The sequence below is a fragment of the Rhizobium sp. NFACC06-2 genome, from assembly GCF_900101425.1.
Classification (GTDB): Bacteria; Pseudomonadota; Alphaproteobacteria; order Rhizobiales; family Rhizobiaceae; genus Agrobacterium; species Agrobacterium leguminum.
Genome location: NZ_FMVA01000001.1, coordinates 726,312 through 783,138, shown reverse-complemented (window position 1 = coordinate 783,138; position 56,827 = coordinate 726,312). Strand labels below are relative to the sequence as shown.

General features: G+C 60.2%; 53 protein-coding genes and 3 pseudogenes (2 of these 56 only partly in view). 29 read left to right on the top strand and 27 right to left on the bottom strand.

Features of this window, described 5'->3' with window-relative positions:
- Nucleotides 1–252, bottom strand: the beginning of a protein-coding gene (locus F3H58_RS04070) for a BtpA/SgcQ family protein (protein ID WP_149741281.1). The gene continues 591 nt to the left of window position 1, outside the view; the window shows 252 of its 843 coding nt (coding positions 1–252); the start codon lies at nt 250–252; its stop codon lies off the left edge, out of view.
- Between the two features lie 24 nt (nt 253–276).
- Here F3H58_RS04070 and F3H58_RS04065 point away from each other — a divergent pair, with 24 nt between their 5' ends.
- Nucleotides 277–1,173 carry a ribokinase gene (locus tag F3H58_RS04065; protein WP_149741280.1) on the top strand — a complete coding sequence of 299 codons (897 nt, stop codon included), beginning with the start codon at nt 277–279 and terminating at the stop codon, nt 1,171–1,173.
- A gap of 9 nt (nt 1,174–1,182) precedes the next feature.
- Here F3H58_RS04065 and F3H58_RS04060 read toward each other — a convergent pair whose 3' ends face one another.
- The 15 genes and pseudogenes from F3H58_RS04060 to F3H58_RS03990 form a co-directional block, all read right to left on the bottom strand.
- Nucleotides 1,183–1,953: a glutamine amidotransferase gene (locus F3H58_RS04060; protein WP_149741279.1), complete on the bottom strand. Its 771-nt coding sequence runs from the start codon at nt 1,951–1,953 to the stop codon at nt 1,183–1,185.
- Between the two features lie 24 nt (nt 1,954–1,977).
- Nucleotides 1,978–3,045 (bottom strand): phosphotriesterase family protein, encoded by a 1,068-nt coding sequence (locus F3H58_RS04055; RefSeq protein WP_149741278.1) that lies wholly within the window; start codon nt 3,043–3,045, stop codon nt 1,978–1,980.
- A gap of 4 nt (nt 3,046–3,049) precedes the next feature.
- Entirely contained in the window at nt 3,050–4,054 is a 1,005-nt protein-coding gene (locus F3H58_RS04050) for an ABC transporter permease (RefSeq protein ID WP_065656267.1), read from the bottom strand.
- Nucleotides 4,051–4,854 carry an ATP-binding cassette domain-containing protein gene (locus tag F3H58_RS04045; RefSeq protein WP_149741277.1) on the bottom strand — a complete coding sequence of 268 codons (804 nt, stop codon included), beginning with the start codon at nt 4,852–4,854 and terminating at the stop codon, nt 4,051–4,053. The genes F3H58_RS04050 and F3H58_RS04045 overlap by 4 nt, the downstream gene beginning before the upstream one ends.
- The gene (locus F3H58_RS04040; RefSeq protein ID WP_149741276.1) at nt 4,851–5,804 is read right to left on the bottom strand and encodes an ABC transporter substrate-binding protein; all 954 of its coding nucleotides are present in this window, start codon (nt 5,802–5,804) and stop codon (nt 4,851–4,853) included. Before F3H58_RS04040 ends, F3H58_RS04045 begins: the two co-directional genes overlap by 4 nt.
- Nucleotides 5,805–5,839: 35 nt before the next feature.
- Nucleotides 5,840–6,865, bottom strand: a complete 1,026-nt coding sequence (locus tag F3H58_RS04035; RefSeq protein WP_149741275.1) for a LacI family DNA-binding transcriptional regulator — start codon at nt 6,863–6,865, stop codon at nt 5,840–5,842.
- A 192-nt stretch (nt 6,866–7,057) separates the two neighbouring features.
- Nucleotides 7,058–8,212 (bottom strand): iron-containing alcohol dehydrogenase, encoded by a 1,155-nt coding sequence (locus F3H58_RS04030; protein ID WP_149741274.1) that lies wholly within the window; start codon nt 8,210–8,212, stop codon nt 7,058–7,060.
- A 12-nt stretch (nt 8,213–8,224) separates the two neighbouring features.
- A pseudogene (locus F3H58_RS27440) lies at nt 8,225–8,533 on the bottom strand (hypothetical protein); the annotation flags it as partial.
- Between the two features lie 114 nt (nt 8,534–8,647).
- The gene (locus F3H58_RS04020) at nt 8,648–9,358 is read right to left on the bottom strand and encodes an anti-sigma factor (RefSeq protein WP_149741273.1); all 711 of its coding nucleotides are present in this window, start codon (nt 9,356–9,358) and stop codon (nt 8,648–8,650) included.
- Nucleotides 9,355–9,897 (bottom strand): sigma-70 family RNA polymerase sigma factor, encoded by a 543-nt coding sequence (locus tag F3H58_RS04015; RefSeq protein WP_065656274.1) that lies wholly within the window; start codon nt 9,895–9,897, stop codon nt 9,355–9,357. The genes F3H58_RS04020 and F3H58_RS04015 overlap by 4 nt, the downstream gene beginning before the upstream one ends.
- Nucleotides 9,898–10,031: 134 nt before the next feature.
- On the bottom strand, nt 10,032–10,460 hold the full coding sequence (locus tag F3H58_RS04010; RefSeq protein ID WP_149741272.1) for a DUF2177 family protein: 429 nt from the start codon (nt 10,458–10,460) through the stop codon (nt 10,032–10,034).
- 69 nt (nt 10,461–10,529) lie between these two features.
- On the bottom strand, nt 10,530–10,907 hold the full coding sequence (locus F3H58_RS04005) for a DUF2147 domain-containing protein (protein WP_149741271.1): 378 nt from the start codon (nt 10,905–10,907) through the stop codon (nt 10,530–10,532).
- Between the two features lie 27 nt (nt 10,908–10,934).
- Entirely contained in the window at nt 10,935–12,167 is a 1,233-nt protein-coding gene (locus F3H58_RS04000) for an SAM-dependent methyltransferase (RefSeq protein WP_149741270.1), read from the bottom strand.
- A complete protein-coding gene (locus F3H58_RS03995) occupies nt 12,154–12,972 on the bottom strand; it encodes a DUF1365 domain-containing protein (RefSeq protein WP_149741269.1) in 819 nt (272 codons plus the stop codon). Before F3H58_RS03995 ends, F3H58_RS04000 begins: the two co-directional genes overlap by 14 nt.
- The gene (locus F3H58_RS03990; RefSeq protein ID WP_149741268.1) at nt 12,969–14,339 is read right to left on the bottom strand and encodes an NAD(P)/FAD-dependent oxidoreductase; all 1,371 of its coding nucleotides are present in this window, start codon (nt 14,337–14,339) and stop codon (nt 12,969–12,971) included. The genes F3H58_RS03995 and F3H58_RS03990 overlap by 4 nt, the downstream gene beginning before the upstream one ends.
- A gap of 191 nt (nt 14,340–14,530) precedes the next feature.
- On the opposite strand from F3H58_RS03990, the gene F3H58_RS03985 reads away from it, so the two are divergent.
- Both F3H58_RS03985 and F3H58_RS03980 read left to right on the top strand, forming a co-directional pair.
- On the top strand, nt 14,531–15,319 hold the full coding sequence (locus tag F3H58_RS03985) for a DUF1295 domain-containing protein (protein WP_149741267.1): 789 nt from the start codon (nt 14,531–14,533) through the stop codon (nt 15,317–15,319).
- Entirely contained in the window at nt 15,316–16,341 is a 1,026-nt protein-coding gene (locus F3H58_RS03980; protein WP_149741266.1) for an SAM-dependent methyltransferase, read from the top strand. The genes F3H58_RS03985 and F3H58_RS03980 overlap by 4 nt, the downstream gene beginning before the upstream one ends.
- Nucleotides 16,342–16,515: 174 nt before the next feature.
- Here F3H58_RS03980 and F3H58_RS03975 read toward each other — a convergent pair whose 3' ends face one another.
- Nucleotides 16,516–17,124, bottom strand: coding sequence for a DsbA family protein (locus F3H58_RS03975; RefSeq protein WP_149741265.1), 609 nt, complete (start codon nt 17,122–17,124; stop codon nt 16,516–16,518).
- 63 nt (nt 17,125–17,187) lie between these two features.
- Nucleotides 17,188–19,008 carry a protein-disulfide reductase DsbD gene (gene dsbD / locus F3H58_RS03970; protein WP_149741264.1) on the bottom strand — a complete coding sequence of 607 codons (1,821 nt, stop codon included), beginning with the start codon at nt 19,006–19,008 and terminating at the stop codon, nt 17,188–17,190.
- 116 nt (nt 19,009–19,124) lie between these two features.
- Here dsbD and F3H58_RS03965 point away from each other — a divergent pair, with 116 nt between their 5' ends.
- The 3 genes from F3H58_RS03965 (at nt 19,125) to F3H58_RS03955 (ending at nt 21,924) form a co-directional block, all read left to right on the top strand.
- On the top strand, nt 19,125–19,784 hold the full coding sequence (locus F3H58_RS03965) for a response regulator (RefSeq protein WP_065656201.1): 660 nt from the start codon (nt 19,125–19,127) through the stop codon (nt 19,782–19,784).
- Nucleotides 19,784–21,142, top strand: a complete 1,359-nt coding sequence (locus tag F3H58_RS03960) for an ATP-binding protein (protein WP_149741263.1) — start codon at nt 19,784–19,786, stop codon at nt 21,140–21,142. Before F3H58_RS03965 ends, F3H58_RS03960 begins: the two co-directional genes overlap by 1 nt.
- Before the next feature lie 80 nt (nt 21,143–21,222).
- On the top strand, nt 21,223–21,924 hold the full coding sequence (locus F3H58_RS03955) for a L,D-transpeptidase (RefSeq protein ID WP_286169022.1): 702 nt from the start codon (nt 21,223–21,225) through the stop codon (nt 21,922–21,924).
- Nucleotides 21,925–21,986: 62 nt separating this feature from the next.
- Here F3H58_RS03955 and F3H58_RS03950 read toward each other — a convergent pair whose 3' ends face one another.
- On the bottom strand, nt 21,987–22,835 hold the full coding sequence (locus F3H58_RS03950; protein WP_188128759.1) for a LysR family transcriptional regulator: 849 nt from the start codon (nt 22,833–22,835) through the stop codon (nt 21,987–21,989).
- A gap of 103 nt (nt 22,836–22,938) precedes the next feature.
- Here F3H58_RS03950 and F3H58_RS03945 point away from each other — a divergent pair, with 103 nt between their 5' ends.
- Entirely contained in the window at nt 22,939–24,273 is a 1,335-nt protein-coding gene (locus tag F3H58_RS03945) for an aspartate aminotransferase family protein (protein ID WP_149741261.1), read from the top strand.
- On the opposite strand, the gene F3H58_RS27705 is transcribed toward F3H58_RS03945, so the two are convergent.
- Nucleotides 24,270–24,689, bottom strand: coding sequence for a sensor histidine kinase (locus tag F3H58_RS27705; protein WP_353619345.1), 420 nt, complete (start codon nt 24,687–24,689; stop codon nt 24,270–24,272). The two genes, F3H58_RS03945 and F3H58_RS27705, sit on opposite strands and share 4 nt — an antisense overlap.
- Before the next feature lie 36 nt (nt 24,690–24,725).
- Between F3H58_RS27705 and F3H58_RS27700 the strand changes: the two genes are divergently transcribed.
- On the top strand, nt 24,726–25,025 hold the full coding sequence (locus tag F3H58_RS27700; protein WP_353619344.1) for a roadblock/LC7 domain-containing protein: 300 nt from the start codon (nt 24,726–24,728) through the stop codon (nt 25,023–25,025).
- 1,346 nt (nt 25,026–26,371) lie between these two features.
- Here F3H58_RS27700 and F3H58_RS03935 read toward each other — a convergent pair.
- Complete coding sequence (locus F3H58_RS03935) at nt 26,372–27,106, bottom strand: response regulator transcription factor (protein WP_149741259.1); 735 nt, start codon at nt 27,104–27,106, stop codon at nt 26,372–26,374.
- Nucleotides 27,107–27,314: 208 nt separating this feature from the next.
- Between F3H58_RS03935 and F3H58_RS03930 the strand changes: the two genes are divergently transcribed.
- The 4 genes from F3H58_RS03930 to F3H58_RS03915 all read left to right on the top strand — a co-directional run bounded on the left by F3H58_RS03930 (nt 27,315) and on the right by F3H58_RS03915 (nt 32,856).
- Nucleotides 27,315–28,343, top strand: a complete 1,029-nt coding sequence (locus F3H58_RS03930; RefSeq protein WP_502706410.1) for an ABC transporter substrate-binding protein — start codon at nt 27,315–27,317, stop codon at nt 28,341–28,343.
- A 112-nt stretch (nt 28,344–28,455) separates the two neighbouring features.
- Nucleotides 28,456–29,481 (top strand): ABC transporter substrate-binding protein, encoded by a 1,026-nt coding sequence (locus F3H58_RS03925; RefSeq protein ID WP_020810392.1) that lies wholly within the window; start codon nt 28,456–28,458, stop codon nt 29,479–29,481.
- Nucleotides 29,482–29,566: 85 nt separating this feature from the next.
- Nucleotides 29,567–31,798, top strand: a complete 2,232-nt coding sequence (locus F3H58_RS03920; RefSeq protein WP_149741258.1) for an ABC transporter permease — start codon at nt 29,567–29,569, stop codon at nt 31,796–31,798.
- On the top strand, nt 31,795–32,856 hold the full coding sequence (locus F3H58_RS03915) for an ABC transporter ATP-binding protein (protein ID WP_149741257.1): 1,062 nt from the start codon (nt 31,795–31,797) through the stop codon (nt 32,854–32,856). The genes F3H58_RS03920 and F3H58_RS03915 overlap by 4 nt, the downstream gene beginning before the upstream one ends.
- A gap of 75 nt (nt 32,857–32,931) precedes the next feature.
- On the opposite strand, the gene F3H58_RS03910 is transcribed toward F3H58_RS03915, so the two are convergent.
- Nucleotides 32,932–34,968 (bottom strand): NADH:flavin oxidoreductase, encoded by a 2,037-nt coding sequence (locus F3H58_RS03910; RefSeq protein WP_149741256.1) that lies wholly within the window; start codon nt 34,966–34,968, stop codon nt 32,932–32,934.
- A 141-nt stretch (nt 34,969–35,109) separates the two neighbouring features.
- Between F3H58_RS03910 and F3H58_RS03905 the strand changes: the two genes are divergently transcribed.
- The 3 genes and pseudogenes from F3H58_RS03905 to F3H58_RS27795 all read left to right on the top strand — a co-directional run.
- The gene (locus F3H58_RS03905) at nt 35,110–35,751 is read left to right on the top strand and encodes a TetR/AcrR family transcriptional regulator (RefSeq protein WP_188128758.1); all 642 of its coding nucleotides are present in this window, start codon (nt 35,110–35,112) and stop codon (nt 35,749–35,751) included.
- A gap of 160 nt (nt 35,752–35,911) precedes the next feature.
- Nucleotides 35,912–36,127 (top strand): annotated as a pseudogene (locus F3H58_RS03900) (response regulator); the annotation flags it as partial.
- Nucleotides 36,127–36,470, top strand: a pseudogene (locus tag F3H58_RS27795) (sensor histidine kinase); the annotation flags it as partial. The pseudogenes F3H58_RS03900 and F3H58_RS27795, both read left to right, overlap by 1 nt.
- A 20-nt stretch (nt 36,471–36,490) precedes the next feature.
- On the opposite strand, the gene F3H58_RS03890 reads toward F3H58_RS27795, so the two are convergent.
- Nucleotides 36,491–36,922 (bottom strand): MarR family winged helix-turn-helix transcriptional regulator, encoded by a 432-nt coding sequence (locus F3H58_RS03890; protein WP_004433168.1) that lies wholly within the window; start codon nt 36,920–36,922, stop codon nt 36,491–36,493.
- A 206-nt stretch (nt 36,923–37,128) separates the two neighbouring features.
- On the opposite strand from F3H58_RS03890, the gene graD reads away from it, so the two are divergent.
- From graD to F3H58_RS03855, 7 genes are all read left to right on the top strand, one after another.
- Entirely contained in the window at nt 37,129–37,668 is a 540-nt protein-coding gene (gene graD, locus F3H58_RS03885; protein ID WP_149741255.1) for an FADH(2)-dependent resorcinol hydroxylase reductase component, read from the top strand.
- Nucleotides 37,669–37,747: 79 nt separating this feature from the next.
- Complete coding sequence (gene graA / locus F3H58_RS03880; protein WP_149741254.1) at nt 37,748–38,977, top strand: FADH(2)-dependent resorcinol hydroxylase oxygenase component; 1,230 nt, start codon at nt 37,748–37,750, stop codon at nt 38,975–38,977.
- A 46-nt stretch (nt 38,978–39,023) separates the two neighbouring features.
- Nucleotides 39,024–40,007, top strand: a complete 984-nt coding sequence (gene tsdA / locus F3H58_RS03875) for a gamma-resorcylate decarboxylase (RefSeq protein WP_059755140.1) — start codon at nt 39,024–39,026, stop codon at nt 40,005–40,007.
- Between the two features lie 3 nt (nt 40,008–40,010).
- Nucleotides 40,011–41,066: a maleylacetate reductase gene (locus F3H58_RS03870; protein ID WP_149741253.1), complete on the top strand. Its 1,056-nt coding sequence runs from the start codon at nt 40,011–40,013 to the stop codon at nt 41,064–41,066.
- 12 nt (nt 41,067–41,078) lie between these two features.
- Entirely contained in the window at nt 41,079–41,966 is an 888-nt protein-coding gene (graB, locus tag F3H58_RS03865) for a hydroxyquinol 1,2-dioxygenase (protein ID WP_149741252.1), read from the top strand.
- Complete coding sequence (locus F3H58_RS03860) at nt 41,963–42,301, top strand: YciI family protein (protein WP_149741251.1); 339 nt, start codon at nt 41,963–41,965, stop codon at nt 42,299–42,301. Before graB ends, F3H58_RS03860 begins: the two co-directional genes overlap by 4 nt.
- Nucleotides 42,302–42,517: 216 nt before the next feature.
- Complete coding sequence (locus tag F3H58_RS03855; protein ID WP_188128757.1) at nt 42,518–43,804, top strand: MFS transporter; 1,287 nt, start codon at nt 42,518–42,520, stop codon at nt 43,802–43,804.
- A 99-nt stretch (nt 43,805–43,903) separates the two neighbouring features.
- Here F3H58_RS03855 and telA read toward each other — a convergent pair whose 3' ends face one another.
- The 3 genes from telA to mprF all read right to left on the bottom strand — a co-directional run bounded on the left by telA (nt 43,904) and on the right by mprF (nt 49,436).
- Nucleotides 43,904–45,232, bottom strand: a complete 1,329-nt coding sequence (telA, locus tag F3H58_RS03850; RefSeq protein ID WP_149741249.1) for a telomere resolvase TelA — start codon at nt 45,230–45,232, stop codon at nt 43,904–43,906.
- 221 nt (nt 45,233–45,453) lie between these two features.
- Nucleotides 45,454–46,839 (bottom strand): virulence factor, encoded by a 1,386-nt coding sequence (locus F3H58_RS03845; protein WP_149741248.1) that lies wholly within the window; start codon nt 46,837–46,839, stop codon nt 45,454–45,456.
- A complete protein-coding gene (gene mprF, locus F3H58_RS03840) occupies nt 46,836–49,436 on the bottom strand; it encodes a bifunctional lysylphosphatidylglycerol flippase/synthetase MprF (protein ID WP_080856748.1) in 2,601 nt (866 codons plus the stop codon). The genes F3H58_RS03845 and mprF overlap by 4 nt, the downstream gene beginning before the upstream one ends.
- 274 nt (nt 49,437–49,710) lie before the next feature.
- Between mprF and F3H58_RS03835 the strand changes: the two genes are divergently transcribed.
- Nucleotides 49,711–50,004, top strand: a complete 294-nt coding sequence (locus F3H58_RS03835) for a hypothetical protein (RefSeq protein ID WP_078051636.1) — start codon at nt 49,711–49,713, stop codon at nt 50,002–50,004.
- 55 nt (nt 50,005–50,059) lie between these two features.
- Here the strand turns inward: F3H58_RS03835 and F3H58_RS03830 are convergent, their stop codons facing one another.
- Entirely contained in the window at nt 50,060–51,100 is a 1,041-nt protein-coding gene (locus tag F3H58_RS03830; RefSeq protein ID WP_149741247.1) for a dipeptidase, read from the bottom strand.
- 233 nt (nt 51,101–51,333) lie between these two features.
- Between F3H58_RS03830 and F3H58_RS03825 the strand changes: the two genes are divergently transcribed.
- The 6 genes from F3H58_RS03825 to F3H58_RS03800 form a co-directional block, all read left to right on the top strand.
- Nucleotides 51,334–52,929: an ABC transporter substrate-binding protein gene (locus tag F3H58_RS03825; RefSeq protein ID WP_149741246.1), complete on the top strand. Its 1,596-nt coding sequence runs from the start codon at nt 51,334–51,336 to the stop codon at nt 52,927–52,929.
- 2 nt (nt 52,930–52,931) lie between these two features.
- Nucleotides 52,932–53,945 (top strand): ABC transporter permease, encoded by a 1,014-nt coding sequence (locus tag F3H58_RS03820; RefSeq protein WP_188128773.1) that lies wholly within the window; start codon nt 52,932–52,934, stop codon nt 53,943–53,945.
- Nucleotides 53,942–54,844, top strand: coding sequence for a nickel transporter permease (nikC, locus tag F3H58_RS03815; protein WP_004433196.1), 903 nt, complete (start codon nt 53,942–53,944; stop codon nt 54,842–54,844). Before F3H58_RS03820 ends, nikC begins: the two co-directional genes overlap by 4 nt.
- A 3-nt stretch (nt 54,845–54,847) precedes the next feature.
- Nucleotides 54,848–55,678 (top strand): ABC transporter ATP-binding protein, encoded by an 831-nt coding sequence (locus F3H58_RS03810; protein WP_004443518.1) that lies wholly within the window; start codon nt 54,848–54,850, stop codon nt 55,676–55,678.
- The gene (locus F3H58_RS03805; RefSeq protein ID WP_149741244.1) at nt 55,675–56,415 is read left to right on the top strand and encodes an ABC transporter ATP-binding protein; all 741 of its coding nucleotides are present in this window, start codon (nt 55,675–55,677) and stop codon (nt 56,413–56,415) included. The genes F3H58_RS03810 and F3H58_RS03805 overlap by 4 nt, the downstream gene beginning before the upstream one ends.
- Before the next feature lie 232 nt (nt 56,416–56,647).
- Nucleotides 56,648–56,827: the beginning of a serine hydrolase domain-containing protein gene (locus F3H58_RS03800; protein ID WP_149741243.1), read on the top strand. It continues 1,332 nt past the right edge of the window; only the first 180 of its 1,512 coding nucleotides appear in the window; the start codon lies at nt 56,648–56,650; its stop codon lies off the right edge, out of view.

Here is a 56,827-nt window from a genome sequence, read left to right as displayed (position 1 = left end):
TGTTTCCGGTCCGATATCGTCGGGCTTGGAGAAGGGCACGTCACCATGATTTTCGATGATCAGCCCGTGCATCCCGCCTTCAACGAGGCGCTCCGCATCGCGCATGCAGGCATCATAGATCGCATCCATGCTCGCGCTGCGATAACGCGGCGCTCCGGGAAAGGCCGGGCAATGGATCATGCCGATCAGCGCCTTGTTGCGACCGAAAATTTCCTTGATAGCATTGGCCGCGTTGTCGGATATGGTCTGCATTTAAGTCCCTTTCGAAAGTTCTCCATGCGTGCCTTTGTTATCGGCAATATCGCACTCGATGAAACCTATTCCATTGCCGCACTGCCGGAGGCAGGCGCTTCAATCTTCGGCGAGCAGGCCTCGCGCAGTCTCGGTGGCAAAGGCTGCAACCAGGCCATTGTTCTTTCACGGTGCGGTGTCGAAACCACGCTCGTCGCCGCCGTCGGCAGGGATGACCGTGCCATTGCAATCGGAAAGGCGCTCACCCGCGAGCACCTGACACCAAAGCTTGTTCCCGTCGCCAGCGCCACCAGCGATATTTCCATCATTCTGACGACCCCAGACGGCGAAAACTCCATCATCACCACCCGGTCAGCAGCGGCAGCGCTTGATGATAAGGCTGCCCTGGACTCGCTTGGCGATGCCGTCTCCGGCGACCTCGTCGTTTTGCAGGGCAATCTCTCGGAAGAAACAACCATTGCCATTCTCGAAGCGGCGAGATCGAAGAAGCTGAAAACAGCCTTCAATCCCTCCCCGCTGCAACCCTGGTTCGCAGGCATTCTGCCGCTCATCGATATCGCCGTCCTCAATCGAATCGAGGCTGAGGCGCTGACCGGCGAGAGCGCGGCCGAGGCCGGCGCTCTCCTGCTGCGCGCCGGTGTCGGCCTCGTCATCGTCACGCTCGGCGGACAGGGCTGCGTGCTCGTGTCCGCCGATGGTGTCATCGAGGTGCCGGCCGTGACCGCGACGATCGTCGACACCACGGGTGCCGGCGATTGCTTCACGGGTGTTGCGCTCGCCTCCGCTACACGTCGCGGCGTCGCCGTGGATGCGCGTGCCCTTGAGGATGCCGCAAGGGCTGCAGCCATCACGGTCGGCCGCCGTGGCACGCAGGATGCCTTTCCCAGCCATGAAGAACTAATGACCATCCTGCGGGCTTGAGCCTGCCGATCACGGCTTTTCCGAAAGCCAGCCGAGAATGTTCTTCCAAAGACGCCCATAGCCGTCCCATTCACAGAAGGCGGGAGAGAGCCAGTGTGGACCGATGTCGGATGTCCATGCGGCCGTTCGGCCCTTGCCGAAACGTCCGGTGACGAGCAGCGGATGGGAACCCTGATCTTCCGGCAGACGGGCAACCACCTCGACATCGTCACGATCACGAACCTCGACCTCGTTGACACCAAGCAGTAGCGGCCATTCGCCGGAAAGGCCTGCGACCGTCGGATGATCGGGTTTCAGAACCTTGGCTGTCGAGCCTTCAGGAATTTCCACGCGGTCGTCCCACGGAAGGCAGGTAACGGGAAGCGTGTCTTCCACTGGCGTGCGGCGCCAGCGGGCCTTGCCGTCGATACCCTGGAAGGAAAAATAGCCGCCGACCATCAGCAGGCCGCCGCCCTTTTCCACCCATGCCTTGATGAGCTTCAACCGGTTCGGCACGGTCTTCGACTGCAGCCAGACGGCCGGCGGCAGGAGAAGGGAGTTTGCGCCGATATCCGAGAGGATGATGGCGTCATAGACGTCGAGCCCTGCCATCTCGAAGGGGAACTTCTCCACAGCATCATGAGCGGTCATGTAAGTCAGCTCATATTCGCTGCCTTCCAGAGCCTTCACCAGCGGTTCTGCACCCAGATGAAAGGTGACGCTGCCAAACTGATCGAAGCCCTTGTAGTGGGTGGCGGAGCTCACCCAGCTTTCACCGACGAGGAGCACTTTTTTTGTCATGATCTTTCCATTTCCATAGTTTCGTCAGGTCTTCGCCTGGAAGACCGAGCGCGGATTATCCCGCATGAGGGTTTGAAGAGTGGCGTCGTCGAGGCCATGCCGCTTCAGCCGCGGCAGGAAATGCCTGAGGATATAGGCGTAGCCATTGCCGCCATACCGCGTCAGCATCATTTTCAGGAAGACGTCATGAGACAGCAGAATGCGGTCGAGGTAACCGCCCTCCGCCAGCGTGACAATCGAACGGGCGGCATCCTCGTCGCTGGGGCATTGCACCTGCTGGTCGGCGTAGAAAAAATCCATACCGATCATGTCGTATTCGATGAAGGCGCGGCGATCTGCGAGTTCGCTCTGGTAGGTGATATCCGCGTGGGACGGGTTCATGTGACAAAGAACCGTATGGTTTAGATCGGCGCCTTCATCCGCGACGATGTCGAGAACACTGTGTCCCAGCCGAAGCCATCCCGGCAAATGAACCATCAGGGGAAGGCCGGTGCGGACCTGCGCCTGCGCCGCTCCCCGCAGGGACTTTTCCTCCGCTGCCGTGAAATCCGCGGAGACACCGATTTCGCCGATCAGACCGATGCGGACATCGGTCCCATCGACACCGTGGCGCGCCTCGTGCACGATTTCGTCGGCTATGGCTTCGACGGTCAGCCCCGCCACCTTTTCGGGGTGGGAGGATGCAAGGTAATAACCAGCGCCCATGACGATGTTGAGCCCCGTCGCCTGTGAAATCCGTCGCAGCGCCAGCGGATTTCTGCCGATACCCTGACAGGTCGGCTCCACGACAGTCTGTCCCCCCGCCCTGGCGAAATCCTTCAGTTCCGCAATCGCCAGCGGCTCGTCATCGAGCGTGATATTGTGCTTGTTGACGAAGGGATCCTGACGCAGCTCGCTCAGGATTTCCATGCAGACGAAGCCTTCGGCGAGATATTGCCGCTCCGGTGTCCTTGGGGCGTGCCACCAGCATCGGCAATCGTTGAGGATGTGCTCGTGCATCAGGGTGACGCCAAGCTGGTCCGCAGCGATTGCGCCTTGCACGGTCATGATATTTCCCGACCGGATATGCCCTTCTGACAGTTCCGTGGCCATCGCATCATCCCTTTCTTTTCGCGCCGAGGCGGAAGTTGGCGGTGAAGATGCGTGTGTTGAGCCAGATCGCGGCAAGGATGATGGCGCCCGTCACGATCTGGGTGAAGAAGGGAGAGATGTGCATGAGGATAAGACCGTTGCCTATCACGGCGATTGTCATGGTGCCCAGGACCGTGCCAAGAATGGTGCCTCGGCCGCCCATCAGTGAAGTCCCGCCCAGAACCACGGCCGCAACCACCTGAAGCTCGAAACCGACGGCCGCATTCGACGATCCGGACCCCAGCCGTGCTGCAATCATGAGGCCGGCAATGGCCGAGGCCACGCCCGCGGCCAGATAGACCGACGCTAGAATCCATTTTGCGGGCATTCCCACACGGCGCGCCGCTTCCGGGTTGGAGCCGACAGCCACCACGCGACGACCATATCGGGTGCTGGAAAGCACGATATAGGCGATGACGGTAACGACGACGCCGATCAGGGCAGGAACGGGCATGCCGAGGAAATCACCCCTGCCGAGGTAAAAGAAACCGGGCGCTTCCGGTATAGGTACGGAATAGCCCTGCGTGATATAGAGGGCGACGCCGCGCAGGATGGAGAGGCCTGCAAGCGTCACGATGAAGGCTGGAATACCCTGATAGGCAATGAACCAGCCCTGCACGAGGCCGAGCCCGCCGCCGAGCACGAGCATGGCGACGACAACCAGCGGCCAGGGGTAACCGGCCGCGAGCAGGATCGCCCCGACGGCATTGATCAGGGCGACCATGGAGCCGACGGACAGATCGATACCGCCGGTGATGATGACGAATGTCATTGCGACTGAGACAATCAGGATGGGCGCGGCCTGACGGACCACGTTCAGAAGATTGCCGGCCGTCAGAAACGTATCCGTGGTTGCGGAGAAGAACACCATGCAGAGGGCAAAAAAGGCCGCGATGGAAAGCACCTGCGCATTTTCGGCGAAAAAGTCCGAAAGCGGCGAGCCTTTGGCGCGTTCAGTATAGACGGTCAATGACGTTGCCCTCCCACGATCAGCCGCACGAGATCCTCGAGGCTGGTGTCGTTGATCTGGCGCTCCGCCACCTTGGTGCCCTCATACATGACGGCGATGCGGTCGCAGACCCGGAAGAGATCCTGAAGGCGGTGGGTGATGAGGATGACCGATACGCCCTTTGCCTTGACGCGATTGATGAGCGAAAGCACGGCTTCCACCTCCGCAACGGCAAGCGCCGATGTCGGCTCGTCCATGATCAGAACCTTCGGATTGAAGGAGGCCGCGCGCGCGATCGCGATTGCCTGCCGCTGGCCGCCGGACAGTTTCTCCACCTTGGAGGTGAGGCGCGGAATGCGGATTTCCAGTGCATCCAGCATCTTGCGAGCTTCTGAAAGCATGGTTGGCCGGTCGAGAAACGGACCTTTGGTAATTTCGCGCCCGAGGAAGAGATTGCCCACGACATCGATATGATCGCACAGGCTGAGATCCTGAAAAACCATTTCGATGTTGCGGTTGCGGGCATCGGCAGGGCCCGAAAAGCGAATGGCTTCGCCTTCCATCGTGATCGTGCCTTCGTCCGGGATGTAGGTTCCGGAAATCACCTTGGTGAGGGTGGATTTACCGGCCGCATTGTCGCCGACGAGGCCGAGGCACTCGCCGGGGAAGATATCCAGATCGACGCCGCGAAGCGCCTGATGCGAGCCAAAGGTCTTGCGGATATCGCGCAGGGAGATACGCGCTTCACGATCGGGCTGCCGGGAGAGAAGATCTCCCCCGGCGCCGTCGACAGCGCCTGTGTGCTGTCCGGCCGCAATCATTTGAAGACCGCACGGTAGGGTTCGACATTGGCCTTGGTGACGATGGTGACCGGCACGGCAATGGTCTTTTCCACGGTGCCGCCATCGGAGACGGTCTTGAGGGCCTTGACCGCCGCTTCACCCATGGCGGAAGGATCCTGCTGGATGACGCCGGCGACATAACCCGCATCGATGCCTGCAATCGCCTGTTTGGTCAGGTCCCAACCAAACACCTTGATGTCTTTCTGCTTGCTCTGGCTTTCAACGGCGGCGACCGCTCCAAGAAGAGCTGGTTCACCGGTGGCATAAATTGCGGTCATATCAGGATTGCCGGTGATCAGGTTTTCCGCGGCCGAAAGTGCGGTATCCTGAACGTTCTGGCCATCGACAACGCCGGCGGCGGTGATGCCGGACTTGTCCTTGATGGCGTCTTCAAAGCCCTTCTGGCGGATGTTCTGGATGAAAGAGTTCAGCGCCCCGACGACACCGATCTTCGCTTTGCCGCCCATGTCGGACTTCACGTAGTCAAGGAAGAATTTTCCCATGTCGGCGCCCGCTTTGCCGTTATCGACGCCGATCTGCGCCTTCTGCGGACCTTCCGGCAGGATGGCGTCAATGGCGACGACGGGAATATTGGCGGCGGCCGCCTGCTTTACGGCCGGCATGATGCCGTTGACGTCGATGGCGACCACGGCAATGCCGTCCACCTTCTGTTGGATATAGGTTTCAATCGCGCTGTTCTGAGCGGCGGGGTCATTGTTGGCGTTAAAGATCACCAGCTTGACGCCGGCTTCCTTGGCAGCTTTTTCCGCGCCTTCATTCATCTGGTTAAAAAACAGCGCCTGCTGGTTGATCTGAACCAGGGCGATCGTCTTTTCGGCGGCGTTGGCAAGACCAGCAGACAAAGTCGCGCCGGCAAGGACGGTCGCAGCCAGAGCTGCGGAAAAATATCGACGTTTGAAATTCAGCATTATCGTTCTTCCTCTGTTGGTTTCGTTGCTTTTTATTAGATCGCGGGCGGCGCAACGGATTCACGCACGACGATTTCGACGGGCAACAGCTCCTCTGACAGCAAAGGATGTTCCTGGTCCCAATTGGTTTCGAGCAAAAGCGACAGGGCGCGTTGGCCAATGGCGCTGACAGGCTGGCGAATGGCGGTGAGCGGCGGCGCAAAAAGATGCAGCGGCCCGACGTCGTCGAAACCTATCATCGACACGTCCTGCGGGATGCGCACGCCTTCGGCACGCAGAACCTCGACAAATCCGATGGCAATTTCGTCCGAACTGGCGAAAACCGCCGTTGCCGGGCGCCCCTCATCCAGAAAGCGGCGCCCGGCAGCCCGGCCAAATTCCACGGTATATGCGCCGCAATATCTGGAAATCGAAAGCTCTGCCTCCGCCACCCGCTCGGTGAGAGCAGATTTGAGGCCGCGAAAACGACGCTCCGTACTGATCATGTCCTCTGGTCCCCCGACATAAAGGACATGTTTATGCCCATGCATAGCCAGATGCGCGCCAGCCAGGCGACCGCCCTGTTCATTGTCGCAGAAGAGTTTCGGCACGGTGGCGCCGGGCACGTCTTCATCGACCACCACGACCTTGCCAGTGGTATTGATCAGCTCCGCCAGTTCGTCGGTATTGGGGTGGTTCGTGATGAAAACGAGCCCATCGACATGATTGCGGGCAAGCAGACGAAGATAGGACAATTCCCGACCCGTACGGTTCAGCGTGGCGAAAAGCGAGAGGGCAAGTCCTCGCCTGTCGGCTTCTTCTTCGACGGCCGCAACGAGCATGCCGAAAAACGGGTTTCCAATATCAGGAACGACAAGGCCGATCGTGTCCGAGCGCCCTCGGCTCAAACGTCTGGCATGGGGATTGGGCACGTAATTGAGTTCACGGATAGCGGCCTCGATGCGCGCTTTCGTTTCTGGGGGCAGCTCCAGCGTGCCGTTCAGAAGCCGCGATACGGTCGCAACTGAAACGCCTGCCGCCAAGGCGACATCTTTGAGGCTGGTCGCATGGTTTCGCGCCATCACACTCCCGCTTTCTGTTCCACTCTATCGGGTCTTTTCGACCTCTGTCCGGCTTGTAAAGCGATTTACTAAACCGGTTTACAAAAAAGTCTAAAAGCTCGGCCGAGTCAACACGGTTTTATAACCTCTTTAAAATTTGTCTGTTTCACCGGAGCCGGATCGAAGTGGAGATAAGGCGGCGCTTACCCTTGCCTACCAAGCATCTTCGTAGATTCTGGCGGCATCGGACAGCAGCACCGTGCGTGGATTGTTAACCAGCAGGCGGGTCTGTTCCATCGCACTTTCCGCCAGCAAGGCAAGCCCGTCTTTTGGTATCCCAACATCTCTCAGTCGCACCGGCAGGTTCAGGCGCCCGGGGAGCGAGGCCAGCCCTTCCAGGAAGCCGGCAAGTCGTCCTGACCTGTCGGCAGACTCCAGCTGAGGAAAAAGACATGGCGCCAATTCCGCATAGGCATCGCCGCACACCGTTGCGTTGAAATGCAACACATGCGGCAGGACCAGGCTGTTGGAGAGCCCGTGCGGAACATGATAGAGGCCGCCAATCGGGTAGGCGAGAGCATGAATGGCCGCAACCGGCGAATTGGCAAAGGCCTGACCGGCCAGCATCGCACCCAGCAGCATGGCCTGTCTGGCAACCATCTCGGCCCCGTTCTTCACGGCGATCTCGATATTCGCTCCAAGAAGCCGGAGCGCCTCTTTGGCAAGGGTGCGGGAAACAGGATTGTTGTTCGCACTTGCGGAGGTGAACGCCTCGATGGCGTGGACCATGGCATCAATTCCCGTTGCCGCCGTCACCGCCGGAGGAAGGCCGACGGTCAGGCTTGCGTCGAGGATCGCCGCATCCGGCAGCAGGGTTGGCGACACGACGCCCTTTTTCTGATGTGCATCCGTGGTAACGATGGAAATCGGCGTGACTTCCGATCCGGTACCTGCCGTCGTCGGCACCAGCACGAGGGGCAGGCGTTCCCCGGTCACCTTGCCGACGCCGTAAATATCGCCGAGCGCTTCACCGCTCCTGGCCAGCAGGGCTACGAGTTTCGCGACATCGAGCGATGAGCCGCCACCGATGCCCAGTATGCCGGTGGCACCGAAATCGATTGCACGCGCTACAGCGTCGTGGATGACGGTTTCCGGAGGATCAGCGACAACGCCGGTGAAGATCGATGTTTCGGCTCCGCCCTCCGAAAGGCTTGCAAGGGCGGGTTGAACAAGCCCAGCCCTGACGACGCCATCGTCTGAAATTACCAGAACACGCGACCCGAGCCCGGTCTTCAGCTCCGAAAGCCTTGCGATACTGCCGGGGCCTGCGATTATCTGCGGGACAGTCGCGAATGTGAACGTGGACATCTTATCGGTCTCTCACTGATGCCATTTGACGAGAGGCTGATAGTGATGTGGTTGACGCATGACGACAAGATCCTTTCGCCGGACAATGTTCGTCGGATAGGGTGTATCGAGGTTGGTGGTAGAAAGCGGTTCCGCCCGGGTGTGGGGAGCCTCAAGCCCGGTCAGCGACAGTTCCGGGCAAACCAGAATGTCCGGCGCTGTCGTCGCCTTTGCTTCTGTGGCCGGTGCCGTGATGCGGGCGATGTTGTCTGCGATCACGGAGGAGGGGGCGAATTGGGCAACGGCCGCGCGCGATTTGCGCCCGCGCGGGATCGGTCTGTACGAGTTCGCCGAAATCAAGGGCATCGTCGGCTTCGGAGATTGACCGTTACGACCCATCTCGTATCCGTGACGCGTTCATCGGGACTCGTCTCGAAATCGGGAAGCGTTAAACCTTCATCCCCATCGCGCCGTGCCGACGGCGATAACAGGGCCGGTTGCCTGACCGGTCGGCGAGCCGCCGAAAGGTTCGACGCTGATCGCGAAGGTGGTGCCTTCGGTGATGCTGTTGCGCATGTCTGCGGGGATTATAAGATCGCCATTCGTGCCGGGCTGGAAGACGCCGAGCGAGCGGGTCTTGCCGCCATCCATCACCAGCCACAGTTCCAGAGACTTTTCGTCGGTCTTGCCGGTTGCGACAGGCACAATGTGCATCCGTCCGGATTCCGCATCGTAGGAGGCGAGGAGATTAACCTGGCTGTCGGTCGTTGCAAGTTCGGCCACCAGCGGGGTCGAGCCCTGCCATTTTTCGGGGAAGGCGGCGTAAACGATGGCGGCCACGGCGGTTGCGCTGGTGGCAACCGAGATCCAGCGCCAGAAGGACGCGGAATTCCAGACGCTGCCATTGGTATTGACGGTCCTGCCGCCGAACAGGCGTTCTTCGATACGCGCAAGAACAGTGGCGCTCGGTGCCTGCTCCTGGTAATCGGCATTGAAGTCGGAAAATTCCGCCTCCCAACGCTGCACCAACTGTGCGAAGGCCGCGTCGTCCTGCATGCGTCGTTCCAGTTCACGGCGCTTTTCGAGCGGCAGCACGCCCAGGACATATTCACCGGCGAGGATGTCGTCGTGCGAATGCTTGCCGCCGCTCTGTTCGCCCGTTGTCATCGCTGCATGCACTCTCTGAGTTTGAGAAGACTGCGTCGCAGCCAGGTTCTGACCGTGTTGAGCGGCACGCGCAATTCTTCGGCGAGTTCCAGATAGCTCAAGCCCTCGACATAGGCCCGACGCACCGCCTGCGCGTGTACGGTCTCAAGCTCGCGCATGCAGGCTTCGATCCTGCGGCCTTCATCGGCGAGAACGATCTGCTGCTCAGGATCGCGGGCGCTCTCGTCGGCAAGATCGTAGGCTTCCTCGATGTCGTCGGTTATGGGCTTGCGCGCGCGGATGGTGTCTATTGCATGATTGCGGGCAATAGCGGCAAGCCATGTGGCGGGTTTGCCGGCGCTGGCGGCAAATGTTCGGGCCCGCTGCCAGACCTTGATATAGATTTCCTGCAGCGCCTCCTCGGCTTCCGTTCTGTCACGCAGGATTTTCAGGCAGATCGCGAAAAGCTTCGGACTGGTTGCCTGGTAAAGCGAGACGAATGCTGAACGATCACCCATGCCGACGCGGTTGATAAGGCTTGCGATCTCTGTGCCCTGCATTCGAACCTTCCTTGCTGCGCCTCCTTTATAGGATCGTATTTCGCGGGAAGACAAGAGATGTATTCCGAGAACCCGGCAACGGATACGCTGCAGGGGTATCGGAACGAAGCTGCCGGTAAGAGAGGATGTCGTCATCACAGGCCCGCCGGATTTTCCAGCGGGCCGACGAGCCGCGCCGTGATGAGATAGCCGATTGTGGCCGCCGCTGCGGAGACGAAGGTTCCCCATAGAAGATCGGCGACCGTCAGGGTCGTGGACCAGCTTTTGAGCGTCGCCTGATTGGTCAGGTCGTAAGTGGCATAGGCCATGAAGCCCACCACTGCGCCATAGAGCAGCGCGGTCGTCCATTCCCCTGTCTGAAAGGCCGGGCGAACCGCAAGAAAGGTCAGGCCGGCGGCATAGATGAGGTAAAAGACGACCGCCGGAGCAAGCCGAAAGTTTTCTGCCAGAAGATCGCCGATGGCCGGGCGGTAAAGGCGCGACGCCATCGTGCTCAACCAGATGAAATCAATCACCAGAAAGGCGACGAGGGTAAAAAGGTAGGCTGCGACATAGGTTTTCATTGGTGTTTTCCTTTGCAGGGCGTCGATAGGGGAGCGACGATGGCGGGTCGAAGCAACGTGTAGATGTGGCTAGTCGATCCTTGTCCAATTTATGCCTTTGCACAGCAGACCGGCGACGATACAGCCTTTCGTGGTCATGCCGTTGCCGTTTATTGTCACTGTTATCCTGTAGGATTTATCCCGCTGGGGGTCGAAAGCAGTGCCGGAATAGCTGCCTGCCTCTGTCTGCTTTATGTCCATGATCAGCCGGTCCCCGGCCTTTTCCTTCGGGGTGCCCGGCTTGATCCAGGTGTTTGTGGCACAGATATTTTCACCGCAGGGCGCAATCAGTACTTTCGCCTTGCCGTCTCCGCGTGCCCAGTTGCCGTCGATATCGGCTGCCGTCGCGCTGGACGCGACCAGCAGTGGCCATACGACGGAAGCAACCGTCAATCCGTTGATCATCATTGTCTCTCTCCGCAGTTTGGTCCCGCCTTATCTGTGTTCGATCGTGTAGAAGCCCACGTTTATGCTCCCCTCGGCAAAGCCTGCCTCGCAATAGCAAAGGTAGTAATCCCAAAGCCGTCGAAAGCGGTCATCGAAGCCGAGCAGGGAAATCGCCTGCCACCGCGCGTGAAAACGCTGGCGCCATTCGGCGAGCGTGAGCGCGTAGGACTGGCCGAAAAGTTCCTTATCGGTGAGCTTAAGGCCGGTTTTGTCGACCGCTTTTTCGAGCGCGGTATTTGAGGGCAGAAAGCCGCCGGGAAAGACGTATTTCTGGATGAAATCCGCCTTGCGCCGATATGTATCAAAGCGGCTTTCTTCAATCGAAATGATTTGCAGCACCGCGCTGCCGCCGGGCTTCAGGCATCTTTTCAGCGTTTCGAAATAGCTCGGCCAATAGGCCTCGCCGACTGCTTCGAACATCTCGACGGAGACAATCCTGTCGAATTGGCCGTTCAGGTCGCGGTAATCCTGGAGCCTCAGATCGATGCGGTCTGTGCTGCCGGCTTTTTCCGCCGCATTTTTTGCCCATTTTAACTGGGAGGGGGAGAGAGTGATGCCGGTGACGTTGGCTTTGGCTTGTGTGGCAAGGTGAATGGCGAGTGCGCCCCAGCCGCAGCCGATCTCCAATATGTTCTCGCCGCCGCTCAATTGCAGTTTATCGACGATACGTTCCAGTTTTTTCAGTTGGGCGGTTTCGAGCGTAGACGCCGTGTCATCGAAAATCGCCGAAGAATACAGCATGGAGGGATCAAGCCACTGCCGGTAAAACTCGTTGCCGAGATCATAATGCGCTTCGATATTGCGGCGGCTGCCGCGTCTGGTGTTGGCATTCAACCCGTGCGCAGCGCGGTTGAGAAGGCGCATCGGCAGGCTGCCGCGCATTGAACTTGCGAACGCCTCGCGATTTTGGGCCGCAAAGCGGATCAGCGCCGTCAGATCTGGTGTGGTCCAGTCGCCTTCGATGAAACCCTCGGCAAAGCCGATGTCGCCGTTCAGCAGCATTCGCCGGATCGCGCGCCAGCTATGCAGGACAAGGATTGCCTCGCTGCCATTCGTTGCGCCGGATTTTTCAATGATGCGGCCGCCGGGAAGAATGACATGTAATCTTCCCCTGTCGATATTGCTCAACAGCCGGTTGATGAGCCACATGCCTGGGCTGATGCGGCCGTTCAGGCGCGTATTCTTCGCCGATAATTCCGTGAGATTGTCAAACGGGGTCATGAATTTTGGCCTCGATTTGCGACGATGAAGGATGATGGAAGGAGACTGGACCGGCAGGCGGCAGCGGCCGTTTTCTGAGCTGCACACCTTTCAGCCAAATTTTCAGGGCCTCCCAATGAATGCCCAGAATGACCTTGAGCGTCAGGAGGGGAATGGCGAAGAAAGCTTTCAGAAGCGCACCGTCCGTCAATTCGACACGCCGGGCCAGATGCCGGGCGGTCAGGATCAGGCCGTCATTGTCGAAAGTATCGATGACGATTTTCAGCCTGTCGCCGGGCGGGGCGACGCGGAAAACATAGTGGAGATCCATGTCCATGAATGGAGAGACATAAAAGGCCTTGTCGCATTGCTGGACGATCTCGGTCGATTTGCCGGCTTCCACCGGGATCAGGTATGAGTGTCTCTCGCCAAACGTGTTGTCCACCTCCCAGAGGATAGCTTTGAGCGACAAGTCGCGCCCGTAGCAGAAGAAGACACTGAGTGGGTTGAAGGCCCAGCCGAGCACGCGCGGCATGGTGAGCAGACGTATCGGCCCTCCGTCCACTGCCATGCCTGCCGCCGTCATGGCTGCCTCGATCTGCTGGCGCAGCCCGATGGCGCTGCGGTTGCCGCGATCCCTGCTGTGAAACGAGAACAGGTTGAACCGGTCTACGGAGAAAAATCGCAATTTCCGGTCGAGCACGTTCAACTCATCGAGGTCGAGGAGCAGCGAATAAATCCGGTAGGCGAGCTTATGGGTTTTCGGCTTCAAGCGCGCATGCGTTACATGGCCGGGAAAAAGCGCCGAGGTGAGGAGAGGCGTCATGCCATCACCTCCATGATTTCCGTATCTGTCGCAATCGTCGCCAAATCCAGGCGGATGATCCGGCCGTTGTCGTCAGCAACCTTCCATGGACGGGATACGCCGCCAAGATCTTCGGCGACGGCAAGGCCGGCCTGAAGACCATCTTCATGAAAACCGGATCCGAAATAAGCGCCGCAGAACCAGGTGTTTCGCAGACCCTGCAGGGCCCATAGCTCCTGACGCGCCTGTTCGGTGCCAGCATCAAAAACCGGATGGTGATAGGTTTCCTCGGCGATGATTTTTCCTTGATCCGGTTCCCGCTCCGGGTTCAGCGTTACGAAAATGTCCGGGGTTTCACCCAGCGGCTGAAGTCTGTTCATCCAGTAGGTAATGCTCGGCAGGCTCGTTTTAATGCGCGTGTCGGCCACATAGTTCCAGCTTGACCAGGCAGCGCGGCGGCGCGGCATGAAACGGCTGTCGGTGTGAAGCACGGCGCGGTTTTGGGTGTAGGCAAAAGCGCCAAGAATGCGCCGTTCGGCGCGTGTTGCATCGGCGAGCATGTCGAGCGCCTGATCCGCATGGGTTGCTATCACCACATCATCGAAGCGCACGGCTTTGCCGTCCGCAGTGGTGATTTCGACGCCGTCCGGCAGGCGGTGGATGCGCTTCACCGGCGTCGAAAGGAGAATTCGATCCGCAAACGGCGCCGTAATGCGTTTCACATATTCGCGCGAGCCACCGACGACTGTGCGCCAGACCGGCCGACTGCGCAGCAACAGCAGGCCGTGATTGCGGCAGAATTTGATGAAATGCGCCGCCGGATAGCGGCCGACCTCCATGGCCGGCGTGGACCAGATGGCCGCAGCCATGGGGTAAAGATGATCGTCGCGGAACGCTGAACCATACCGGTTGCGGGAGAGATATTCGTCAAGAGACAGATCGCCCATCAAATGCAGGTCGCGTGGGGCGTTGCGGTAAAAGCGCAAAAGGTCCGCAAGCATCGCCCAGAAACGTGGCCTCAGGATGTTGGACTTCTGGGCCAGCAGGCCAGGGCCGGTTCCGCCGGAATATTCGAAACCGCCATTATCCAGAGAAACGGCGAAAGACATGTTCGACGCCGCTGTCGCCACGCCCAGTTGCTGGAAAAGCGCGGTGAGATTGGGATAGGTCTGCTCGTTATAGACAATGAATCCGGTATCAACATGGACTTGTCCATGGTCCGTGCTGAACGTCACCGTATTGGTGTGGCCTCCGATGCGGTCAGCCGCTTCGAAAACAGTTACATCGTGTCGTTGCGACAAAAGCCAGGCCGCCGACAAACCGGAAATTCCCGTTCCGACGACGGCGATGCGGCGGCTTTGTTCTTTTTTCGCTTCGGTGTCGACCATTTTTCCTCGCTATAGCACTGCCAGTCCAGTCCTGGGGACCGCGACATGTACGAGGAGGCCGCCCTATCAGTTTCACCGGTGCACCGATTTTTTGAAATTTTGTCCGGCGCCTGAAACTCTTTTGCGGGTCCGCTCGTATTTGCCATCACGAACCCGACCTCAAACCATTCAAAATGGCGAGCGAATTAGTGATGTTTTCTGTAGTCCTGACGCTTGCCGTTCTCATGTCGCTTCTGATGGCGGGCGCTTGGGCGTTGCAGAGAGCAACCGGTTCAAGCGGCTGGATCGACGCGGTCTGGGCGGCAACTGTCGGGCTTGGCGGAATTTTCGCTGTTGCTTTCGCCGGCGGAGACGGCTGGCGGCGCGGTGCTATACTTTTTCTGATCGTTGTCTGGTCCCTGCGGCTTGCCGGCCATATTGGCATGCGCACGCGAGGAGGCGGGGAAGATCCCCGCTATGCAAAGCTTATGGAGCAATGGGGGAGCGCTGCCGCCCTGCGGCTATTCGTCTTCCTGCAGATACAGGCAATCGCCGCTTTCGTGCTCGTTCTTGCGGTCTATCTTGCGGCAAGCAACACCCATGTGTTTCCGCGTATGGTTGACGTTATCGCCATGGTGGTTGCCCTTGGCGCGCTGGCAGGTGAAGCGCTCTCCGACGCCCAGCTCTCGAAATTCAGAAAGACCGCAGCGGCAAAAAACAGTGTCTGCGAAACCGGCCTGTGGCGTTATTCCCGTCACCCCAACTATTTTTTCGAATGGCTTTTCTGGTGCGGTTTTCCGCTGCTGGCCATTCAGGGGCCGGCCTTGTCATGGGTATCGCTCGCCGCACCGGCGATGATGTACTGGCTGCTTGTCCATGTCTCCGGCATTCCGCCGCTTGAAGACCATATGCTGCAATCGCGCGGGGAAAAATTCCGCGCCCTTCAACAACGCGTCAACGCCTTTTTTCCGGGGCCGCGCAAGAACGAGGACAGGCCATGAACATGCTCGCACTCGCCATCAACGCCGCCGAGCGCGCGCCGCTCAACGACAGCGTGACGCTCGCCGGAATAGATATGCTCTGCGCACGGACGAAGCGGCGGCTTGCCGCCATTCCAGCGGATGCGGAAGAGGTTTTCGCGGCGGATATGGTGAAGTTTCCCGTCGCCAGCCATACCGACGATGCGAACAAACAGCATTATGAAGTGCCAGCGGCATTTTTCGCGCTCGTTCTGGGAGAGCAGCGCAAATATTCCTGCTGCTATTATGACGATGCCACGACGACGCTTGATGAAGCTGAAAATGTTGCTTTGGCCCTGACCTCGGCCCATGCCGGCCTTGAGGACGGCATGGATATCCTGGAACTCGGCTGCGGATGGGGTTCGTTATCCCTCTATATGGCGGGCCGTTTCCCCAATGCGCGCATCACCTCAGTCTCGAACTCCGTGTCGCAGCGCGAATATATAATCGGTCGTGCCCGAGAACGGGGGCTTTCAAACCTTTCTGTCGTGACGGCCGATATGAATGATTTTACGACGGGAGATCGATTCGACCGTGTCGTATCGGTGGAAATGTTCGAACATATGTCGAATTGGCGCGTGTTGTTCGAGCGTGTTCACTCGTGGCTGAAGCCGGACGGCAGGTTTTTCCTGCATGTGTTTAACCACCGCGACCGATCCTATCGTTTTGACCACAACAATCCTGCCGACTGGATCGCCCGGCACTTCTTCACCGGCGGCATCATGCCAGCCTTTGACCTTCCCCATCGCTTCAGTCAGCTTTTCACCGTCGAGCAGGAGTGGCGCTGGTCAGGGTCGCACTATCGTCGGACAGCGCTCGATTGGCTCGAAAATTTCGACAAAAAAATTGACCGTATCCGACCCATTCTGCAGCAAACCTATGGCGCCGACGCCCGGCTGTGGGAAAGGCGATGGCGATTGTTCTTTCTGGCGACCGCGGGGCTCTTCGGGCATGAGGGCGGTGACGTGTGGGGTGTGGGGCACTACTTTTTTAAGAGGGTTTAGTGTTAGCGCCACACAATCGGCGGCGTCAGCAGGCTCGACAGAAAGGCAGCGATCGGGAAATTTCGTGTAAGATAATGATAGGGCATCGAGGGGGTCCTTAAGACGATTCCACTGGCAACTTCCCTGACAATCGAGATGACAGGGAGGGGCGTTGTTCCGGGGGGAATTTGCGAATTATGACCGGGCCTGTTTAATGGCGGCCCTGAGGCCTTTCTCATCCAGAACACCGGGATAGATCGTCTTGCCGATGACGAAGGATGGCGTGCCGACAAAGTTGAAGGCGAGCGCCTGGCGATAGTTTCGATCGAGCAGCGCGGAGATTTTCCTGTTGTTGCTGTTCACCGCCGCGGCGATGTCTTTCATCGCCAATCCTGCGCCGGTCAGGGCCTTTTCGACATCGTTTTCGGAAATACGCCCTTTTGTTTTCATCAGCGCTTCCATGGCGATTTCATATTTACCGATCTGGGCGGCCCCCAGCACCGCCTGTGCCGCGAAGACAGATGCGCCACCGAAGATCGGCCAGTCCTTCAAAACAAGCCTGACGTCGCCGTCATTTGCGACAACCTTTTTCACCATGGCATGTGAGGTCTTGCAGTAGGGGCATTGATAATCGAAATATTCGACAATCGTAACCTTGCCTTTGGGATTTCCAAGCACGGGTGCGTCCCTGTCGAAGAACACCTCGTCCGTGCTGACCTGCTGTGCGAAGCCGTCTCCTGCAGACACCAGCGCTCCGCTAAAAGCCGCCAGTCCGCCGGCCATAAAATCGCGTCGTGAAAACATCAGAATTCTCCTTGTTGGATTATTGGGATGCCGGCAATGCGGCAGGATTGATCGCGACCTCGTTCACGGACGCGAGCCCTGCGCCCTGCGAGCCGATGCTGCCAGTTCTGCGGCCGAGAATTCGCCGACCAGCCGCGTTGCCTCCGGCTCATTTCGGTTGCTGTCGAGAAAAACCATCGTGGGCGGGCCGACGACCTTCAATGTCGAAAGCAACGCCTGTTTATTCGCGTCCAGTTTTGTCAGGTCCAGGCTGACGAGGTTTACTCCCTTCAACGCTTCAACCACATCGGGTGCGGTTAAAAGTGAGCGTTCGATCGTGCGGCAGGTCACGCACCAGTCGGCTGTGACATAGAGGAGTGTCGGTTCCTGTGGCGGCGAGCTGTCGAGCCGGGCTTCCAGGCTTGCGATGGAGGAAACCTTCTCGAAGTCGCTTTTCTTTATCGATGCGAGCGATCCGGAACCGCTGGCGGAACTCAGCGGCTTCAGGGGAGAGAGTGGGTCCGTTGCACCGATGCCGAGACCGACGAAGATCAAGATTGCCCAGATGATGGAGGCGAGACCCGTCGTGCGGGAAAGCACGCTCACACCGGACTTCGGATCGCCGGTCCCTGCACCGAAAGCAAAAACGCCGAAGGAAAGGGCAAGTATTGCCCATCCGAGCAATGTCAGCCGTTCCGGCATAAGCGGCGTTGCCAGCCAAAGCGCGGTGGCCAGAAACATGAAGCCGAAAATCTGGCGCACTTTTTCCATCCACAGCCCTGCTTTCGGCAGCGCCTTGCCGCTTGCGGTCGCCATGATGACGAGTGGAATTCCCTTGCCCAGTCCAAGGGCGAATAGTGCGGCGCCGCCGATGACGACATCGCCGGTGCGGGCAATGTAGAGAAGCGCACCCGCGAGGGGTGCCGTGACGCAAGGTCCGATGAGCAATGCCGAGGAGAAGCCGAGCAGCATCGCGCCGGGAATCGTGCTCGCGCCCTGCGGCGATTTCGCAAACCGGGCAGAGATCACGGCTGGAAGCTGAATGTGGAAAAGGCCGAAATTTGCGAGCGCGATGACGGCGAACAGGATGGATATCGCAGCTACGGCATAGGTTGATTGCAGTGCGATCTGCAGGTTTTGCCCTGACCATGCGGCGGCCATTCCCATCAGCCCAAAGGTGGATGCAAGCGCAAGCGCATAAGACACGGACAACAGGAAGCCGCGCCGCGCGGTCAGTTTTTCGCCTTCCCGGGCGAGCATGGCCGCAACGATCGGATACATCGGGAAAACGCATGGCGTGAAGGCGAGCAGCAATCCGAAACCGAGAAATCCAGCAAGAAGCAGGATCAATCCGCCATCCGCCAGCAGCAGATCGACCGCCGTCTGCGCGCTATCCTCCGCCAGTGAAAATCCTTCCTGTGTGGCGTCCATGGAGACGCCGGCCGAAGCTTGTGCAGCTTTAGCGAAGCTGTTCTGGGAAAACAGATCTTCAGCGGCTACGGTCAGGCTTGCCATGTCGACCGTTTTGGTGGTCGGCGGATAGCAGAGCCCCTTGTCCTGGCAACCCTGATAGGTAAGGCGGAATTTTGCCGGCGCTTCGGCGATCGATGCCGTTGCGGTCTTGTAGTAAATCTCGGTAGAGCCGAAACTGGGGTCCTCTTTCATCTCGCCGGGCAGGGACTGGATTTCGAGTTTGCGGCCGTCCTCGCCTTCTGCGCTCAGATAGTCACGGTAGAGATAATAGCCGTCATTGATCGCCCAGCGAATGATGGCGCGGCCGTCGTTTCCCCGCTCGACCGTTGCCTTGAACGCCTGGTCCATGGCAAGTGGTGTTTCTATCGCGGACGCCGGGGAGACGACCCTGAAAAGCGCCAGGATCACAAATGTGAACGCCAATATGCGCATCCGGCATATCCTTTCATGTATTCTTCCATGCCGGGACTGATCTCGCCGGGAGCTTAAGGCAGGCTTAAGCTGGGGCGCGCATGGCAAAATTGGATGGACCGCTTGCGGAGGCGTGATTGCGAATTCTCATTGTCGAAGATGATCCGATCCTGCTCGACGGGTTACGGGAAGGTTTGAAGCTGAGCGGCTTCGTCGCGGACGGCGTGACAACGGCCGCCGATGCGTCGGAGGCGCTGGCGACGGATAATTTCGATGCGGTCGTTCTTGATCGAATGCTGCCGGACGGTTCCGGGCTGGATGTCCTGAACGGCTTGCGCCGCAGTGGAAACCGGATTCCCGTCCTGCTCCTGACGGCCAAGGACGAGGTTGGAGACCGCATCGACGGTTTGGATGCGGGTGCCGACGATTATCTTGGCAAACCTTTCGATCTGGATGAGGTTGCCGCCCGTCTGCGGGCGATCATGCGCCGTGCGGCCGGGCGGGCGAGTGCGCAGATCAGCCTGCGAGGGCTGACGCTGGATCCCGCTTCGATGCAGGTTCTTCGGGATGGGTCGACCGTAATCCTGTCGCGCCGCGAGTTCTCGATCCTTCATGCGCTCATGGAAAGTCCCCAGGCAATTCACTCCAAACAGGCACTGGAAGAGCGTCTCTACGGCTGGCAGGAGGATGTGGAGAGCAATACGATCGAGGTGCATGTGCATAAGCTGCGCGCCAAACTTGGAAGTGCCGCCATCGAAACGGTGCGCGGAGTTGGCTACAGACTGGGGATGCCCTGATGCGTTCGATCCGGTTGCGGCTTTTTGCGATCCTGCTGGCGACGACGGGAGCCCTCTGGCTGCTTGCCGTCATGTGGACCTATTTCAGCGTGCAGCATCAGGTCGAGCGGGTGCTGGACGCGCGACTGATGGAAGCCGCGCGCATGGTCAGCTCGCTCCTCACCGATCATCATATCGATGTGGCTGCCGCCGTGGACGACACGAAAGCCACTGACGCCGCCTCGCCGTTCGATCTCCAGGGGGACTACCGACGGCAGCTCTCCTGCCAGATCTGGTCGCTTCAGGGGCAACTCGTCAGCCGGTCGGAAAGTGCGCCGCGTGAATCGCTCACAGACAATAGCGACGGGTTTAGCGAAACCATTGTCGATGGTGTCCGCTGGCGTGTCTTTGCGGTTGTGAATCCGAACCTCAATGCCCGTGTTCTTGTGGGCGACAGTCTGGAGATACGCGACAGGCTGGTTGCCGATGTGGTCAAGGGGCAGCTCGTTCCGGCCATTGCCATTTTGCCGATCCTTGCGGTGCTGATCTGGCTGAGTGTTGGACAGGGGCTGGGACCGCTCAACAGGATCGCCATGTCACTGGGGTTGAGGTCTGCGGATGAACTGCACGCCATAGAAAACAGGGACACGCCCAGCGAAATCAAGCCATTGCTCAGATCGCTGAACTCCCTCTTCCTGCGGGTGGAGGCAGCCCGTGAGCGTGAGAAGACGTTTATCGCCTATGCCGCCCACGAGTTGAAGACTCCGCTTGCCGGATTGAAGACCCAGGCTCAGGTGGCGCTGCGGAGTAAGGAGGATAACGTTCGAGACAAGGCGCTGGCGCATATTTCGACGAGCGTTGACCGGACCGGGCGTCTTGTCCGCCAGCTTATCGACCTGGCGCTCGTCGATTCGGCGGATCGCTGCGACGGGATCGAGACGGTGCGGCTCGCAGGGATAATGGAGGACATTCGGTCCGATCTTGAAGCCCAGAGCAGCAGGCGTGGCATCTCCGTGAAGCTTCGCATGCAACCGGATGAAATGGTGACCTTGAGAAACGTCAATCTCCTGCGTCTGGCCCTGCGCAACGTCATCGAGAATGCGATTCAGTATTCGCCGGAAGGCTCAAGCGTTGAGATTTGTGCACTGAAGAACGGTCCCAAGGTCGAAATCGACGTGACGGATCAAGGGCAGGGCATAAATCCGGAAGATCAGGAGACTGCCAGGGAGCGGTTCAAGCGAGGACATTCGGCCCATGGCGAAGGCAGCGGCCTTGGCCTGGCGATTGTCGACATGGCGATGCGAAAGCTCGGCGGGGAACTTGATTTTCGTCAGGGTGATTCCGGTTTCGTCGTGGCGCTCATTCTGCCGCAGGAGTGACCGGACTAGCGTTTAAGGCAGCCTTAAGGTTGGAGCTTCAGCCAAGTTTTATAGGCTCCAACCAATTCCAGCAGGCTCCCATGATTCGTCCAATTGTTTCTCCTCGCAGGCCGATGGCCGTCGCGTTGACAATCTTCCTCACCGCTTGCGCAAGCAATGCCGACCGTATTCCCGGCGCTACGCCGCGCCCTTCCAATGAGCGTGTCGAAGATCGGGGGGCAGCCCCAATCGGAACCGACCCGATGCTTATGTATGGCGAAAAGACGGATGCCGGTTTTCATATTGCCGGCGTTAATACCGGAAAAATGAATCCTGACTTTGTGCGGCAGGTCGTAAGCTATGCCACGGATGAAAAGCCCGGTACGATCATCGTCGATCAACGAGCACGTTTCCTTTATCTGATTCAACCCGGCAATAAGGCGATCCGATATGCCGTTGGTGTCGGCCCTGTCGCGCGCGCCTTCGATGGTGGCGACGCGATTATTGCGAGAAAAGCTGCCTGGCCTCGGTGGATCCCAACACCTGAGATGGTCGCAAGGAACCCCGCGCATTACGGCCCGAACAAGGATGGAGTCGATGGCGGCCCATCGAACCCGATGGGTGCCCGAGCGCTTTATATGCATAAGGATGGCAGGGACACATACTATCGTGTTCACGGCACGAATGATCCAGGCTCAATCGGCAAGGCTGTATCGGCCGGCTGCATTCGTCTTTTGAATCAGGATATCATCGACCTCTACAACCGGGTAAAGCCCGGTGCCCGGATCGTTGTACAAGGATAGCGTGGAGCCGCTTGATAGTCTGGCGAAGTTCCAGTCACTCCGAAGCCCGGATTAACCTGACGCTACAGGCTGAGACCGGGAAGAACGGTGCGGATGTGATTGCCCAGCGCCCTGGCTGCCGAAGATGTCTGCGTATCGGCAAACTCGATGGAAATGCCGATCGTCGGCAGGGGTGGTAGCCCGCTTTTGACGATATGGAGGTCAGCTGGAACGGCTGTCCTTGTCAGCACGCTGATGGCGTGCCCGGAGCGCGCGATTGCGATGAGGCCGGAAAGGCTGTTGCTGGCGAAGGCGACGCGGTAGCGGCGATTGGCGGCTTCCATGGCGTCGCATGCCGCGCGGTGATCCAGCGTCACCGGCGCGGAGAGCGCCAGCGGCAGCACATCCTTGGTGATGAGATCCGGCTCCGGCCTGTCCGCCACCCAGACGAAGCTTTCCCTGCGGAGCACGTCGCGGTGATCCGGATCGGATTGCGAAACCAGCGCCATGTCGATCTGGCGGCGTTGCAGGAGGGGGCGCAGTTCCGTCGTGGGCGCACAGACCATGCGCAGATCGACTTTCGGGTAAGTGCCGAAGAAGCCTCTCAGCAGTTCCGGCAGGAAGGCGATGGAATAATCTTCAGGGCAGCCAAGGCTCACGGTTCCCTGCAGCGTCACCTCGCCCATATCGGCAAGGATTTCATCATGCCGGGCAAGCAGGGCGCTGGCATGGGCAAGCAATCTCTCGCCCGCCGCAGTTACGCGCACTCCAGAACCCGTTCGCTGCAGCAGGGTATGGCCGACCAGCTCTTCCAGCCGCTGCATCTGGGTGCTGAGCGCGGATTGGGTGCGTCCGATCTGCGCTGCGGCGACGCTGATGGAGCTGGCGCGAGCGACAATGATAAAGTTCTTCAGCAGCGTAAGGTCGAGCATGGCGATATCAAAATTATCAATATCGGAGTAAAATACTATCAATTGGACTGAGGTGGCAATGGGTTGTTATGTTTCGGCAAGATAAACTCTTGGGGAATGTGCCATGGACAAGCTTGCGAAGAACTTCGCCTCGCTCAATGACGAACCGGCTTTCTGGGAGGCCGCCAATAAACATCTGACCCGCTACGGACCGGCCTTCGAGGAGATCATCGTCGAACGGGCTGAGGGAAGTTTCGTCTACGATGCGGATGGGCGCGCCATTCTCGATTTCACCTCCGGCCAGATGAGCGCTTTGCTCGGGCATACCCATCCTGATATCGTCGCCACCGTCAACCGGCAGATGGCATCGGTCGCCCATCTCTTTTCCGGCATGTTGTCGCGCCCGGTCGTCGACCTGGCAGCGCGGCTGGCGGCGCTTGCGCCGGGTCTCGATCGCGTGCAATTGCTGACCACCGGGGCTGAATCCAACGAGGCGGCGATCCGCATGGCGAAGCTTGTGACCGGCGGGCATGAGATCGTCGCTTTTGCACAGAGCTGGCACGGCATGACAGGCGCTGCGGCCTCCGCTACCTACAGCGCCGGCCGCAGGGGGTATGGCCCGGCCACGGCCGGCTCACTCGTCATTCCCGCGCCGAATGCCTATCGTCCGCGTTTCAAGAATCCCGATGGATCGAATGACTGGAAGGCGGAGCTCGACGATGCTTTCGAACTGATCGATCGCCAGTCGACCGGCAATCTTGCCGCCTTCATTGCCGAGCCGATCCTGTCGAGCGGCGGTATCCTCGAACTGCCGGTCGGTTATCTCGCTGCGCTAAAGAAAAAGTGCGAGGAGCGCGGCATGCTGCTCATTCTCGATGAAGCCCAGACCGGTGTTGGCCGGACCGGGCATATGTTCGCCTTCCAGCGGGACGGTGTGACGCCCGATATCATGACGCTGTCGAAGACGCTCGGCGCCGGCCTGCCGCTTGCGGCGGTGATGACGAGCGCGGAGGTCGAACAGAAGGCCTTCGAGAGGGGTTTCCTGTTCTATACGACACATGTTTCCGATCCCCTGCCGGCCGCTGTCGGCGTGACGGTTCTCGATGTAGTGGCGCGAGATGGGCTGGTGGAACAGGCGATTGCCCGCGGGAACCGTTTGAAGGAGGGGCTGCTCTCGCTGCAGCAGCGGTTCGAATGCGTTGGAGACGTGCGCGGGCGCGGGCTTTTGCTCGGACTTGAAGTCGTCGCCGACCGGCATACGAAAGCCCCGGGTTTCGAACTCGGTGCGCGCATCATGCAGGAGGCGATGTTGCGTGGCCTCAGCATGAACATCGTCAAGCTGCCCGGCATGGGCGGCGTCTTCCGCATTGCGCCGGCGCTGACGGTATCGGATTCGGAGATCGACCTTGGGCTGGAGATACTGGCGGATTCGATCGAATCCGCACAGCTTGCCCGCTAGGTGTGGCCGGCATTTGCCGGGAAAGTCAGTTCAACCCTTGCGCCTTCGCCGGGTCTGGAACTGATATGCGCTTCGCCGCCGCTCTGGCGCACGAACCCGTAAACCATGGCGAGGCCGAGACCTGCACCGCCATGGTCGCCCCGCGTGGTGAAATAGGGCTCGAAGGCCTTGTCCACGGCCTCCGGCGTCATGCCGATGCCCTCGTCGGTGACGGCGATCACCAGCGTATCTTTGCCGGAGGCGGCCTCGATTGAAATCAGGCCGCCATCGGGCATGGCGGCTGCGGCGTTCAGGCAGAGATTGAGGATGGATTGTTCGAAAAGGGCCGGGTCCAGCGGTATCGAGGGAAGATCGCCCTCGATATCGAGCGCGATCCGGCATTTGGGGCCGACGGCGATTTCGAGAATATCGGCCATGCCGCGCAGCAGGCTTGCGACATTGATGACGCTTGGATGAATCGGCTGCTGGCTGCCGATGGTAAGCATGCTGCTGGCCAGAGACCGGCCGCGGTCCGCCGCCTTGCGGATGCGGGCGATGTGCCGCTTCTGGCGATCGTTGAAACCGGCTTCCCGCTCCAAAAGTCCAAGACTGCCGGTGATGATGCCGATCATGTTGCCCACCTCATGGCTGACCTGATGGGTCATGCGCATGATGCCATCAAGTCTCTGGGCTTTGACGGCTTCCGCTTCCTGACGATCGAGAGCGGTCACATCGCGGGCGAGCAGCACGATGCCGCCATCCGGCTGGCGTGACATCGATACTTCGATCACCCGCTGATCGTCGGTGCGATGGCGCAGGACTGCGCGGTCGAGCAATTCCCCAGGCTCTGCATCGAAGGGCAGCAGGGCCGGGTCGATTTCCGGGATCGGTTCGACAAACCTCCGAAGCGGCAGTTTTCGCGACGAGCCGGAGCGTCCGACGAGTTCGATGATGCGGCGGTTCATGGTGATGGGCCGGCCGGCCGGATCGAACAGCGCAATTCCCTCATTCATGGTGCGGAAGGTCGAGCGGATGGTGCGGGCTGCCGCTTCGGCCGTGCGCCTGAGGCGCGAGACGCGGTCGACGCTGTCATGGAAGGCGCGAAACGCATCGAGCAGCCGGATCAACTCCGTCTCGGGACCGGTATAGGAGGGCGGGCCGACATCCTTATCTCCCTTGGCGAGGGCGTTCATGCCATTGGAGAGCGTCACGATCCCGCGCGAGACACGCATTACCGAGCGGATCGAGAAGATCGCCACGATGAGAACCAGAAGCGAGGCGACGGCGACAATGATCAGCAGCCGGTTGAGGGCATCGGAAGTCGAAATCAGGTCTTCGTTCAGGCTGCGCGCAACCGCGTCGCCCTGGGTTTCAGTCACATGGGAAAGATCCCGCGAGACGGTGTGTAGGCGGGAGACCGACGCGCGGATCGCGAACATTTCCAGAAGGTAACGGCTCTGGGCTTTGAAGACCCGCTCATAGGGCTGCAACTCGGCCATGGGCAGGCGCTCGCCGGGATAGCCCTGCTGACGTGCCGTCGTTTCCGCCACGTAACGGCGGCGCAGTTCGCCAAGCTGGAAAAGGCTGTCGGATGCGGATGCGGCCTGTACGATTCCGTTCATTCGCCGGCGCAGTTCCGGATCGAGGATGCCCTGACCGGTGGCGATTTCACCCAGCGCCGCTGCGGCTTCCGCCTTGTGACCCTGTGCCGCATCGGCATCCTTCGCAAGATCGAGCGTTTGTTCCCGGATGATCTGAAGGAGTTCGACGATGCGTTCGCTGGCAAAGCCACGGGTAATCCGCTCACCGCTGTCCGGTCCTGTCATTTTAAGCAAAATATCGACCTGCTGGACCACCGAGCGGCTTTCGCTGGAAACACGATAGGGCGAGGCGGCGTTCATCAGGAACGGTGCGCTGGAGACGAGATCGGAGACCTGCCTCGAGACCAGCGACGCCTTGGCGAGGCTTGAAAAGGCCTGCAACCCATAGGCGGCCATTTCATCGCGGGCGCGCTGCAGGCCATAAATGGCGATGGCGGAAAGGCTGAAGACGAGGAGGCAGGTAAAGACAATCGCAAAGGGCAGGCGAAAGGCGATGGAGGAAAGGAAGGAGCGGCTGATCACGGGGAAAGCTCGCCCTCATCGGTGTGAAGCACATAACCCTTGCCGCGGCGCGTCTTGATATGGCGCGGCAGGTCGGGATTGATCTCGATCTTGCGTCTGAGCCGCAGCACCAGCACATCGACATTTCTGTCGATGTAGCGGTCGCTCTCCGAACCCAGCCTGTCGAGAATCTGGGAGCGGCTGACGGGCTGGTTGGGTGTTTCCGCCAGTATTTCCAGAAGCGCGAATTCGGCGGTGGTCAGTGTCCGGCTACGGTCCGCGAGGCAAACGGCGCGGCGTGCATCGAGATCGATTGCCCAGTCGCCAAGGCGAAGCGCCCCGCGCCCATGATCGCTGTCCTTCTCCTGTCTCAGCGAAGGGATCGTTCGGCGCAGTACGGCCTTGATCCGGGCTGTGAGTTCGATGGGTTCGAAGGGTTTGACCACATAATCGTCGGCGGCTGTTTCCAGACCGAGAACCCGGTCGGCGGCGCTGCCGGCGGCGGTGACCATGACGATGCCGATGTCGATCTGGCTGCGCAGCCGCTGGGCGAAGGTGCGTCCGGACGTGCCCGGCAGATTGTGATCGACCAGCACAAGCTGCATCCTGTCCCTCGCCAATATCTCGTCCGCCTCCTCGGCGGAGCGCGCGCAGGTGGGCAGCCAGCCCTCCGCCTCGATGAGGTCCGAGATGAGCTCGGCCATATCCGGATCGTCCTCGACGATCAGAATGCGAACCTTCTGATTAAGCACTGCACTTCCTCCCGCCATCATCATAGGCGCGGCGGCGACGATCTTCAAAGGCTCGCTGGTTATCGCCCCTGTCATAATTGTAATATCTGTAATCTTGTTCGGCGGTGCGGTGAAAGATTGGTAACCATTCTTCGATTGCGGTGCGGACAGGATGTGACATGCTGTAGGTGGAGACTGGAACGGGGAGGTTCCGGGCAGGGAGGCTTAATTGAAAGCATTGACCGCACTTGCGGCGAGCATGGCTTTATGGCTGTGCGGCGCAGGGCATGGCATGGCCGAGCCGAAGTTGAACGTCCTTTGCGGCGTCGACGAGGCCTGGTGCGTGACCATGCAGCGGGCTTTCGAAGCCAGGGCCGGTCTCGAGATTTCGATGGTGCGCAAGAGCACCGGCGAAATTCTCGACCAGATTCGTGCCGAACGATCCCATCCCACTGTCGATGTCTGGTGGGGCGGCACTGGCGATACCCATTTGCAGGCGGGGTCTGAAGGGTTGCTGGATGAATACCGTCCCGCCCACCAGCAGGATTTGCTGCCCTGGGCGCAGAATTTCTCGGTGATGTCTGGATCGCGGTCTGCGGGAATTTATGCCGGCGCGCTGGGCTTTGCCTATAATTCGGAACTGCTTGCGAAGAACAATCTGCCGGCGCCGACCTGCTGGAAGGATCTGGCGAAGGATGTCTATCGCGGCCATATCCTGACCGGCAATCCGAACTATTCAGGCACGGCCTTCACCATGCTGGCCACCCTCGTCCAGCTGTTTGGCGAGGAGGAAGCTTTCGGGTTCATGACGAAGCTCAACCAGAACGTCGTGGGCTATACCAAGGTGGGTGCTGCACCGGTGAAGACGGCGGCGCGGGGCGAGGTCTTGATCGGAATTTCCTTCATGCATGATGCCGTGACCCAGAAGATCGAAGGGTTTCCGCTGGTGATCGTCGCCCCCTGCGAGGGCACCGGTTACGAGATCGGGGCGGTCAGCATCGTCAAGGGCAACCGCAATACGGCCCTTGCGCAGGATTTCGTGGAATTTGCGCTGAGCCCGGAAGGGCAGGCGACCGGGGCCGCGGCCGGCCAGAACCAGGTGCCTTCCAACGCCCGGGCGACATTGCCGCTGACCGCACCTGACATATCGATGATCAAGATGGTGGATTACGACTTCGCCACCTTCGGACAGCCGGAAGAGCGAAGTCGGTTATTGAGCCGCTTCGACAGCGAAATCCACCCGAGTCAGACCCAGTAGGGCCAAAACCCACATCCCGAAAAAGACAGCGCGCGCCGCAAGGCGCCGCGATCGGCAGCGCCATGTCTGCGCGCGGCCCAGGAATTCAGACGCAAGCTACAGGAGGATAACCATGCGACTGACGATACTCTCCACCCTGCTTTTTGCCGGCACGGCACTGAGCGCCGTTTCCGCGCAGGCGGCGGGCGAACTGAACCTGATCTGCTCGGCCGATGTCGTCATCTGCGAACAGATGAAGGGCGATTTTGAAAAGTCACACGACATCAAGGTCAATATGGTGCGCCTGTCTTCGGGCGAGACCTATGCCAAGGTCCGCGCGGAAGCCCGCAACCCGAAGACGGACATCTGGTGGGCCGGCACCGGCGATCCGCACATGCAGGCGGCGTCCGAGAACCTGACGCTCGAATACAAGTCGCCGATGCTGGACCAGTTGCAGGACTGGGCCGTGAAGCAGGCGGAAAGCACCGGCTACAGGACTGTCGGCGTTTATGCCGGCGCGCTGGGCTGGGGCTACAACACCGAAATCTTCAAGTCCAAGGGTTACAAGGAGCCGAAGTGCTGGGCCGACCTGCTGGCGCCGGAACTGAAGGGCGAAATCCAGATCGCCAATCCGAATTCGTCCGGCACCGCCTATACGGCGCTTGCCTCGCTGGTGCAGATCATGGGCGAAGATCAGGCGATTGATTATCTGAAGAAGCTCAACGCCAATATTTCGCAATATACCAAATCCGGCTCGGCACCGGTCAAGGCGGCGGCGCGCGGCGAAACGGCGCTCGGTATCGTCTTCATGCATGATGCGGTGGCGCAGACCGCGGAAGGCTTCCCGGTCAAGTCCATCGCGCCCTGCGAAGGCACAGGTTATGAAATCGGCTCCATGTCGATCATCAAGGGCGCCCGCAATCTCGACAATGCGAAGGCCTGGTACGACTGGGCGCTGAAGCCGGAAGTGCAGTCGCGCATGAAGGATGCCAAGTCCTTCCAGCTTCCCTCCAACAAGACGGCGGAAGTGCCGAAGGAAGCGCCGAAGTTCGAAGACATCAAGCTCATCGACTACGACTTCAAGACCTATGGCGATCCGGCCAAGCGCAAGGCGCTTCTGGAGCGCTGGGACCGTGAGGTCGGTGCGGTCGCCAACTGATCTTAACTCCGGCGACAGGCATCCCGGCTTTTTAAGCCGGGGTGTCCGCCACTCTTTCATCGGCATGAAACAAGCGAGGTCGGCCATGACACGTGGCAATCGCAGGCTGGACATCGTCCTGGCGCTTGGGGCTTTTGCCCTCATTCTTCTTCCCTGGTACCGCATCGAAGGCGGCTTTTTCAGCTTCCACTGGCTTTCCGGATTTTTCTCGTCGGCCAGCAATGCGCCCGGTGTGCTGCAGATTCTGTCCTATGGAAAGCCATGGCTGGTCGGCGTTGCTATCTTTTTCCTCGCCGCATGCCTTGTCCGGCCTGTAGGCGATCCGATGCGGCGCGGCGGGCTGCTTGCCGTCATCGGCGCTGCCGGGCTCGTTTTCCTCGCCTTACAGGGGCTGGCCATCGGCTTTAGCGGCTGGAGCTGGACGGTGAGCGAAAACCTCTTCGGCATGCTTGCCGATGGCCAGCCCTCCATGGGTGCCGGTGCCGTCGTCATCTCGTTCGTCTTCGTGCTGCTTTTCGCCTTCGGTCTTGCCGAGCGCGGCGTCATGAAAGGCGACGCCTTCGTCGTCGGCGCCATTTCCGTTCTGGTTTTCCTCGTCACGGTTTTTGTCTTTTATCCGATTGGCAGCATGCTGATCGCCTCCGTTCAGGATTTCGACGGCTCCTTCAATGCCGATGGCTTTATCCGCAATATCAAGGATCCCGGCATCTGGAGCCTTGGCTGCGTGATGGGTGAAGAGCGTTGCGGCGTTGCCTGGCGGACGCTGTTTCTGGCGCTGATGACGGCCTTCGGCTCGACCGTGCTCGGTCTCGGCTTCGCGCTGATCGCCACCCGCACCCGCTTTCCCTTCAAGAAAGGCCTGCGGCTTCTCACCGTTCTGCCGATCATCACGCCGCCTTTTGTCATCGGCCTTGCCCTGACGCTGCTTTTCGGTCGCGCCGGTGTCGTCACCGAATGGCTTTCCTATCTCTTCGGCATCGAACCGGGCCGCTGGCTTTATGGCATGACCGGTATCTGGATCGCGCAGGTTCTGTCCTTCACGCCCATCTCGTTCCTGGTGCTGATCGGCGTGGTTGAAGGCGTCAGCCCGTCGATGGAAGAGGCTTCGCAAACGCTGCGCGCCGACCGCTGGCGCACCTTCTGGCGGGTGTCGCTGCCACTGATGAAACCCGGTCTCGCCAATGCCTTCCTCATCGGCTTTATCGAGAGCATGGCGGATTTCGGCAATCCGCTGGTGCTTGGCGGCACCCATGGCGTGCTGTCGACGGAAATCTTCTTTGCGGTCGTCGGCTCGCAGAATGATCCGTCCCGCGCCGCGGTTCTGGCGATCATCCTCCTGTGCTTCACGCTTTCGGCCTTCCTTGCCCAGCGTTTCTGGCTGGCAGGCAAGAATTTCGCGACGGTGACCGGCAAGGGTGACAGTGGCGCGCATATCGCGCTGCCGCGCGGCCTGTCCATTGGCGTCCACGCCGTCGTCGTGCCGTGGATGGTCTTCACCATCGTTGTTTATGGCATGATCCTTGTGGGCGGTTTCGTGAAGACATGGGGTCTCGACAATTCCCTGACGCTCGACCACTACGTCCGCGCCTTTTCCGTCAGCTTCTCCAATGGCTCCATTGCCTGGACGGGCGTTGCCTGGAACTCGTTCTGGACGACCATGAAGATCGCACTGGTTTCCGCGCCGCTGACCGCTGCCGTCGGTCTTTTGACCGCCTATATCATCGTGCGGCAGAAATTCGCCGGGCGGAACCTGTTCGAATTCGCGCTGATGATGAGCTTTGCCATTCCCGGCACGGTCATCGGCGTCAGCTACATCATGGCCTTCAACCTGCCGCCGGTGGAAATGACCGGCTCGGCGCTGATCCTGATCGCCTGCTTCGTGTTCCGCAACATGCCGGTCGGCGTGCGTGGCGGCATTGCGGCGATGAGCCAGCTGGACAAGAGCCTCGACGAGGCCTCGCTGACGTTGCGGGCCAATAGTTTCCGCACCATCCGCAAGGTCATCCTGCCGCTCTTGAGGCCCGCAATCACGGCCGCACTGGTCTATTCCTTCGTGCGCGCCATCACCTCCATCAGCGCCGTCATCTTCCTCGTCAGCGCCGAGTACAACATGGCGACCTCCTATATCGTCGGCCTTGTCGAGAACGGCGAATATGGGGTGGCGATTGCCTATTCCTCCATGCTGATCGTGGTGATGATCACCGTCATCACAGGCTTCCAGCTCATTGTCGGCGAGCGCCGCCTGCGGCGCGAAAACCGCGTCGCCGGCCTGCCATCCGCTTCCTCCGTTCCTCTCGCTCAGGAGAAAACCGCATGATTTCCGTAAAGCCCGGCTCCGTTACCTTTCAGAATGTCCGCAAGACCTTCGGCGCCTTCACCGCCATTCCCGACCTGTCGCTCACCATCGAGCCCGGCACGCTGGTCACCCTGCTCGGTCCCTCCGGCTGCGGCAAGACGACGACGCTGCGCATGCTGGCGGGCCTCGAGCATCCGACCTCGGGCCGCATCCTCATCGGCGACAAGGATGTGACCATGCTGCCGGCCAATGAACGCGATGTCTCGATGGTCTTCCAGTCCTATGCGCTTTTCCCGCATATGACGGCGCTCGACAATGTCGCCTATGGCCTGCAATCCTCCGGGCTGCGCAAGGCGGAAGCGCGGGAAAGGGCGGAAGAGGGGCTGAAGCTCGTCGGCCTTGCCGGCATGGGCCACCGCCTGCCTGCCGAACTTTCCGGCGGCCAGCAGCAGCGCGTCGCGGTTGCCCGCGCTCTGGTGCTCGAGCCGCAGGTGCTGCTGCTGGATGAGCCGCTTTCCAACCTCGATGCCCGCCTTCGCCGCCGGGTCCGCACCGAAATCCGCGAATTGCAGCAGCGGTTGGGTTTCACCGCGGTTTACGTGACGCATGATCAGGATGAGGCGCTGGCTGTTTCCGATCGGATCATCGTGATGAAGGATGGCGAGATCGCCCAGTCGGGTGCGCCGCGCGATCTTTACGAGGCCCCGGCCTCCGCCTTCATCGCCGATTTCATGGGCGAAGCGAATGTTGTCGGTTGCGAGGTCATTGGCGTTGAGGGCGCCGATGCGCTGATCCGCGTCGGGGGGATCGATCATCGGGTCGCGGCCCGCAACGCCCGGCCGGGTCCCGCCGAGCTTGCGGTCCGCCCCGGCTCGATTTCCATCGGACAACCGGGCGGGCAGGGGCTTGCCGGACGGGTGCTGCACAGCGCCTATCTCGGCGGTCACGTCGAATATGAGGTGGAAACCGATATCGGTACGCTTTTCATCGTCGACCATGCCGTGGAGACAAGCCTGCCGGCGGCGAGCGATGTGACGCTGGGGTTCAAGAACAGGGGCATTGCCTTGATTCAGGCTTGAAGCCGCCGCCGATCACGCATTCCTATCGCGACAGAGGCAGATTTGTTCTGCCTCTGTCCGTCGGGAACGCCAGCCTCAAATATCCTTCGCCAGACGAAGCGCATCGTAGATTGCCGCATGGGTATTGCGTGCGGCGACCGCATCGCCGATCCGGAAGAGCCGGTAGGCGCCTTCCGGGTTGCGCTCGACTGCTTGGGCGGCTCCTGCAAGCAGGGCATCGTAGGAGATTTCCCCGAGGTTTTTCGAACCGGGTTTGAGTTCGAAATAAAGGTCGTCCAGCGGGATCGTGCCATGGTTGACGACGATCTGGTCGACGGTTCTCGATTTTGTCACGCCGCCATAATCGCTGCCGACATGGGCAATGAGCTGGTTGCCGTTTCTTTCCGCCGCTTCCAGCCGGTAGGTAACGGTGAAAGTCACATCGCGTTTTTGCAGCGAGCGCATATAGGGAACGAGGTTCATGGCCATGACTTCCGGGGCGAAGGCGCGGTCGGGCGTCATGATTTCCACTTTCGCCCCGGCTTTTGCGAGGAATTCGGCGGCTTGCAGACCGGCATGATCGCCGGCATCGTCGAAAACCAGCACATTCGTTCCCGGCTTGACGTCTCCTGAAATGATATCCCATGCCGAGACGACGAGATCGTTGCCGCTGGAAAGTACATCGGTATGCGGCAAGCCGCCGGTGGCGATGATGACCACGTCAGGGTTCTCCGAAAGAACCGTGTCCGCTTCGGCCCAGTTGTTGAAGTGAAAGGTAACGCCCAGTCTCTCGCACTGGCTCATGCGCCAGTCGATGATGCTGATCATCTCCCGGCGGCGTTCGCTTTGCGCCGTCAGCCGGATCTGGCCGCCGGGATTGTTGGCGGCCTCGAACACGACGACCTCATGGCCGCGTTCGGCACAGACGCGCGCGGCCTCGAGCCCGGCCGGTCCGGCGCCGACGATCACCACCTTCCGGCGTTCCGCCGCTTTGGGTATCTCGTGCGGCATGGTTTCCTCACGACCCGTTGCCGCATTGTGAATGCAGAAGGCGAGACCGCCCTGATAGATGCGGTCTAGACAATAATTGGCGCCCACGCAGGGGCGAATATCGTCCTCGCGTTTTTCCATGATCTTGCGCACGATATGCGGATCGGTCATGTGGGCGCGGGTCATGCCCACCATGTCCACCTTGCCCGCGGCGATGGCGTGGCGGGCGGTGGCGACATCGGGGATCTTGGCGGCGTGGAATGTCGGGAAGCTGGTCGCGGCGCGGATTTCACCGGCGAAATCGAGATGCGGTGCATTGGCCATGCCCTGAATGGGGATGACGTCGGTCAGGCCCGGGTCGGTGTCGATATGGCCCCTGATGACATTGAGATAATCGATCAGGCCGCTGTCCTTCAGGCGTCTGGCGATTTCGATGCCTTCTGCCTTCCCGGTGCCGCCCTCAAGACATTCGTCGGCGGTGTAGCGGACACCGAGGATGAAATCGTCGCCCACACGTTCGCGCATCGCCCTGAAAACGTCGAGACAGAAACGCATGCGGTTTTCAAGCGGGCCGCCATAGGGGCCGTCCAGTTCGTTGGTCAGTGGCGAGACGAACTGGTCGATGAGATGGCCATAGGCTTCCAGCTCCACCCCGTCCATTCCGCCCGCCTTCATGCGTTCGGCGGCGTCGGCGAAGTCCTTGATGATACGCTCGATATCCCAGTCCTCGATCTTCTTGGGAAAAGCCCGATGCGCCGCTTCGCGGTGATGGGACGGCGCAAGGATCGGCAGCCAGTCGCCCTTGTCCCAACGGGTGCGGCGGCCGAGATGCGTGAGCTGGATCATGATGGCCGCGCCCTGTTCATGCACGGCGTCGGTCATTTCCCGGATCCACGGGACGATTTCATCCTTGTAGGCGAGCAGGTTGTTGAAGACGGGCGGGCTGTCCCTGGAGACAGCGGCGGAGCCGGCCGTCATTGTGAGCGCAACGCCGCCCTTCGCCCGCTCCACCGTGTAGGCGCGGTAACGCCCTTTCGGCATGCCATCCTCGGGATAGGCGGGTTCGTGCGAGGTGACGATGATGCGGTTGCGCAGTGTGAGGTGTTTTAGCTGGTAGGGCTGAAGAAGGGGATCGCTCGACATAGCCTGCTCCAAAAGGGTTTCTGTCTCAAGGCTAAGCGGGAATGTACACTTATGTCAATTTACAAAACACAATTGTCTTTCCTTTTGACATGGGTGTACATACCGCTTGTCGCGAAGAGACCGATTTGCTACGAACGCGTCATGGAAGCGACATTGAACGACACCGGCTGGCGTGGATCGCAGGAGGGGTGGCTTGAGGCCGCCTATCAGGCTTTGCTGGAATCGGGGGTGGATTCCGTCAAAATCCTACCATTGGCGAAAAAGCTAAATCTGTCGCGCACGAGCTTCTACTGGTTCTTCAGGGACCGGGAAGAATTGCTGGCTGCGCTTGTCACCCGCTGGCGGGAAAAAAATACCGGAAGCATCGTCCGGCAATCCGAAGCCTATGCCGAGACGCTGGCCGAAGCCATGCTGAATGTTTTCGACTGCTGGCTGGATCCCGCGCTTTTCGACAGCAGATTTGAATTCGCCGTTCGAAGCTGGGCCCTTCAGTCCGACGAGATTCTTGCGGAGGTTCGCAAGGCCGACGAGATGAGAATGGCGGCGCTTTCCCGCATGTTCGTGCGGTTCGGCCACAATGAAAACACGGCGGATGTGCGTGCCCGGACCACCTATCTGGTGCAGATCGGCTACATTTCCATGCAGTCCGAGGAAGATGTGGCGGTGCGGATGCAGAGGATTCCGGACTATATCGCCATCTATACCGGTGAGATGCCGCAGCAGCGTGAGCTTGACCGATTTTATGCGAGGCATGGGTACAGGCCTGCAACGGCGCAACCGTGACATTTCTAGAGTGAGGTCAGCGTAAAACGCACGCAATGCCGTCGGATTATGTGCTGCAAGGTGGTAGAAGACGATTTGTCTGCCCGCCGTCCTGCAATGTAGCTGCAACATTTCTCGACCAGTGGTGGGGATGGCAGGAATCCATTTCCGGGGGAAGTCATTGCGAATCTTGCTTCTTGAGGATGAACCCGAAATGGCGCGCGCGCTTCTTGAAGCCCTGCGCCGGCGCGATGTGCTTGCCGATCATGTCAGCACCATCAGCGATGCTGACGCCCTTGCGCAGGACGGGTCTTACGATGTTCTGGTTCTGGATCGCCGCCTTCCCGATGGCGAGGGGCTGAACCTGGTGGCTTCGCTTCGGCGGAGCAGGCATTCCTGCTCGTCCTTTTTGTCATCCTTCTCATCGGCTGGATGCGGATCATCGATCCGCGGCTCGAAGGTGCGAATGAAGAGGCTGCCCGTATCGTCGCGGAGAGCGTGACGAAGGATGGACAGGGCAGGCCGCAACTTCCGGCGACGCCGGAGCTGGCGGAACTTGAACGGCGCTATCCGAATCTCTGGTTTGTGGTGCACGACGCCAATGACATCGTATTGCAATATGGCGCTGTCCCGGGGCCTGCCCTGTCGGCGGTATTTCCCCAGAGTTTTGACCGTGCGCGTCTGGAGGTGGCCGGAACGCTACGCGCCACCGTGAAAACCGCAATACAGCCGCCGGGCGCTAGTTCGCCGGTTATCGGTATCAGAGGCCGGCAATGTTGCGGCCGATATGGCGCAGTATGCTTTTGAAGAGTTTCACTTCGGCCGGGTCGAGGCCTTCGATTGCGGTTTTTTCGAACATGGCGGCGATGGGCATGAGTTCATCGGCCAGTTCCTCGCCCTTCGGGGTGAGGGTGATGCGCACGATGCGCGCATTGTCGAGCGGCCGCTCGCGGCTGACGAGGTTACGCCGGACCATCAGCCCCACAAGCCGGGACAGCGTGGAAATCTCCACCGACACCATGTCCGAAAGCTCGGTCAGCGTCTTGCTCTCCTGCTGCCGCAGCGTCGCCAGCACGCGATACATCGGCAGGGTGATGTCATAGGAGGCCAGTCTTACCGAAAAGCGCTCGCCAAGCCGAACGCCCACCCAGTTGAGCAGGTAGGGTACCGAGTCGGTGAATTGATAAGACACGAGCAAATCCCCGTTTGAGAACCATCTGCGCAGATGCTGATGTGCGCCTATCGGCTGTACCGGCACAATCCATCCGTTTCAATAGCTTCGCCCCATAAGACGGGGGAATGCGGCGTTCTCTCCTGCACAAAAAATGACAAACAACATTTGCATTGACAAACGTTGCAAATGCAAATAAATAAGAATGCAGGATTTGGGAGGATCTCATGACATCAGCATTGTTTGGCCTGAGCAGCCTTGCGCCTGAAGGCGTCGGTCAGAATTTCCGTTCAACGATGCGTCGTTTTCCGGCGACTGTGACGGTTATCACGGCCTGTGCTTCCGGTGATCAGCGCGATCACGGCATGACGGTCACGGCCGTCACTTCGGTCTCGATGGAGCCGCCGTCCCTGCTGGTTTGCCTGAACAATCGCACCTTGCTGCATGAATTGCTGCTGTGCCGGCCGGATTTCATCGTCAACGTGCTGACGCAGGACCAGATGGTCCTCTCGGATGCCTTTAGCGGCAAGGTGCCGCCGGAAGATCGTTTCCGCGACGGTCAATGGCAGCGCCATGGCAATGGTGTTCTCTATCTGCCCACGGCCCATGCCGCCATCGCCTGCCGCCGGGTTGCTGCCATGCCTTACGGAACCCATACCGTCTTTATCGGCCAGGTGGTTTCGGCCGATGTCAGCGAGACGACGCGGCCGCTGCTTTACGAAAACGCCCAATATTGCGCCGCAAGCCCCGCGAGCCTGCCCGCCTGATCATTACCGCCCAGACAATTCCCGTGGGATAACCGCCGGCCAGCAACGTCCGGCCAGTAACGCCCGGAAGGAGACAATCATGAACGATATGAGCCATGCGCCGCTGCCGGCGCAAACGAACCCGCGTGCCCGCCTCGCAAGCCGCGTTACCGGCATAGCCGATCTTTTCCGGGCGAGCGCCCGGCAGACGGAGGAGGCCCGGCGCGTTCCGGCCAGCCACATCGAGGCGCTTCGTGGCATCGGTTATTTCGATATCGTCAAACCCCGCGCTTTCGGTGGCAAGGGCGGCGATTTCGCCGAGCTGGTCGAGGCCAATATCGAGCTTTCGGCCGCCTGTGCGTCGACCGGCTGGGTCGCCGGCCTGCTGTCGGCCCATCAATGGCTGCTGGCGATGTTTCCGGAAGAGGCGCAGGCCGATGTCTGGGGCGAAAACCCCGATGCACTGCTGTGCGGTTCCTATGCGCCCGTAAAGATGGCGGAGCTTGCCGACGGTGGTTATCGCCTCAGCGGCAAATGGGCTTTCGCCTCGGGCTGCGAGAATGCGCAATGGTCTCTCTGCGCCGCCATTCTGCCGCCGGAGGGCGAGGGCAAGCCGGTTCCGGCCTTCCTGCTCGTTCCCGCGAGCGAATATACCATTGAAGATACCTGGCATGTGGTGGGGCTGGCCGGCACGGGTTCCAAGACGCTCGTTCTCGACGATGTCTTCGTTCCCGGACATCGGGTTCTGACCTTTCCGGACGCCACCAGCGGAAAGACGCCCGGTGGAAAATATTATGCCGAGGAAGGCCTGTTCAACATGCCGCTGCTGACCGGCATTCCCTCCTGTCTCGCGGCGGCAGGCGTGGGCGCGGCCAGGGGCGCGCTTGCGGCTTACGTCGATCATGTCGGCGGCCGGGTGACGCGCGGTGCGGTGGCGGGCGGCAATAATCGCATGGCCGAATTTCCGACCATCCAGTTGCGCGTCGCGGAAGCAGCGGCGAGCGTCGATGCGGCTTGCGAAATATTGCTGCGCGATGTTGCCCGCGCACAGGCGCTCTCGCAGGCAAGGATCGAAGGCCGGGCGGAATTTACGGTGGACGACCGTCTTCTCAGCCGTCGCGGCCAGTCCTTTGCGGTGTCTCTCGCCCTGCGCGCCGTGCAGGCGCTCAACGATTCTACCGGCGGCGTCGGGCTCGATCTTTCCAACCCGGTGCAACGGGCTTGGCGGGATGCGAATGCGGTCGGCCGCCATATCAGCATGAACTGGGACGCCGTGGGCACCATGATCGGCCAGAGCATGCTCGGGCTCGAACCCAAGGGCCAATATTGATCGCCTCTCGGGCGGCAAATCAAAGAGTGAATTCGGAGGAAACCACATGCAAGGCAAGGTCGCTCTCGAGGAGCATTTCGCAATCCCGGAAACGCTTCAGGATTCGGCCGGGTTCGTACCCGGCGATTACTGGAAGGAATTGCAGCACCGCCTGCTCGACATTCAGGATACGCGCCTGAAGCTGATGGATGCGCATGGCATCGAAACCATGATCCTGTCGCTGAACGCGCCGGCGGTGCAGGCCATTCCCGACAGGAAGAAGGCGATCGAGATCGCGCGGCGGGCGAACGACGTCCTCGCCGAAGAATGCGCCAGGCGGCCGGATCGCTTCCTTGCCTTCGCAGCCCTGCCATTGCAGGACCCTGACGCGGCGACGCAGGAGCTTCAGCGCTGCGTCAACGATCTCGGTTTCGTCGGCGCGCTCGTCAACGGCTTCAGCCAGGAGGGCGATGGCCAGACGCCGCTTTATTACGACCTGCCGCAATATCGCCCATTCTGGGGCGAGGTGGAAAAGCTCGACGTGCCCTTCTACCTGCATCCGCGCAACCCGCTGCCGCAGGATTCGCGCATCTATGACGGCCATCCCTGGCTGCTTGGCCCCACCTGGGCTTTCGCGCAGGAAACGGCCGTGCACGCGTTGCGCCTGATGGCGTCCGGCCTGTTCGACGAACATCCGCGCCTCAACATCATCCTCGGCCATATGGGCGAGGGCCTGCCATACATGATGTGGCGCATCGACCACCGTAATGCCTGGGTAAAGCTGCCGCCGCGTTATCCGGCCAAGCGCCGTTTCGTGGATTATTTCAACGAGAATTTCCACATCACCACCTCGGGCAATTTCCGCACCCAGACGCTGATCGACGCGATTCTGGAAATCGGTGCGGATCGCATCCTGTTTTCCACGGACTGGCCCTTCGAGAATATCGACCACGCCTCCGACTGGTTCAACGCGACGACCATCGCCGAGGCGGACCGGGTGAAGATCGGCCGCACCAATGCGCGCCGCCTGTTCAAGCTCGACGGGCGTTGAACCATGCAGCCGTTCGTCTATATGGCCGCGCCCGCGCGCATCGTCTTCGGCGCGGGCAGCTCGGCGGGCGTGGCGGAGGAAATCCGCCGCCTTGGCCTGTCGCGGGCGCTGGTGCTTTCCACGCCGCAGCAGAAGGGCGACGCGGAGGCGCTTGCCGCCCGGCTCGGCCGGCTTGCCGTGGGTGTCTTCTGCGATGCGGCCATGCATACGCCGGTTGAGCTTACGAAAAACGCGGTCGAAGTCTATCGCACCACCGGAGCGGATTGCATCGTAGCGCTCGGCGGCGGCTCCACCACCGGTCTCGGCAAGGCCATTGCGCTGCGCACCGATGCGGCGCAGATCGTCATCCCGACCACCTATGCCGGCTCCGAGGTGACGCCCATTCTCGGCCAGACGGAAAACGGGGTGAAGACCACCATACGCGGGCCGGAAATCCTGCCGGAAGTGGTGATTTACGATGCGGAACTGACGCTTGGATTGCCGGTCGCCATCAGCATGACGAGCGGGCTGAACGCCATGGCGCACGCGGCGGAGGCGCTTTACGCGCAGGACCGCAATCCCATCGCCAGCCTGATGGCGGTTGAGGGATTGCGGGCGATGATCGAGGCGCTTCCCCGCGTGAAGGCTGCGCCGCAGGATGTCAAGGCGCGCGAGATCGCGCTTTATGGTGGGTGGCTGTGCGGTACGGTGCTCGGTGCCGTCGGCATGTCGCTGCATCACAAGCTTTGCCACACGCTGGGCGGCAGTCTCGATCTGCCGCACGCGGAAACCCATGCGGTGCTTCTGCCGCATACCATCGCCTATGTGGAACAGGCGGTGCCGGATCTGCTTGCGCCGCTTGCTTCTCTAGTGGGCGGCAGGGCAGGGACGGGGCTCTACGATTTTGCCGCCCGGCTCGGCGCGCCGTCGAGCCTTGCCGCTCTCGGGGTCCGGTCGGACGATCTCGACCGCATGGCGGAGCTTGCAACGGCCAATCCTTACTGGTGCCCGCGGCCAATCGAAAAAACTGCGATCCGCGACCTTTTGCAACGCGCCCTCGACGGCGCGCGGCCGGAGTGATGGGAGGAGACGATGGATATGAAGATAAGCAATGATGACGGTTACTTCGTCGAGGAACGTTCGGCTGAAACCGTGATCGCCCGGATGCGCGACTGTGACGATCCGCGTCTGAAGGAAATCATGGCGGTGGTGACGCGCAAGCTGCATGAGGCGGTGAAGGAAATCGAACCGACCGAGGAGGAGTGGATGAAGGCCATCCATTTTCTCACCGAGGTCGGCCAGATCTGCAATGAGTGGCGGCAGGAGTGGATCCTGTTTTCCGATATTCTCGGCGTCTCCATGCTGGTCGACGCCATCAACCATCGCAAGCCGAGCGGCGCGTCGGAATCGACCGTTCTCGGCCCCTTCCATGTCGCGGATGCGCCGGAAATGCCGATGGGTGCGAATATCTGCCTCGATGGCAAGGGTGAGGATATGGTGGTCACCGGCCGCATCCTCGATACACACGGCGCGCCGGTCGCCGGCGCACGCATCGATGTCTGGCAGGCCAATGACGAAGGTTTTTATGACGTGCAGCAGAAGGGCATCCAGCCCGATTTCAACCTGCGCGGCGTCTTTATCACCGGCGAGGACGGGCGCTACTGGTTCCGGGCCGCCAAGCCGAAATATTATCCGATCCCGGATGACGGTCCGGTCGGGCAGCTGCTGCGCGCCATGGGGCGGCATCCCTACCGGCCGGCGCATCTGCACTATATCGTTTCGGCCGAAGGCTTCACCACGCTCGTCACTCATATCTTCGATCCCGACGATCCCTATATCCGTTCGGATGCGGTCTTCGGCGTAAAAGAAAGTCTGCTCGCCGATTTCCAGCGGGTGGATGATGCGCAGAAGGCGCGGGACCTGGGTTTCATCGGCGACTGGTTCTGGTCGGTGAACCACGATTTCGTGCTCGCCCGATGAGCGGCGGGAGCGACCGAACCCGGCTTTACGTGCGTTTCGCCGAAAGCGATCCCGGTGCGGCCGCACAACGGGCGGCGCAGATAGAGGCTCACAAGGCCCATCTGCGCAATGGCGAGGCGATGGCGGAAGGGTTCAAGATTCTTGTCTCCGGCCCGATGAGCGCGGTTGCCGACGGCCCATCCGCCGCCCTCATTATTGCGCAGGCGCGCTCGATCGAAGACGTCATCGCCTTCAGCGATGCCGATCCATTCGTCATTCACGGTGTTTATAACCGCATTCATATTTTGAGCTGGACGCCGACGTTGTCGACTATTTCAGGGCTGGAGCCTGGCTGAATTTCGTCGGCGCGGTGCGCCTGGCATTTGTTAATATTTCATTTGCAATTTTTGCAAATGCAACATTTAATCGAAGACGGGATGCTGGCGATATGTCCTTGACAGGAGCAGGGCACATATCAGTGTGGAGCACGCCGGGCACTCACGGAGGATATCGCAGGAACGGGAGACGCTTATCCATACCGGATGGCGCGTTCATGCGTGAAAGGGAGGAACATGTCCACGAATTACCTGAGCGCCGCGTCAGCGCGGACGAAGAACCCGGCCGGCGTTATCGCGACATGCGGCCTGATGATCATGTTTGACGGTTACGATCTCGTCGTTTACGGCGCCGTCGCACCTGCACTCTTGAAAGAAGGCGCATGGGCGCTCAACCCGGCCATGGTCGGGCGCGCCGCCGCGCTGACGCTGGTAGGCATGCTGCTGGGCGCGCTTTTTGCCGGCACCATGGCCGACCGCATCGGCCGCCGGAAGGTGGTTCTTCTCAGTCTCGCCGGCTTTTCGGCGATGATGATCGCCTCGGCCATGACGCCGAATTTTCTCGCCTTCGAAATCACGCGCTTCTTCGCGGGTCTCGGGCTTGGCGCGCTGTTGCCGACGGTCACCGCGCTGGTGCTGGAATTTTCGCCGCCGCATCGCAGGGCGCAGGCCAATTCCCTGTCTTTCCTCGGTTATCTTATAGGTGGCATCATTTCCGGCGTCATGGGCATTCTCCTTCTGGAGGCCTATGGCTGGCGGCCCCTGATGCTGATCGGCGGCCTGCCGCTTATTCTTCTGCCGATCTTCATGCGTTTCCTGCCGGAATCGCCCGAATGGCTGGCAAGCAAGGGCCGGCAGGCGGAGGCTGACGGCATTTGCGACAGCTACGGTCTGCAACGCATCGTGCCGCATGCGAAAATTCAAAAGGGCGGTGTCGGCGCGCTGTTCTCGGAAGGCCGGCTGCTCTCGACGCTGAATGCCTGGGGCATCCACTTCTGCTCGCTGCTTCTCACCTTCGGCATGGTCAACTGGCTGCCCACCATCATGAACAAGATGGGTTATGATATCAGCTCGGCGCTCAGCTTTTCCGTCATGCTCAATGTCGGGGCCGCGATCGGCATCCTCATCGGCGGTCGGTTTGCGGATAAGGGCAACGTCAAGGTGGTCGTAGCGATCCTGTTTGCCATCGGCGCCGCCTCGATCTTCGCCCTAACGGTGAACAAGGGTCCGCTTCTTTATGCCTTCGTCGCCCTTGCGGGCGCGGGCACCATCGGCACGCAGATTCTCGCCAATGTTCTGGTCGGAAGGCTCTACCCCGTTCATATTCGCGGCACGGGTCTCGGTTTTTCGCTGGCGGTTGGGCGGCTAGGCGGCATTGCCGGTCCGATGATTGGCGGCCTCGTGCTGCAGCGGGGTCTGGCGCCCGAGTGGAATTTCTACATTTTCGGCTCGGTCGCACTTGTGGGGCTGATGCTGACGGTATTGACCCTGCTTTACCGCACCTCCGGTGACGCGCGGGTTTGATGAATGAAACGGCTGGCCGCGGAGAACTGAAATCCGCGGCCGGCGCATCTCCGGCAAAGCTGCCGAGCGGTTTTACGCCCGGAAAATGACTTTAACGCATCACGCCTTGCGGGATACCGGCGCGATTGTCGCCATCTGCTGCAACGTCCGTTCGTTGACGCGCTTGGCCCGCGCCAGCGCATCGTCGCGATCTTCCGGCAGTGTATAGGTCATATAGGACAGCGACGTTTCGAGGTCGTTGTTGTTATGTCCGAGAATGGCGGCGAAGTAGCTGTTCTTGGTCACATGCGGCGGCGCGAAATTGTGAAAGGCCACCTCGGCATAGAGGTGCCGGAGGCCATAGGGCTTGGGCAGCTCCTCCTTCGGCCAGAGATCCTCGAATAGGTTAAAAACCGTGTCCCGGAGCAGCAGGCGGGTTTCTGACGAAAAATCGTCGATCGACATGCCATGCCACAATTTTCCCTGTCCGCTTTCGCGCAGGCGCCTATAGGCGGCCAGAATGGTTTCCGAGCGGGCAAGCACCGGGATTTCATAGGTAATCCCGAATTTCGTTCCTTCGCCCTGTTTCGTCTTGGCCTGGCCGTTGAACAGGAGGCTCCATTTGGAGACGCCCTTGCCATAGGGGGCCGGCGAAAATTCGGCCTGGGTGAAGACCTCGTAGGGGCGGCGTCCTGTCATGCCGATCAGGCCGATGCCGATCATCAGGGGATCGGCGGACAGGAGCTTATCGGCGCAAATCTTCAGAACCTGCCGATAATTCTCGAAGGTGATCAGCGCGCCGTGTTTTCTGGCGATCTTCTCCATCTTCACCCGGCGTGCATCGTCATACATCGCGGCATCGCCAGTGGCGATCTTCAGCATCGGGTGGTCGTCGCCGAAGGCCTCGCGGATGGCGTTACGATATTTGGTGATGTAGGAGATGATCGTGGTCTGGGCTCTGCCCTTCATGGTGCTGATTTCAGCATTCCACAGGGTCTGCATCTCTTCTTTCGTTCCCATGCCGTTCATCGCCGAAATGAAATCCGCGATGCGCAGCAGAACGGTCGGCTTGCGACCGGCGGTATTGAACTCCGCCCGTTCGATTTTTTCGACGATGGAGGTCGCCACGCCGGTTTTCGTATAGTCGGCGCGCGCAATATAGGTGTTCAGCCGCTCGCGCAGCTTCTTCATGTTGCAGATGGCAAGCGGCGTGCTCTTGACGCCGAACTCGGCCTTCAGCGCATTGCGATATTTCATGATGTAGAGTTCGAGCGTCTTTTCGGTGCGGCCATTGTCGAAATGGTAGCGGACCTCGGCATCCCACAGATCGCGGATTTTTCTGTTGCGGAGCGTGTCATCGCTCTTCATCGCCTCTTTGACCTGGCCGACGAAATGATCGATGCGTTCCACGAGGACTGGTGTTTTCGTCTTTCGCTTTGAAGCGGGCATGCGGCGGCTCCCTGAACCCGTCCGGAAATATAAAATCCATGGTTGGCGATCAACAGCAGCACGGTTGCGGAAATGTGATGAACATCCACTGCAGGCCGGTTTCTTTTGAATAATAGTTTAAGCGATTCCGCAAGCACGGCTGCGACGCGAAGAAGCATCGGCGATGCATTCGCCGTCAAAGATTATCCGAGATGCGGAATATCGGCCTGTGGTGATGCAGGCTATTTCGGCAGCCGGGTCTTCAGCGAGGTCACGATACGCTTGGCCAGTCCCTCATAGTCCTCGTCAAAATGGTGACCGCCTTCGATGCCGACCGCTTCCACGCCCTTGGCTTTCAGGCCGGGGCAGGGGTCTTCATCCTCTTCTTCCGTGCCATAGATGCATTGCACCAGCTTCGGATCAATCTTGGCGATGTCATCCACCGTCTTGCCGCCCTTGCCTTCACCGGCAACGCCAAGCCAGCCTTCGACGGAAATCTCGAAATCCACTTCGGTCGAAAGTCCCATCAGGGTCAGTTGTACGACATGCGACTTGTCGCGGTCCGGCAGCAGATTATAGGTGGCGGGCAAAATATCGGCACCGAAGGAATAGCCGATCAACACCACATTGCGGACTTTCCATTCCTTGCGATAGGTGTCGATGATGCGGCCGAGATCTGTGGCGACCTCCTGCGGTTTCTTTTCCTTCCAGAAATAGCGGAGCGAATCGACGCCGATGACGGGTATGCCTTCCTTCTGGAAGGCGCCGCCCACTTCCTCGTCGAGATCGCGCCAGCCGCCGTCGCCGGAATAGATCACCGCCATGGTGTCCATCACCGGGCTGGTTTCCAGAACCTTGATCGGCAGGCCGAGCGGGCTGTCCGTGTCGCCTGCGGCGTCGATCTGGTCGGACAGGGTCTGGGTCAGAACCTCGTCCGCCTTGTCATCCACATCCGTCACGTCGATATCGGGATGCAGCTTGACGAGCGCGTTGACGTGATCGCGGCCCTTCTGATCCGCGGCAGGTGTGAACAGCACGCTGACGGGGGCGGGCAGCGGGCCGTCGGTCAGGCCATAGACCGTTTCGCCATCCGCCTTGTCCTTGGTGGCGGGGGTGCAGAGGATTTTCTCGAGCGGCAGGCCGGCCTTGGGGTCGACGGCGATGGCTTCACGGACGGTGGAGACGGGGCTCTGCGCGATCATCGCCAGCGCCAGCGTTCCGCCCTTGCCGATGCCGGTGAGGATGGGCTGACGATAGCTGCTCGTGCCGGCGGTGCGCTGAATTTGCTGCGAGAGCGACTCGATGTCCGATATCATATAGATGCACTCGTCATCATCGGCCTCGAGCGCCTTCAGATATTCCTTGAAATCGATACCGACCACGGCGGCACCTTTTTCCACCAGCGCCCTGGCGCGGGTCTCATCGGCAGCCGTCCATCCGTCCGCATCGGAAATCAGGAAGACGCTGGCGAGAATTTCGCCATCCGGCACCATGATATGCTCGGAAGGGATCATGCCGGTCTCGTAAGCGGGCTTGTCCTGCGCAAAAACGGCGCCAGAAACAAAAAAGGGGGAGGCGAACAGGGCGGAGGCGGCAAGAACCGCTTTCAGCATGCTGGGTTTTCTCATTTTCCGATCACTCCTCTGACGCCGCCGCTGATGAGAACCGTCGCGTCCATCAGCGCCAGAGCGGCGTCTGCGCCGTTCTGCACGGCAAGGTAACGCGGTTCCCATTTCGGGTGGAACTTCGCCTTGAAGGCGCGAAGTCCCTTGAAGTTGTAGAAACGTTCGCCGTGTTCGAACAGCGTGCTGCCGATGCGGTCCCAGACGGGGGCGGCGTCGCGTTTCGACATGCCGGACATGGGGGCCATGCCGAGATTGAAGCTCTCATAGCCCGCCTCGCGCAGATATTGCATGATGCTGACGAAGAGAAAATCCATCGAGCCGCGCGGCGCATCCGGCGAAAAACGCATGAGGTCGACGGTGGCTTCCTTTTTTGTGTCCGTCACCATCAGATTGGCGAATGCGGTGATCTTTCCATCCTTGCGCAGCACGGCGACGGGTTGCGACAGGATGTAATCCGGCTCGAAAGCGCCAAGAGAGAAGCGCTTTTCCCGGGTATTGTGGTGGGCGAGCCAGCCATCGGAGACCTGTTTCAGCTCATCCAGAATATCCGCCACCTGCGCCTGTTCGACCACCTCGAAGGTCAATCCGTCGCGCGCGCCGCGGCTCAGCGACTGGCGAAGATTGGCAAGCTTGCCGCCCTTCAGTTCGAATGCGGTGAGATCGACCAATGCCAGTTCGCCGAGCTTGAAGGCGCGCAGGCCCGCATCGGCGCAATGGGAGAGGAGGAAAGGCGAAATCTGGTAGAAGGCGGCGCGCGCGCCGGCGCCACGGGCGGCCTCCACGAATTGCCAGACCAGATCCGGGAAATCATCCTCATCGCCGACCGGATCGGCAAACGCGATCCATGAGCGGCCCTGAATCCCATACATGATGAAGGCGTTGCCGCTTTCGGAGAACATCACGTGTTTGTCGCCCATGCGCACCAGATTGGCGTCGGCCGCATCCTGTTTCATGACGATGCCGGTCGCACTTGTGACGTCGTCGGCCTTGATGGCGTCCGGCCTGAAGGCCACCGGCCGCATCAGGCTGAAGATGGCGATGGTGGAGGAGGCAAGAACAAGGCCGAGAAGGGCGCGCAATCCGCGCGGCGCTTCCTCGGAGAATTCGAACTGCCACCATAATGTCTGGCTGTAATCCGTATCGCGATAGACGAAGAGCAGGATTGTCGCCGCGCCGGCAATGATGACGGCCATGGCGGCGAGCCAGCTTGGCCCAAGCGCCTGCTTCACCAGCGAGGCATGGCGGTTGAAGCTGCGCATATTGACGGAGAGGGCCGCAATGAAGACGCCGAGGATGGCGGCTTCGAACACGGCGATGGCCTTGAGGAGCGAGAGGACCAGCGCCAGCGAGGCCGCGACGAGCGCAATCCACCAGGCGCCGTCCAGCCGCTGCCCGAGGCCGCGCGAGGCGACGACAAGCACGAGGCCAAGAATGCTCGTCAGAAAATGCGCCGCCTCGACGATGGGAAGCGGCACGAAATTGGAGAGGAAATCCAGATTGCTGTCCGGTGTCGGCGTCACACTCGAGAAGATCAGCATGGTGCCGAGGATCATCGCGAAGGTCGATAGCAGCGGCGGCGCGAGCCTGACGGCAAGCTGGCTGATATCGGAGACAACAGGCTTTGCCGCGAACTGCTTCATCTCCGAGACGAGCATGACCAGAATGGCCACCACCAGCGGCAGCACGTGATAGATCACGCGGTAGAGAACGAGGCTTCCGAGCAGCTGATCGACGCTGATGGCGTTGCCAAGCCCCGCAACCATGACGGTTTCGAAGACGCCAAGGCCGGCGGGCACATGGCTGAGGACGCCGAGGCCGACGGCGGTGGCGTAGATGGCGAAAAATGTCGGCCAGCCGAGATGCGTGTCGGGCAGCAGGACATAAAGCACGGAGGCGGATGCGGCGATATCGAAAGCAGAGACCAGGAACTGGCGCGACGATGTCCGGCTGTCCGGGAGACGAAGCCGCCATGCGCCGAGCCGGATGGCGCGCCCGTTGCGCCCGACATAGGCGGCCGCCACGAGAATTGCGATTATGGCAAGGGCTGCACCCCTGAGAATAACGGCATCGACGCCGATGATGGCGGCGATGCGCGGTGCGACGATGAAGGTGGAGATGGCGCTGACCGAAAGCAGCCCAAGCCCGAAGGACAGCGTGACGAAGGCGATGACGCGGGCGATTTCGCCGGGTGAAAGACCCAGCCGGGAATAGGCGCGAAAGCGGATGGCGCCGCCGCTCAAGGGGCCGAAACCGGCAGTGTTGCCAATGGCATAGGCCGCAAACGCAGTTGCCGCCATGGGCGGAAAGGGCAGCTTGCGGCCGATATATTCGATGGCATTGGCGTCGTAGAATATCAGCGCCAGAAAGCTGAGCGCGGTGAAGACGATGGCGAGCAGCACCGCCGAGGCCGAGGTCTGTGTCAGCGCATCGATGACGTCGTCATAGCGGACTTCGGAGGTCAGGTGATAGATGGCGAAAGTCATCATCACAAAGACCAGCGTAATGGCGATCGCGGTTAGATAGGGGCGGTTTCTGGCAAAAAAGCTTTCAACCGCAGATTCCGTAACATCGGTTTGTGTAATTTCGCTCTTGTCTGCCATTTACTTTGCCCAGCGCCAGTTCCTGTTGGCGAACCACAGGATTGTGTCGCTAATTCGTTTAGGTTGAGGAAATGTGATTAGCAGAAAAGCATGAAGTGTCGATGTGAAGTTTATGTCCGATCATGCGTCGATTTCACCGGTTGGGCGCTGAAAATGCAACTATGGAATGCATGATTGACGGGATTGTTCCGAATGACGCCAAATTGACCGTTGTGGTTGCTTGGTGGTGCAGTTTGATGCGACTACACGCTCCTTTCGATTGAAGGAGATGCCAATGAACAAGCCCACAAGAATAGTCGTTTCGCTCGTCGTCGCCCTTGTGGCGGGCGGCGGATACATGGCCGTGGATAAGATGCGCGGCGCCGAATGGGTCGTTTCGCCGCAACAGATCGCGGAGGCGAAGGCAAAAGGGCAGATGGGTTATGAATCCCGTCCGGGCACCGTGACGGTGTTGCCGATCCGCAGCGAGACGGCGGATGTGCTGCCGATGAAATGGGCGCTGATCGGTGTCGTCGCGGGGCTTCTGGCTTTCCGGGCGACCGGCAAGAAAAAAGCGGCAAAGGCTTAAGGTCCTGCCGCTCACATCTCCGGCGCTTTGCGCCGGAGATAAATTGCAATATGCCTCACGCGCCCCAGGTTTTTTCGAGCACACGAATCCAGTTGCCGTGGCAGATTTTGGCAAGCGCCTCGGCGTCATAACCACCCTTGCGCAGTGCTTCGACCAGCAATTGCAGATCGGCTGCGTCCTTCATGGCCGCGGGAATGGTGGTGCCGTCGAAATCCGAACCGAGCGCGACGTGATCGATGCCGATGCGGTTGACGATATAGTCCACGTGGCGGACGAGTTCGTTGAGATCGGTGTCCGGGTTCTTCACGCCGTCCTGACGCAGGAACAGAACGCCGAAATTGATGCCGGCAAGGCCGCCCGTGTCGCGGATGGCGTCAAGCTGCCGATCCGTCAGATTGCGGCTGTGATTGCACAGCGCATAGGCGTTGGAGTGCGACGCCACCAGCGGCGCGTCGGAAATCCCGGCAATATCCCAGAAACCCTGCTCATTCATGTGCGACAGGTCGACCATGATCTTCAGCTCGTTGCAGGTCTTTATCAGTCGCTTGCCGGCATCCGTGAGGCCCGGGCCGATATCCGGCGTCGAGGGGAAACGGAAGGGAACGCCGTAAGCGAAGATGTTCGGGCGGCTCCAGACCGGCCCGAGCGTGCGCAGGCCCGCTTCGTAGAGAACGTAAAGCGCATCCAGATCGGCGCCGATCGCCTCCGCACCTTCGATATGGAAGACGGAGGCGAAAGCGCCCTCTGCCATGGCGTCGCGGATATCGGCGGCTGTGCGGCAGACCTTGAGCGCGCCTGCGGATTGTTTTTCGGCCCGGAACAAAAGGCCGGCCATGGCAAGCGTCGCCTTCAGCGCATCCGCCTCGGTCGGCGTCGGGTAGTCGCCGTTGGCGTCCTTGTCCATGCTGGGCGAAGGCACATAGGCGGCGCAGAGGCCACCGGCCAGGCCGCCTTTCTTGGCGCGGGGCAGGTCAATGTGGCCGACGGTATCCCCTTCGATGAGAAGCGTTTCGGGGGAAGCATTGCCCGATCGCCATAACCGCAGAAGCACGTCGTTGTGGCCGTCAAAGACGGGTACGGTTTTTTGATCGGTCATGGTCATTCACCTTCGGAAATGGGATTGCGCGGACGCGCCTGCGGGAGAGTTTTCAGAATTGGTAGAGGAAAGGTCAAGCCGGGAGCAAATGCAATCCGTGCATAGGCTCTGCCAAATTTGGAATTGGTCGGGCCTCGTTTGCTCATGGTAATCGCGGGAAACATAAAAAAAACGACTGGATTGGGCAAACCCATACCGTTTTCCGAAAAATAAGGTCCGAAAGGGGATTTTCGATGATTTCAAGACGCAACCTGCTGATTGCCGGCGCTGCCGTTCCGTTCCTGTCCTATGCGCGCATTCCGGCCTTTGCCGCAACGCCCAAGGATATTCTGGTGGTTGCCCAGCAGCTGGACAATATGACGAGCCTTGATCCGCATGAAGGTTTCGAGGCTGTCGGCGGTGAAATCATCTCCAACATGTATCAGAAGCTGGTGCGCGCCAACCGTGAGGATTCGACCAAGGTCGATCCGGTCATCGCGAAATCCTGGGAAGCCGATGCGGACAGCAAGGTCTTCACCTTCACGATCGGTGACGAGGCGACCTTCGCGAGCGGCGCCAAGGTCACGGCGGAAGACGTCGCCTTCTCGCTACAGCGCGCCATCAAGATGAACAAGAGCCCGGCCTTCATCATCAGCCAGTTCGGCTTCACGCCTGATAATGCCGAGACGACCATCGTTGCCACTGATGACAAGACGGTGAAGCTGACGACGGCAAAGCCGACCGCCATCTCCTTCCTGCTTTATTGCCTCTCCGCCAATATCGGCGCGATCGTCGAAAAGAAGGCGGTTCTCGCCAATGCTTCCGGCGAAGACCTCGGCAATGGCTGGTTGCAGAAGAACAGCGCCGGTTCGGGCGATTTCATGCTTCAGGCCTGGAAGCCGAGCGAAAGCGTCGCTCTGACGGTCAACCCGAATGGCCCCTACAAGGGCAATATCAAGCGCGTCATCCTGCGCCACGTTACCGATCCGTCTTCCCAGCTTCTGATGCTGCAGAAGGGCGATATCGACATCGCCCGCGACCTGACGTCGGAGCAGTTGCGCACCGTCAAGGACGACGCCAACATCGAGCTGGCGCGTAAGTCCATTGCCTCGCTGGTCTTGATTTCGCTCAACCAGGGCAATGAGAACCTCGCCAAGCCGCAGGTCTGGCAGGCCATCAAGTGGGCGCTGGACTATAAGGGCATGCAGGAAAACATCGTGCCGCTGACGCACGAAATCCACCAGAGCTTCGAGCCAAAGGGCTTCCCCGGCGCCGTCAACGACATTCCGTATCAGCGCGACGTCGAAAAGGCCAAGGCGCTCATGGCGGAAGCCGGTCTTGCCGACGGTTTCGAGATCAGCATGGACCATTATTCCGCGCAGCCTTACCCGGATCTGGCGCAGGCCATCCAGGCAAACCTTGCCGATATCGGTATCAAGGTGCGCCTGCAATCGGCCGAGAACCGCCAGGTCCTGACCAAGATGCGCGCCCGCGAACACCAGATGGCGCTTTCGGCCTGGGGAACGGATTATTTCGATCCGCATTCCAACGCCGATGTCTTCAACATCAACAAGGACAATGGCGACGACGCCAAGTCGAAGCCCTTCCTGTGGCGTTCGCGCTTCAAGAACGACGATTTCGCTGCCAAGGCGGAAGCCGCGCGTGACGAGAAGGATCCGGCAAAGCGCGTAGAGCTTTATGAAGCCCTGCAGCGCGAGCACATGGAAAACAGCCCGTTCGTGTTCATGTTCCAATGGAGCAAGACGGCTGCCTTCCGCAAGGGTGTTTCCGGCTTCGAACTCGGCGTTCTCTCCGAGGGCAATTCCTACCACGATGCGAAGAAAGCGTGACATTGAACAAGCGCGTTAAAAGCATATCGTCGATACTGGGCAGCGTCCTCCTGACGCTGTTCGGTTTGATGGTTATCACCTTCATGATCGGGCGCGTCATGCCCGTCGATCCCGTCATCGCGGCGGTCGGCGACAACGCGCCCGAAGACGTCATCGTGCGGGTCCGGGCCGAAATGGGTCTCGACCAGCCGCTGGTCGTGCAGTTCTTCCACTATGTCACGCAGGTCCTGCATGGCGATTTCGGCAATTCGATCCTGACGCGCAATCCGGTCTGGATCGATATCAAGCGCGTTTTCCCCGCCACATTCGAACTTGCCACCGCAGCCCTCATTCTGGCCGCGCTGATCGGCATTCCGCTCGGCGTCTGGGCCGCCGTGAAGCAGGGCAAGCTGACGGATCAGGTGATCCGCGTCGTCTGCCTTGCCGGTCACTCCGTGCCGGTCTTTATGCTGGCGCTGATTTCGCTGCTCGTCTTTTACGCCACGCTCGGCGTCGCACCGGGACCGGGTCGGCAGGACATCATCTATGACGGCATGATCACGCAGGTCACCGGCCTGATGACGGTCGACACGCTGCTTGCGGGCGACTGGGACGCCTTTTACGACGCCATCGCCCATATGGTGCAGCCCGTCTGCATTCTCGCCTATTTCAGCATGGCCTATATTACCCGCATGACGCGCGCCTTTATGATCGACGCGCTGAAGGGTGAATATGTCATCACCGCCCGCGCCAAGGGGCTTTCGGCCATGACCGTCATCTGGGGACACGCCTTCCCGACGGTCGCCGTGCAGCTCGTCACGGTTCTCGCGCTCACCTATGCCGGCCTTCTCGAAGGCGCCGTGGTGACGGAAACCGTGTTCAGCTGGCCGGGTCTCGGCCAATATCTCACCGTCTCGCTCATGAACGCGGACATGAACCCCGTCGTCGGAGCAACCCTGTTGATCGGCTTCATCTATGTCGCCCTCAACCTGCTCGCAGACGTGCTTTACAGAGTTATGGATCCTCGCGTTCGATGATGTTAGCAAATTTCAGAAACTGGGCGCTGGATGAAACGCCGCATTCGCGAACACAGGCTGCCTGGGGCAACCGGTATCGCATCTGGCTCAATCTCAAGTCCAACCCGCTGGCGGTGATCGGGCTTACGATCATCGTTCTCTTCATCGCGCTGTCGCTGCTGGCGCCGCTGCTTGCGCCCTACGACCCGGCGACGCAGAACCTCGGCAACCGTCTGGCGTTTCCGAGCGCCGAGCACTGGTTCGGCACGGATGAGCTCGGTCGTGACATTCTCTCGCGCATTCTCTATGGCGGCCGCGTTACGCTCGGGATGGTCATTGCCGTCGTCGTGCTCGTCGCGCCCATCGGGCTCGCCATCGGCTGTATCGCCGGTTATTTCGGCGGCATCGTCGATACGGTGCTGATGCGGGTGACGGATGTGTTCCTGGCCTTCCCGCGCCTCATCCTCGCGCTGGCCTTTGTTGCGGCACTGAAGCCCGGTGTTGAAAGCGCCATTCTCGCCATCGCGCTCACCGCATGGCCGCCCTATGCGCGTCTGGCGCGCGCCGAGACCATGACGGTGCGCGGCAGCGACTTCGTCGCGGCTTATAGGCTGACCGGCGCTTCCGCCTGGCGCATCATTGCACGTCACATTGCGCCGCTCTGCGTGCCGAGCCTTATCGTGCGCATCACGCTCGACATGAGTTCGATCATCATCACCGCCGCAAGCCTCGGCTTCCTCGGCATGGGTGCGCAGCCGCCTTCGCCGGAATGGGGTGCGATGATCGCCACCGCCAAGCGCTTCATCTTCGAACAATGGTGGGTCGCCACCATTCCCGGTATCGCCATCTTCCTCGTTTCGCTCGCCTTCAACTTCCTCGGCGATGGCCTGCGCGACGTTCTCGACCCGAAGGGACATTGAGCCATGCTGGTCGAAATCGAAAATCTGAAGATCGCATTCCAGACCCGCACCAGCCGTTTCGAGGCGGTGCGTGGTGTTTCCATGAAGCTCGGCACCGAAAAGCTCGGCATCGTCGGCGAATCCGGTTCGGGCAAGAGCCTCACGGCGCGCGCACTGATGAAGCTTCTGCCCTCCAACGCCGATATCCGTGCCGACAAGCTCGCCTTTGACGGCATCGATGTGCTGTCTGCCAGCGAAAGGCAGATGCGCCAGATCCGTGGCAAGCGGGCGGGTTTCATCCTGCAGGACCCGAAATATTCGCTGAACCCGGTGAAGACCATCGGCGCGCAGGTGGCTGAAGCCTGGCGCACCCACAAGGGCGGCAGCAAGCGTGCGGCGATGGAAGCGGCCATCGCGCTTCTCGATCAGGTGAAGATCCGCAATCCGCGTCAGGTCGCCTCTTCCTATGCGCACGAGGTTTCCGGCGGCATGGGCCAGCGCGTGATGATCGCCATGATGCTGGCGCCCGATCCGGAACTGCTGATTGCCGACGAACCGACCAGCGCGCTCGACGCCACGGTACAGGCGGAAATCCTGCGGCTGATCGAGGAGCTGGTATCGGAACGCGGCATGGGCCTCATCCTCATCAGCCACGATCTGCCGCTCGTTTCGCATTTCTGCGACCGCGTTGCCGTCATGTATTCCGGCCGGGTGATGGAGGAACTGAAGGCTTCCGAGCTTTTGAAAGCCCAGCATCCTTACACGCAGGGACTTTTAAACTGCATTCCCTCGCTGACGCATCCGCGCGAGCGTCTTCCCGTTCTCAACCGTGATGCAGCGTGGTCCAGCCAATGATCGACGTCGAAAACCTCCGTATCAAGTTCGGCGACCGCGAAGTGGTAAAGGGCGTCTCCTTTTCGGTCGAAAAGGGCGGCAGCTTCGGTATCGTCGGCGAAAGCGGCTCGGGCAAGTCCACCATCCTGCGCGCCATGGCGGGCCTCAACGAAAGCTGGGAAGGCCGCATCGCCTTTGCCGGCAAGGATGCGCCGCTGAAGCGCACGCCGGAATTCTTCCGGCAGGTGCAGATGGTGTTTCAGGACCCCTATGGCTCGCTGCATCCGCGCCAGACCATCGACCGTATTCTTAGCGAATTGCCGCTGGTGCATGGCATGGACAATATCGAAAAGCGCATTCAGCAGGCGCTCTCGGATGTGGCGTTGCCGCAGGCGGTGCGCTTCCGCTTCCCGCACCAGCTTTCCGGCGGCCAGCGCCAGCGCGTGGCCATTGCGCGTGCGCTGATTGCCGACCCGCAGGTGCTACTGCTCGATGAACCGACTTCGGCGCTCGATGTCTCGGTGCAGGCGGAAATCCTGAACCTGTTGCAGGACCTGCGCGCGGCGCGCAACCTCACCTATATTCTCGTCAGCCACAATCTGGCGGTCATTGCGCATCTGTGCCCGCAGGTGGGCGTGATGCTGAACGGCGAAATGGTGGAGCAGCTGAGTGCGGGCGATCTGCGTGAGGGCCGTACGAAACATCCGCATACGGAAGAGCTGCGCAGCCTGAGCATTCGGCTGGAAGAACCGGCCTGAGGTCGGGGCGCTAGTAGATCGAGTGGGTGCTGCTCGTTTCTTCTCCCCGTCGGGGAGAAGTCCGCGGCAGCGGGATGAGGGGGCAAGCTCTCAGTTTATCGCTGACGTTGCCCCCTCATCCGACCCTTCGGGCCACCTTCTCCCCGGCGGGGAGAAGAAACAAGCTGCGATGGCGGCGATAAACCGTTGTCCTCGCGTGTGCATTCGACCCATAAACACACGAGACCAAACCATGCCACATCAATTCGATTGGAACGCCGCGTCAACCCTTTCAGAGACCTTCGTCTCGCAATGGGCGGGCAACGAGCCGGGCGGAGCGGTCATTGGTTTTGATCTCGATGGCATTCGTTTTGCCCATGCGGGCGGCGTCGAAAGTCTCTCGACCTTCGCACCCTTCACGCCGCAGAGCGTG

Coding starts and splice junctions, on each gene's coding strand:
- F3H58_RS04015 (WP_065656274.1), bottom strand. CDS start 9,897: ATGCAGGGCACAGAGATCGCAAGCCTTATCAACCGCGTCGGCATGGGT.
- graB (WP_149741252.1), top strand. CDS start 41,079: ATGGATATGAAGATAAGCAATGATGACGGTTACTTCGTCGAGGAACGT.
- F3H58_RS03810 (WP_004443518.1), top strand. CDS start 54,848: ATGCTGGTCGAAATCGAAAATCTGAAGATCGCATTCCAGACCCGCACC.
- F3H58_RS04060 (WP_149741279.1), bottom strand. CDS start 1,953: ATGACAAAAAAAGTGCTCCTCGTCGGTGAAAGCTGGGTGAGCTCCGCC.
- F3H58_RS04010 (WP_149741272.1), bottom strand. CDS start 10,460: ATGAAAACCTATGTCGCAGCCTACCTTTTTACCCTCGTCGCCTTTCTG.
- F3H58_RS03975 (WP_149741265.1), bottom strand. CDS start 17,124: ATGTTTTCACGACGCGATTTTATGGCCGGCGGACTGGCGGCTTTTAGC.
- F3H58_RS03980 (WP_149741266.1), top strand. CDS start 15,316: ATGAACATGCTCGCACTCGCCATCAACGCCGCCGAGCGCGCGCCGCTC.
- F3H58_RS03925 (WP_020810392.1), top strand. CDS start 28,456: ATGCGACTGACGATACTCTCCACCCTGCTTTTTGCCGGCACGGCACTG.
- graD (WP_149741255.1), top strand. CDS start 37,129: ATGACATCAGCATTGTTTGGCCTGAGCAGCCTTGCGCCTGAAGGCGTC.
- F3H58_RS04030 (WP_149741274.1), bottom strand. CDS start 8,212: ATGTCCACGTTCACATTCGCGACTGTCCCGCAGATAATCGCAGGCCCC.
- F3H58_RS03830 (WP_149741247.1), bottom strand. CDS start 51,100: ATGACCGATCAAAAAACCGTACCCGTCTTTGACGGCCACAACGACGTG.
- F3H58_RS03915 (WP_149741257.1), top strand. CDS start 31,795: ATGATTTCCGTAAAGCCCGGCTCCGTTACCTTTCAGAATGTCCGCAAG.
- F3H58_RS03990 (WP_149741268.1), bottom strand. CDS start 14,339: ATGGTCGACACCGAAGCGAAAAAAGAACAAAGCCGCCGCATCGCCGTC.
- F3H58_RS04040 (WP_149741276.1), bottom strand. CDS start 5,804: ATGCTGAATTTCAAACGTCGATATTTTTCCGCAGCTCTGGCTGCGACC.
- F3H58_RS04020 (WP_149741273.1), bottom strand. CDS start 9,358: ATGACAACGGGCGAACAGAGCGGCGGCAAGCATTCGCACGACGACATC.
- mprF (WP_080856748.1), bottom strand. CDS start 49,436: ATGGCAGACAAGAGCGAAATTACACAAACCGATGTTACGGAATCTGCG.
- F3H58_RS03805 (WP_149741244.1), top strand. CDS start 55,675: ATGATCGACGTCGAAAACCTCCGTATCAAGTTCGGCGACCGCGAAGTG.
- F3H58_RS03960 (WP_149741263.1), top strand. CDS start 19,784: ATGCGTTCGATCCGGTTGCGGCTTTTTGCGATCCTGCTGGCGACGACG.
- F3H58_RS03985 (WP_149741267.1), top strand. CDS start 14,531: ATGTTTTCTGTAGTCCTGACGCTTGCCGTTCTCATGTCGCTTCTGATG.
- F3H58_RS03825 (WP_149741246.1), top strand. CDS start 51,334: ATGATTTCAAGACGCAACCTGCTGATTGCCGGCGCTGCCGTTCCGTTC.
- F3H58_RS03910 (WP_149741256.1), bottom strand. CDS start 34,968: ATGTCGAGCGATCCCCTTCTTCAGCCCTACCAGCTAAAACACCTCACA.
- F3H58_RS04000 (WP_149741270.1), bottom strand. CDS start 12,167: ATGACCCCGTTTGACAATCTCACGGAATTATCGGCGAAGAATACGCGC.
- F3H58_RS03945 (WP_149741261.1), top strand. CDS start 22,939: ATGGACAAGCTTGCGAAGAACTTCGCCTCGCTCAATGACGAACCGGCT.
- F3H58_RS03860 (WP_149741251.1), top strand. CDS start 41,963: ATGAGCGGCGGGAGCGACCGAACCCGGCTTTACGTGCGTTTCGCCGAA.
- F3H58_RS04065 (WP_149741280.1), top strand. CDS start 277: ATGCGTGCCTTTGTTATCGGCAATATCGCACTCGATGAAACCTATTCC.
- dsbD (WP_149741264.1), bottom strand. CDS start 19,008: ATGCGCATATTGGCGTTCACATTTGTGATCCTGGCGCTTTTCAGGGTC.
- tsdA (WP_059755140.1), top strand. CDS start 39,024: ATGCAAGGCAAGGTCGCTCTCGAGGAGCATTTCGCAATCCCGGAAACG.
- F3H58_RS04005 (WP_149741271.1), bottom strand. CDS start 10,907: ATGATGATCAACGGATTGACGGTTGCTTCCGTCGTATGGCCACTGCTG.
- F3H58_RS03905 (WP_188128758.1), top strand. CDS start 35,110: ATGGAAGCGACATTGAACGACACCGGCTGGCGTGGATCGCAGGAGGGG.
- F3H58_RS03995 (WP_149741269.1), bottom strand. CDS start 12,972: ATGACGCCTCTCCTCACCTCGGCGCTTTTTCCCGGCCATGTAACGCAT.
- F3H58_RS04045 (WP_149741277.1), bottom strand. CDS start 4,854: ATGATTGCGGCCGGACAGCACACAGGCGCTGTCGACGGCGCCGGGGGA.
- nikC (WP_004433196.1), top strand. CDS start 53,942: ATGATGTTAGCAAATTTCAGAAACTGGGCGCTGGATGAAACGCCGCAT.
- F3H58_RS27700 (WP_353619344.1), top strand. CDS start 24,726: ATGAATCGGCTGCTGGCTGCCGATGGTAAGCATGCTGCTGGCCAGAGA.
- F3H58_RS04055 (WP_149741278.1), bottom strand. CDS start 3,045: ATGGCCACGGAACTGTCAGAAGGGCATATCCGGTCGGGAAATATCATG.
- F3H58_RS03855 (WP_188128757.1), top strand. CDS start 42,518: ATGTCCACGAATTACCTGAGCGCCGCGTCAGCGCGGACGAAGAACCCG.
- F3H58_RS27705 (WP_353619345.1), bottom strand. CDS start 24,689: ATGGCCGATATTCTCGAAATCGCCGTCGGCCCCAAATGCCGGATCGCG.
- F3H58_RS03920 (WP_149741258.1), top strand. CDS start 29,567: ATGACACGTGGCAATCGCAGGCTGGACATCGTCCTGGCGCTTGGGGCT.
- F3H58_RS03835 (WP_078051636.1), top strand. CDS start 49,711: ATGAACAAGCCCACAAGAATAGTCGTTTCGCTCGTCGTCGCCCTTGTG.
- F3H58_RS03845 (WP_149741248.1), bottom strand. CDS start 46,839: ATGAGAAAACCCAGCATGCTGAAAGCGGTTCTTGCCGCCTCCGCCCTG.
- F3H58_RS03870 (WP_149741253.1), top strand. CDS start 40,011: ATGCAGCCGTTCGTCTATATGGCCGCGCCCGCGCGCATCGTCTTCGGC.
- F3H58_RS04035 (WP_149741275.1), bottom strand. CDS start 6,865: ATGGCGCGAAACCATGCGACCAGCCTCAAAGATGTCGCCTTGGCGGCA.
- F3H58_RS03950 (WP_188128759.1), bottom strand. CDS start 22,835: ATGCTCGACCTTACGCTGCTGAAGAACTTTATCATTGTCGCTCGCGCC.
- graA (WP_149741254.1), top strand. CDS start 37,748: ATGAACGATATGAGCCATGCGCCGCTGCCGGCGCAAACGAACCCGCGT.
- telA (WP_149741249.1), bottom strand. CDS start 45,232: ATGCCCGCTTCAAAGCGAAAGACGAAAACACCAGTCCTCGTGGAACGC.
- F3H58_RS03955 (WP_286169022.1), top strand. CDS start 21,223: ATGATTCGTCCAATTGTTTCTCCTCGCAGGCCGATGGCCGTCGCGTTG.